Annotated in this window: 48 protein-coding genes (1 of these 48 running past the window's edge); 8 read left to right on the forward strand and 40 right to left on the reverse strand. The window is 50.6% G+C overall.

Going from position 1 to position 57,671, the window contains the following annotated elements; genetic code table 11:
- Positions 1–514: 514 nt before the first annotated feature.
- The 9 genes from H8S75_RS28465 to H8S75_RS28505 are packed head-to-tail and all read right to left on the reverse strand — an operon-like array spanning position 515 to position 10,476.
- Positions 515–799, reverse strand: a complete 285-nt coding sequence (locus H8S75_RS28465; protein ID WP_187024402.1) for a 4Fe-4S dicluster domain-containing protein — start codon at positions 797–799, stop codon at positions 515–517.
- Complete coding sequence (locus H8S75_RS28470) at positions 786–2,738, reverse strand: FAD-dependent oxidoreductase (RefSeq protein ID WP_187024403.1); 1,953 nt, start codon at positions 2,736–2,738, stop codon at positions 786–788. Before H8S75_RS28470 ends, H8S75_RS28465 begins: the two co-directional genes overlap by 14 nt.
- A gap of 1 nt (position 2,739) precedes the next feature.
- Positions 2,740–3,708: an ABC transporter ATP-binding protein gene (locus H8S75_RS28475; protein WP_187024404.1), complete on the reverse strand. Its 969-nt coding sequence runs from the start codon at positions 3,706–3,708 to the stop codon at positions 2,740–2,742.
- Positions 3,708–4,697, reverse strand: coding sequence for an ABC transporter ATP-binding protein (locus H8S75_RS28480; protein ID WP_187024405.1), 990 nt, complete (start codon positions 4,695–4,697; stop codon positions 3,708–3,710). The genes H8S75_RS28475 and H8S75_RS28480 overlap by 1 nt, the downstream gene beginning before the upstream one ends.
- A 12-nt stretch (positions 4,698–4,709) precedes the next feature.
- The gene (locus H8S75_RS28485; protein ID WP_187024406.1) at positions 4,710–5,576 is read right to left on the reverse strand and encodes an ABC transporter permease; all 867 of its coding nucleotides are present in this window, start codon (positions 5,574–5,576) and stop codon (positions 4,710–4,712) included.
- On the reverse strand, positions 5,569–6,519 hold the full coding sequence (locus tag H8S75_RS28490) for an ABC transporter permease (RefSeq protein ID WP_002604373.1): 951 nt from the start codon (positions 6,517–6,519) through the stop codon (positions 5,569–5,571). The genes H8S75_RS28485 and H8S75_RS28490 overlap by 8 nt, the downstream gene beginning before the upstream one ends.
- A gap of 32 nt (positions 6,520–6,551) precedes the next feature.
- Complete coding sequence (locus H8S75_RS28495; RefSeq protein WP_187024407.1) at positions 6,552–8,108, reverse strand: ABC transporter substrate-binding protein; 1,557 nt, start codon at positions 8,106–8,108, stop codon at positions 6,552–6,554.
- 18 nt (positions 8,109–8,126) lie between these two features.
- The gene (locus H8S75_RS28500) at positions 8,127–9,443 is read right to left on the reverse strand and encodes an amidohydrolase family protein (RefSeq protein WP_187024408.1); all 1,317 of its coding nucleotides are present in this window, start codon (positions 9,441–9,443) and stop codon (positions 8,127–8,129) included.
- A gap of 19 nt (positions 9,444–9,462) precedes the next feature.
- Entirely contained in the window at positions 9,463–10,476 is a 1,014-nt protein-coding gene (locus H8S75_RS28505; protein WP_187024409.1) for a M42 family metallopeptidase, read from the reverse strand.
- A gap of 196 nt (positions 10,477–10,672) precedes the next feature.
- Between H8S75_RS28505 and H8S75_RS28510 the strand changes: the two genes are divergently transcribed.
- Positions 10,673–11,350, forward strand: coding sequence for a GntR family transcriptional regulator (locus H8S75_RS28510; RefSeq protein WP_187024410.1), 678 nt, complete (start codon positions 10,673–10,675; stop codon positions 11,348–11,350).
- Positions 11,351–11,424: 74 nt separating this feature from the next.
- Here H8S75_RS28510 and H8S75_RS28515 read toward each other — a convergent pair whose 3' ends face one another.
- Both H8S75_RS28515 and H8S75_RS28520 read right to left on the reverse strand, forming a co-directional pair.
- The gene (locus tag H8S75_RS28515) at positions 11,425–12,930 is read right to left on the reverse strand and encodes a sulfatase-like hydrolase/transferase (protein ID WP_187024411.1); all 1,506 of its coding nucleotides are present in this window, start codon (positions 12,928–12,930) and stop codon (positions 11,425–11,427) included.
- A gap of 21 nt (positions 12,931–12,951) precedes the next feature.
- Positions 12,952–14,397, reverse strand: coding sequence for an arylsulfatase (locus H8S75_RS28520; protein ID WP_187024412.1), 1,446 nt, complete (start codon positions 14,395–14,397; stop codon positions 12,952–12,954).
- Positions 14,398–14,658: 261 nt separating this feature from the next.
- On the opposite strand from H8S75_RS28520, the gene H8S75_RS28525 reads away from it, so the two are divergent.
- The 4 genes from H8S75_RS28525 to gnpA all read left to right on the forward strand — a co-directional run bounded on the left by H8S75_RS28525 (position 14,659) and on the right by gnpA (position 20,088).
- Positions 14,659–15,993, forward strand: a complete 1,335-nt coding sequence (locus H8S75_RS28525; RefSeq protein WP_187024413.1) for an ABC transporter substrate-binding protein — start codon at positions 14,659–14,661, stop codon at positions 15,991–15,993.
- Between the two features lie 68 nt (positions 15,994–16,061).
- A complete protein-coding gene (locus tag H8S75_RS28530; RefSeq protein WP_187024414.1) occupies positions 16,062–16,955 on the forward strand; it encodes a carbohydrate ABC transporter permease in 894 nt (297 codons plus the stop codon).
- A 62-nt stretch (positions 16,956–17,017) separates the two neighbouring features.
- Positions 17,018–17,893 carry a carbohydrate ABC transporter permease gene (locus tag H8S75_RS28535; protein ID WP_054356312.1) on the forward strand — a complete coding sequence of 292 codons (876 nt, stop codon included), beginning with the start codon at positions 17,018–17,020 and terminating at the stop codon, positions 17,891–17,893.
- A 32-nt stretch (positions 17,894–17,925) separates the two neighbouring features.
- Positions 17,926–20,088: a 1,3-beta-galactosyl-N-acetylhexosamine phosphorylase gene (gnpA, locus tag H8S75_RS28540; RefSeq protein ID WP_187024415.1), complete on the forward strand. Its 2,163-nt coding sequence runs from the start codon at positions 17,926–17,928 to the stop codon at positions 20,086–20,088.
- Between the two features lie 95 nt (positions 20,089–20,183).
- On the opposite strand, the gene H8S75_RS28545 is transcribed toward gnpA, so the two are convergent.
- The 5 genes from H8S75_RS28545 to H8S75_RS28565 form a co-directional block, all read right to left on the reverse strand.
- Positions 20,184–20,582, reverse strand: coding sequence for a hypothetical protein (locus tag H8S75_RS28545; RefSeq protein ID WP_187024472.1), 399 nt, complete (start codon positions 20,580–20,582; stop codon positions 20,184–20,186).
- An 8-nt stretch (positions 20,583–20,590) separates the two neighbouring features.
- Positions 20,591–21,025: an RbsD/FucU family protein gene (locus H8S75_RS28550; RefSeq protein WP_187024416.1), complete on the reverse strand. Its 435-nt coding sequence runs from the start codon at positions 21,023–21,025 to the stop codon at positions 20,591–20,593.
- A 13-nt stretch (positions 21,026–21,038) separates the two neighbouring features.
- A complete protein-coding gene (locus H8S75_RS28555) occupies positions 21,039–21,725 on the reverse strand; it encodes a class II aldolase/adducin family protein (RefSeq protein ID WP_187024417.1) in 687 nt (228 codons plus the stop codon).
- A 93-nt stretch (positions 21,726–21,818) separates the two neighbouring features.
- The gene (locus tag H8S75_RS28560) at positions 21,819–23,285 is read right to left on the reverse strand and encodes a rhamnulokinase (RefSeq protein WP_187024418.1); all 1,467 of its coding nucleotides are present in this window, start codon (positions 23,283–23,285) and stop codon (positions 21,819–21,821) included.
- A gap of 12 nt (positions 23,286–23,297) precedes the next feature.
- Positions 23,298–25,091, reverse strand: a complete 1,794-nt coding sequence (locus tag H8S75_RS28565) for an L-fucose isomerase (protein ID WP_187024419.1) — start codon at positions 25,089–25,091, stop codon at positions 23,298–23,300.
- Positions 25,092–25,282: 191 nt separating this feature from the next.
- Between H8S75_RS28565 and H8S75_RS28570 the strand changes: the two genes are divergently transcribed.
- Positions 25,283–26,137 carry a helix-turn-helix transcriptional regulator gene (locus tag H8S75_RS28570; protein WP_187024420.1) on the forward strand — a complete coding sequence of 285 codons (855 nt, stop codon included), beginning with the start codon at positions 25,283–25,285 and terminating at the stop codon, positions 26,135–26,137.
- 5 nt (positions 26,138–26,142) lie between these two features.
- Here the strand turns inward: H8S75_RS28570 and H8S75_RS28575 are convergent, their stop codons facing one another.
- The gene (locus tag H8S75_RS28575) at positions 26,143–27,339 is read right to left on the reverse strand and encodes an MFS transporter (RefSeq protein WP_187024421.1); all 1,197 of its coding nucleotides are present in this window, start codon (positions 27,337–27,339) and stop codon (positions 26,143–26,145) included.
- Between the two features lie 42 nt (positions 27,340–27,381).
- The gene (locus tag H8S75_RS28580) at positions 27,382–30,816 is read right to left on the reverse strand and encodes a diguanylate cyclase domain-containing protein (RefSeq protein WP_187024422.1); all 3,435 of its coding nucleotides are present in this window, start codon (positions 30,814–30,816) and stop codon (positions 27,382–27,384) included.
- 232 nt (positions 30,817–31,048) lie between these two features.
- On the opposite strand from H8S75_RS28580, the gene H8S75_RS28585 reads away from it, so the two are divergent.
- On the forward strand, positions 31,049–31,672 hold the full coding sequence (locus H8S75_RS28585; RefSeq protein WP_187024423.1) for a hypothetical protein: 624 nt from the start codon (positions 31,049–31,051) through the stop codon (positions 31,670–31,672).
- Positions 31,673–31,881: 209 nt separating this feature from the next.
- Here H8S75_RS28585 and H8S75_RS28590 read toward each other — a convergent pair whose 3' ends face one another.
- The 22 genes from H8S75_RS28590 to H8S75_RS28695 all read right to left on the reverse strand — a co-directional run bounded on the left by H8S75_RS28590 (position 31,882) and on the right by H8S75_RS28695 (position 57,405).
- Positions 31,882–32,472, reverse strand: coding sequence for a GNAT family N-acetyltransferase (locus H8S75_RS28590; protein ID WP_187024424.1), 591 nt, complete (start codon positions 32,470–32,472; stop codon positions 31,882–31,884).
- Position 32,473: 1 nt separating this feature from the next.
- Positions 32,474–33,064: a TetR/AcrR family transcriptional regulator gene (locus H8S75_RS28595; RefSeq protein ID WP_187024425.1), complete on the reverse strand. Its 591-nt coding sequence runs from the start codon at positions 33,062–33,064 to the stop codon at positions 32,474–32,476.
- A 126-nt stretch (positions 33,065–33,190) separates the two neighbouring features.
- Complete coding sequence (locus H8S75_RS28600; RefSeq protein WP_187024426.1) at positions 33,191–34,414, reverse strand: MFS transporter; 1,224 nt, start codon at positions 34,412–34,414, stop codon at positions 33,191–33,193.
- Positions 34,415–34,840: 426 nt separating this feature from the next.
- A complete protein-coding gene (locus tag H8S75_RS28605) occupies positions 34,841–35,605 on the reverse strand; it encodes a DUF2310 family Zn-ribbon-containing protein (RefSeq protein WP_187024427.1) in 765 nt (254 codons plus the stop codon).
- A gap of 37 nt (positions 35,606–35,642) precedes the next feature.
- Positions 35,643–35,930, reverse strand: a complete 288-nt coding sequence (locus tag H8S75_RS28610) for a YdbC family protein (protein ID WP_187024428.1) — start codon at positions 35,928–35,930, stop codon at positions 35,643–35,645.
- Positions 35,931–36,165: 235 nt separating this feature from the next.
- On the reverse strand, positions 36,166–37,596 hold the full coding sequence (locus H8S75_RS28615; RefSeq protein WP_187024429.1) for an alpha-L-fucosidase: 1,431 nt from the start codon (positions 37,594–37,596) through the stop codon (positions 36,166–36,168).
- Complete coding sequence (locus tag H8S75_RS28620; protein ID WP_187024430.1) at positions 37,578–38,822, reverse strand: glycoside hydrolase family 88 protein; 1,245 nt, start codon at positions 38,820–38,822, stop codon at positions 37,578–37,580. The genes H8S75_RS28615 and H8S75_RS28620 overlap by 19 nt, the downstream gene beginning before the upstream one ends.
- Positions 38,823–38,908: 86 nt before the next feature.
- Positions 38,909–39,916 carry a CehA/McbA family metallohydrolase domain-containing protein gene (locus H8S75_RS28625; RefSeq protein ID WP_187024431.1) on the reverse strand — a complete coding sequence of 336 codons (1,008 nt, stop codon included), beginning with the start codon at positions 39,914–39,916 and terminating at the stop codon, positions 38,909–38,911.
- 29 nt (positions 39,917–39,945) lie between these two features.
- Positions 39,946–41,181 carry an MFS transporter gene (locus tag H8S75_RS28630; protein WP_187024432.1) on the reverse strand — a complete coding sequence of 412 codons (1,236 nt, stop codon included), beginning with the start codon at positions 41,179–41,181 and terminating at the stop codon, positions 39,946–39,948.
- Positions 41,182–41,186: 5 nt separating this feature from the next.
- Entirely contained in the window at positions 41,187–42,020 is an 834-nt protein-coding gene (locus tag H8S75_RS28635) for a carbohydrate ABC transporter permease (RefSeq protein ID WP_002604406.1), read from the reverse strand.
- 12 nt (positions 42,021–42,032) lie between these two features.
- On the reverse strand, positions 42,033–42,953 hold the full coding sequence (locus tag H8S75_RS28640) for a carbohydrate ABC transporter permease (RefSeq protein ID WP_029466216.1): 921 nt from the start codon (positions 42,951–42,953) through the stop codon (positions 42,033–42,035).
- 84 nt (positions 42,954–43,037) lie between these two features.
- Positions 43,038–44,468 carry an ABC transporter substrate-binding protein gene (locus H8S75_RS28645; RefSeq protein ID WP_187024433.1) on the reverse strand — a complete coding sequence of 477 codons (1,431 nt, stop codon included), beginning with the start codon at positions 44,466–44,468 and terminating at the stop codon, positions 43,038–43,040.
- Positions 44,469–44,552: 84 nt separating this feature from the next.
- On the reverse strand, positions 44,553–46,415 hold the full coding sequence (locus tag H8S75_RS28650; protein ID WP_243270503.1) for a cache domain-containing sensor histidine kinase: 1,863 nt from the start codon (positions 46,413–46,415) through the stop codon (positions 44,553–44,555).
- 23 nt (positions 46,416–46,438) lie between these two features.
- Positions 46,439–47,674, reverse strand: coding sequence for a response regulator transcription factor (locus H8S75_RS28655; RefSeq protein WP_187024435.1), 1,236 nt, complete (start codon positions 47,672–47,674; stop codon positions 46,439–46,441).
- Between the two features lie 233 nt (positions 47,675–47,907).
- Positions 47,908–49,545: a M56 family metallopeptidase gene (locus tag H8S75_RS28660; protein ID WP_243270504.1), complete on the reverse strand. Its 1,638-nt coding sequence runs from the start codon at positions 49,543–49,545 to the stop codon at positions 47,908–47,910.
- Positions 49,542–49,913 (reverse strand): BlaI/MecI/CopY family transcriptional regulator, encoded by a 372-nt coding sequence (locus tag H8S75_RS28665; RefSeq protein WP_187024436.1) that lies wholly within the window; start codon positions 49,911–49,913, stop codon positions 49,542–49,544. Before H8S75_RS28665 ends, H8S75_RS28660 begins: the two co-directional genes overlap by 4 nt.
- Before the next feature lie 210 nt (positions 49,914–50,123).
- On the reverse strand, positions 50,124–50,645 hold the full coding sequence (locus tag H8S75_RS28670; RefSeq protein WP_187024437.1) for a methyltransferase family protein: 522 nt from the start codon (positions 50,643–50,645) through the stop codon (positions 50,124–50,126).
- A gap of 54 nt (positions 50,646–50,699) precedes the next feature.
- On the reverse strand, positions 50,700–51,260 hold the full coding sequence (locus H8S75_RS28675; RefSeq protein WP_187024438.1) for a YdeI/OmpD-associated family protein: 561 nt from the start codon (positions 51,258–51,260) through the stop codon (positions 50,700–50,702).
- Positions 51,261–51,294: 34 nt separating this feature from the next.
- A complete protein-coding gene (locus H8S75_RS28680) occupies positions 51,295–51,657 on the reverse strand; it encodes a VOC family protein (RefSeq protein WP_187024439.1) in 363 nt (120 codons plus the stop codon).
- A 155-nt stretch (positions 51,658–51,812) separates the two neighbouring features.
- Complete coding sequence (locus H8S75_RS28685; protein WP_187024440.1) at positions 51,813–55,001, reverse strand: ATP-binding protein; 3,189 nt, start codon at positions 54,999–55,001, stop codon at positions 51,813–51,815.
- Between the two features lie 194 nt (positions 55,002–55,195).
- Positions 55,196–57,091 carry a heavy metal translocating P-type ATPase gene (locus H8S75_RS28690; protein ID WP_187024441.1) on the reverse strand — a complete coding sequence of 632 codons (1,896 nt, stop codon included), beginning with the start codon at positions 57,089–57,091 and terminating at the stop codon, positions 55,196–55,198.
- A 92-nt stretch (positions 57,092–57,183) separates the two neighbouring features.
- Entirely contained in the window at positions 57,184–57,405 is a 222-nt protein-coding gene (locus H8S75_RS28695; RefSeq protein ID WP_002604426.1) for a cation transporter, read from the reverse strand.
- Positions 57,406–57,637: 232 nt separating this feature from the next.
- On the opposite strand from H8S75_RS28695, the gene H8S75_RS33460 reads away from it, so the two are divergent.
- A protein-coding gene (locus tag H8S75_RS33460; RefSeq protein ID WP_349769010.1) for a hypothetical protein crosses the window boundary here: on the forward strand, positions 57,638–57,671 show its beginning. 203 nt of this gene lie beyond the right edge of the window; 34 of the gene's 237 nt are visible here — the first part of the coding sequence; it begins with the start codon at positions 57,638–57,640; the stop codon falls past the right edge of the window.

Here is a 57,671-nt window from a genome sequence, read left to right on the forward strand (position 1 = left end):
AATTGGACATCTAATTTTAAAATCTCCATGTAGCTAGGCTTATTTAAGTTACCCTTTTTTAGGATAATAAAAATATCAACTTTTTTCACATCACCTCTTGACATTTCTTAGCTGGACTTCTTTTATAAACCCGCAGCTGTCTTTTATGCTGCTTACGTACCATTTCTGCCGTTTCACAGGTTTAAACGCAGTGGTTTTCATACCTTTTGTCTTTTCTTACATAATTTTTACTTATCATGATAAATAATTGGTAATTATTATTGCAAATGTATTTTATCATGATTTTATCTTTTGTTAAAGGATTATATATGAGAACGATTGCACCTTTTCCAGTCTGTATATATCTTATATTTATCAATTGTTTATCTTTTATATACCCCTGCGTTATCAATGCGTTAATTATTCCTGTATATAAAGCAAATGCATTTCATCAGAAAAATAAGGAAGGCAGCAAATACTGATTTTATCAGTGTTCACTGCCTTCCGGCGATTCTAACTATCCTTACATTTGTATTTATATTTTTCGTTCTCTCACCGGCACGAACTTTGCCCGGTTCATCAGCGGATGCTCCAGTCTGACAGCCCCTTTTACCGGACAGGCCATGACGCAGGCGCCGCAGTAGTAGCATTCTCCCGGATACATAACAATGGGCGGTTTTCCCTTCGTTTCTGATGGAAGCAGGATATCGCACTGGCAGACCGATGCACACCGGTTGCATCCGATACAGAGGCTTTCATCGTAAATGATCGGCCTGGCGCTGCTTGCAACCGGCCTCACTGTAAATTCAGGCTTTTTCATGGCTGACCTCCCCCATATAATCCTGGTTGCGCCGTTCGTACTCCTCCTGAAGATTTCCGAAGAAATCGAGAGGAACGCTTCGCTCCCTTACCTGGCCGTCCTCCTGGCGGATGACGATATGACGCCGTTCCCCTTCCGGGTCCATCTGCGGATAATCACTTCTTTGAAAGCACAGCGGCTGCGAACTGGACCGCCGCCGCAGGCAGGCGTGAAGCACCAGCTGGGCCACGGTCAGAATATCCAGGACCTCATGGGTTCTCATGAGGTCGTGAGGGTTGGCGCACGACAGAGTTGGAACCACCTCCCGCTCATAGCTCTCCAGGAGGTCCAGCCCCTCTTTTAGAAGTTCCTCACATTTCACGCCGCCGCAGTAGTTCTGCATTGCCTTGGATATCGCCATGTTCAGTTCTTTCCAGTTGGTTCCATCCTTCACGTAAAGAGGCGCGTACAGCCTCTCTTTTTCCCGATCGGCCTCTTCCCTGCTAAAATCCTCAAACTCATGATCCGATGCGCAGTCTGCTGCCTTTCTTCCCGCGTAATATCCCGTGGCACAGGCAAATCCCGCGCAGTCAGAGGCATACAGCTGGTCTCCGGCCGCATAGACGCCATCGATGTTCGTCATTAAGTCCCAGTCGTGCATGATTCCGCCCGGCGCTCCAAAGAACTGGCGCTCCTGGTCCAGAAAGCTGGCGGACTGCCAGCCGGTGCCGTAGCTCTGGAGCATGTCCTTTTCCGGATCAAATCCCCGTTCGGTATAATTTTCCAGAATCGGAATTCTGGTCTTCGCCTCCTCGCCGACCATCATTCCCCAGATAACGCGGCGTTCATCCTCCGGCATACGGCTCAAATCCGCATAGAACGGGAGCTGGTATCCCCGGCGGATCAGTTCCTCGAAGTCCAGAGTTTCCGGCCCCCGGTATTCATACTTTGGATTGTCGATGACTCCGCCTTTTAGGAAGAATTTCTGGCCCCGGGCCGGATAGTACCGCTCGGATACGGTTTTCAGTTCCTTTCCGTCACGGTCCACGTATGGAATCTCCACGCCTCTGGCATCCACCATGGTGGCCGCGTACCAGGTATTGTGGTTATTGCCGGTTCCGTATGGGGGAAAACTTCTTCCTGCACCCGAAAATTCCGCGCGCACCGATTTCTCCATCATGGTAAATTCCACTCCGGCCCGCCAGCCCATGGCATGGCCGCTTCCGATGCTCTGCATGGGACGAAATTCGCATAAGCCCACCAGATCCGGATTAAACAGCCAGACTCTGGCCGGCCTGGACATGGTGAGAATCGTGGCCTTCGACCGGAAGATATAGAATTTTCCCGTATGGACATCCATTCCGCAGGCCCCGGCTCCCTTCTTCTTTCCGTCCTTTACCGCGGTAAGCAGGGCCGTGGCCTCCGTCCTCTCATACACCTTCACGCCCAGTCTCTTCAGTTCCCGCGCCAGGGCAGGCTTAAAGGTGGTCCCCCAGACGCGCAGGGTGAATTTGTTTTTATAGTCATAGGCAAACATCAGCTTCGTCTTCTCATCCCGAAACTCTGCGCCCTTAAATTCATCTCCGGTATCCCTCACCTTTCCGCCGAAAGACTCCAGGTCCAGGAGCCGGTCGTATCCCTCGCGGCATTCGATGTAGTGGGCGATTCCATTGCTGTACCAGTCCTGTTCATGGACGTAGGCCTCTGCGATCTCTTCGGGCGTCACCCCGGAACAGGGGTTGGTACAGGCTGATTCCCAGTGGTCAAAACCCGTTCCTGCAGAACCGCTTCGTTCCACGGCCCCCTTTTCCACCAGCACCACGGATTTTCCTTTTCTGGCCGCGGCTATGGCGGCAAAGCAGCCTGCCAGACCGCCGCCCAGGACCAGGACATCGCTGGTTACGGTCTCCTCATCCCCAATCTCATTGGCATAGGGCCAGCTGTATGTTTCTGCACTCATTTTACTCCTCCATTCTGTCCACGCATCCCGGACATGCCGCAAAGTGTCCCGGGCTGACTTCTTCAAGCATAATCTCACCGGTCCTGCATTCCTCTTTCACAAACGGACATCGTGCCGCAAACCGGCATCCCGGCTCCGGATTCACCGGACTGGCCACCTCTCCCTGGAGAAGACTCCTCTTCTTGTTCCTCGATTCCGGGCTGGGATCGGGGATCGCCGCCAGAAGGGCTCTCGTATACGGATGGAGCGGCTTCCGGAAAAGCTCGGCCGACGATGCCTGTTCCACGCATTTCCCCCGGTACATGACCATGATCTCATCGGATATGTGTTTGACCACAGACAGATCGTGTGTAATAAACAGATACGTCAAGTTCATGCTGTCCTGAAGGTCCATCAGGAGATTTAAAATCTGAGCCTGAATCGACACGTCGAGGGCCGACACCGGCTCGTCGCATACGACAAAGGCCGGTTCCATAATCAGCGCCCGGCCGATTCCGATTCTCTGGCGCCGTCCTCCGTCCAGCTCGTGCGGATAGGCGCCCGCAAGGCGTCTGGCCAGGCCGACGGTCTCCATCATGGCATCCACCCGCGCCTCGATCTCCTTCTTATCCTTACAGACCTTATTGACGATCAGGGGTTCCGCAATCAGCTGCCGGACATTCATGCGCCCGTTTAAGCTGGAGTAGGGATCCTGAAAAATCATCTGCATTCTGGGGCGTATCCGTTTGAATTCCTTCTTTCCCACACTCTGAAGGTTCGTTCCCTCAAACAGGATCTCGCCGCCCGTGGGCTCGTCAAGGTATAAAAGCGTGGAACCCAGCGTGGATTTTCCGCAGCCGGATTCTCCCACGACTCCCAGCGTCGTTCCCCGCTTAACGGAAAAGCTCACATCATCCACTGCGTGAAGCAGACCGGAGGGCGTGTCAAAATATTTCTTTAAATGTTTTACATCCAACAGCAGATCTTCCATCACTCCTGCCCTCCTTTGTTATCGCGGTACAGATGGCAGCGGATCAGATGGCCGTTTTCCTCATATACGGCCGGTGCTGTCAGACTGCACGGCTCCATACACTTCGTACACCGGGGCGAGAATTTGCAGCCCCTCGGCAGGTTCGTCGGATCCGGCAGAATTCCCTCGATGGGATGAAGGCGCTTCGCCTCCTCCGTAAGGCTGGGAATGGATCCAAACAACCCTTCCGTATAGGGATGGTGCCTGCCGCCGTTAAAGATATCGCTCAGCGTTCCGTACTCCACAATCTCCCCGGCATAGACGATGGCCACCTTATCACACGTCTCCGCAACCACCCCCAAATCATGGGTAATCATGATTACGCTGGTTTCGTATTTTCTCTGAAGGTCACAGATCATCGTCAGTATCTGCGCCTGTATGGTAACGTCAAGGGCGGTCGTCGGTTCATCCGCGATTAAAAGCTCCGGACTCAGAATCAGGGCCATGGCGATCACCACGCGCTGACGCATGCCGCCGGAGAACTGATGGGGATAATTGGCCTTCCGCTCTTTGGGAATACCCACCATTTCCAGAGTTTCCTCCACCCGCTTTTCAATCTCTTTCTTTGACAGACCGTCGGTGTTGTGAAGCTCTAAGGCCTCGGCGATCTGGCTGCCCACTGTGAGGACCGGATTTAAGGCCGACATAGGATCCTGAAATATCATGGATATTCTGGCTCCCCGGATTTTCTCCATCTCATGGGCGCTCAGTTTCCCAAGCTCCGTCCCCTCAAACCGGATGGCACCTCCCGTAATCTTTCCTGTCCGTTCCGGCAAAAGACCCAGGATTGTCAGTGCCGTCGTCGTCTTTCCGGCCCCCGTCTCTCCCACCAGCCCCAGAGTCTCCCCTTTTCCCAGGGAGAAGCTGATTCCGTTTACGGCATGCACCGTCTCCATATCCGTCTCGTATACCACGGACAGATTCTCGATCTCCAGTATCGTTTCACTCATTGCGCCACCTCCTTAGTCCTTCAGTTTGGGATCCAGGGCGTCGGTAAGTCCGTCCCCCACCAGATTAAACGCCAGGGAAGCGAGCAGAATAAAGACACCCGGGAAAAACAGCAGATACGGTGAAGTAAACATATACTTCTGAGCACCTGAGAGCAGCGCGCCCCATTCCGGAGACGGCGGCTGGATTCCCATGCCGATAAAGCTCAAGCCTGCGGCCGATAAGATCATGCCGGAAATGCTCATTGTCGTGTTTACAATGATCGGCCCCATGGCGTTGGGCAGCACGTATCTGAAAATAATGCGCGCATTGGAGGTCCCGTAGGACTTTGCCGCCCGGATGTAATCCTGTTCGGCCACAGTCATGACCACCGACCGGATCAGTCTGACATTCCCCGGAATACACGATATGGTAATTGCGATAATCAGATTCTTTAAGTTCGTTCCCAGCGCCGCCACCACGGCCAGAGACATGAGAATCGGCGGCACGCAGATAAACACGTCCATGATGCGGCAGATGGTATTGTCGATCACTCCGCCGAAATATCCCGCGCTGGCTCCCAGCACGGCGCCGATCACCAGCGCCATTAAGCTGGTGGACACGCCGATGAAGAGAGAATACCTGGAACCGTGAACCACACGGGCAAATAAGTCCCGGCCGTATTCGTCCGTCCCGAAGAAATGCGCGGCTCCCGGCATCAGAAGTCTTGCACCCCCGTCCTGTTCGATGCATTTGGAATAGGGGACAATGAGGTCGGCAAACACGGCGATGGCGACGATCAGCACCAGGATAACGAGGCCGAGCATGGCCGCCTTATTCTTCTTAAACCGGTACCAGACTTCGTTCCGGATGGTGTTCTTGCGTTTCTTACCCTTAGCCACGGCTCTTCCCTCCCTCCTGGTATTTGGCCTTGATTCTCGGATCGATGAAGGCGTACAGGACATCGACCAGAAGAATGATAAGGCTGAATAAAAATGCCAGAAACAGGGTGGAGCCCATGACCACGGGAATATCCTTCTGCCGGATAGCCGTCGTGATTAAGGTTCCCATCCCCGGCATGGCAAACACGGTCTCCGCAATGATCGCGCCGCCTAAGGAGGCCCCGAAGCTGGTTCCCAGCGTTGTGACGACCGGCAGGAGGGCATTTCTCAGCGCATGGCGCATGATAATCCGTTTCTCGCCCGCTCCCTTGGCCCGGGCCGTCCGGATATACTCCTGCCTCACCGTCTCAAGCATGGCGGATCTGGTGAGGCGGAGCAGGCTGGCGGCCGACCCTAAGGATATGGTTATGGTAGGCAGAATAAAATGCTTCAGAGTGCCTGCGCCGTAGGATGGCAGCAGCCCCAGATGCAGGGAAAATACCAGCATAAGCATGAGCCCCAGCCAGAAGCCCGGTATGGAGGCAAACACCAGCGCCACAATCACGCACGTATGGTCCAGCACGGAATACTGCCTCACCGCAGAGACAATCCCAAGCAGTATTCCGATAAAAGCGGAAAGGGACATGGAAAATACGGTCAGAAGCAGTGTGTTCGGAAATCTGGCAACAATATCCTGTATGACCGGCTGCCGACTCTGGTAGGATACTCCCAGATTAAAATGGAATACGATATCCCCGATGTAGTTAAAAAAGCGGATCAGAAACGGCTTGTCATACCCGAATTCCGCGTTCAGAGCCGCGATATCCTCTTTCGACGCCGTGATTCCGAGGATAATGGAACCGGGATCTCCCGGCGTCATAGATAAGATGGAAAATACTAAAAATGCGACTCCGAGCAAAACAGGAATCATGTACAGAAGCCGCTTGGCCACGTATTTGGTCATGGAGAATGTCCTCCCTTCCACGGATTAAAGCCTTACCAGGCAAAATCATAGATGTAATACACTGCCTCGTACGGAATTTCCGGGCATTTCAGTGAAGAGCTGTATGCGAACAGCGTAAGCGGATTGGCCAGCGGAACGTAGATGGCTTCCTCCTGCGCTTTCGTAAAGATCTGGTTAAAGAGCTCCGCGCGCTCTTCCTTGTCGTTAGAAACCCGTGTCTTATCAAACAGCGCATCCATCTCCGCGTCCGAATATCTGGCATTGTTGGCAGTTCCGATGTAATCGCTGGCGAAGGCCATCTCCATCATCTGGGTATCTCCCTCCAGCGTCATATTCAGCGCGCTGATGGTATAGCTGCCGCTGGTCAGATCTCCAATATAGGAATTAAATTCCTTTACGGAAATCGTCGTCTCCAGTCCGACTGCCTTTAAATCATTCTGAATTACGGTGGCGAGATTGGAATACTTTTCGGCCACCAGCATTTCTCCCAGCTGATACGGCGTCGTGATCCCTGCCTCGGCCAGAAGGGATTTGGCCTTCTCCGGATCGTACTCGTATTTCGGCTGTTCCTCGGAATAGCCGAACCGGTTGGCGGAACATAAGTTGGAGTTTACCGTGGCCTCTCCGTCATAGCAGATCTGCACCAGATTCTCGCGGTTAATGGCATAGTTTAACGCCTGGCGCACTCTAACGTCATCAAATGGTGCCTTATCCAGGTTCATGCATACATAGGAGAAGCTGGAAGTTGGAATCTCAGCGATGGTGACATTCTTATCCGCCTTCAGCTGCGGAAGGCTGGCCGAGTCGATTTCCGCAAAATCCACCTCGCCTGTCTGAATGGCGATCGCCATGGTAGACTGGTCCGGAATGACCTCGAAGGTCACTTTTTTAATCGCCGCATCCCCGCGGTAGTAGCCGTCATACGCTTCCAGCGTTACACTGCTTCCCTTGCTTCTTCCCGTAAATTTGTACGGGCCGCTGCCCACCGGCTTATTGACAAAGTCGTCGGCCGATTTTTCATAATACGCCTCGGAAGCGATATGGACGGAACAGGCCCCCAGCAGGAACGGGGAGTACGGATTATCCAGGTGGCAGACCACGGTGTGGTCATCTGCAGCTTCCGCGCTCGCCAGTCCCGTCACCTGGGAATTCTGGTACTGGGAATCCTTATACAGATTCAGGGAAAATACCGCATCCTTTGCCGTAACCGGCGTGCCGTCGTGGAAGGTGGCGTCCTCCCGCAGATGGAAGGTGTAGGTCTTTCCATCCTCACTCACCTCGTATGATTCCGCGAGACGCGGCTCCGGATCGTGTTCGCCATCCGGATTCATATACATCATCGTGTCATAGAGCTGGTTTAAAACCGTAAGTTCTGCGGTAGTAGAGTAATCCGACGGATGAAGCGTATCAATATCGGCGCCCATGGCCACCACCATATCGGTATTTCCGGAGCTGGACACACCCGCGCCCGTCTCCGATGATTGACTCTGTGTATCGTTCTGTGTATTGCCTGCGGTTCCTGAACCGCCGCAGGCGGTAAGCGACAGCGCCGTCACCGCCGCCAGAATAACTGCCATACCCTTTTTCATAATCTTGCTCCTCTCTCTTTACCAATGGATAAATTCGATCTCTTCTTTCTTCAGGAAACCCGCCTCACTGCCGTAGGCCCTGATGGTCTCCTCATCGTATAAATTCGTACCCTGGAATACCATGCTGACTTTTCTCACATTTCCAATATCGGCCAGTGGATTCCCAGCCAATACCACGATATCGGCATCCATGCCTTCACGGATACTTCCCTTCTTCTCTTCCAGGCCAATATGCGCGGCCGGATTGACCGTGGCCGCCTTCAGAGCCTCGAAAGTCGTGCATCCGTAGAGCTCTACCAGCTTCTCCAGCTCATCTGCCATGGAAAAGCCCGGGATAATTCCCGGATAAGCGCAGTCTGTACCGGCCATGAACCGGTCTGAATATTCCAGAAAGGTTCGTCCTCTGCTGATCACCACACGGATATCGGGGCGAACGCCCTGGCTGCGGTAGCTCTCGATGATTTTCCGGTTTCTGCTCTCCCAGCTCTCCCGCTCACATTCCGGGAGATCTTTAAAATGCTTCAGCTCCGGCAGCATTTTACCGTTCCAGACATAGTCCGGCAGCGTTTCGCATACGGCCTGTGTGGGAGTAAACCACATCCCGGCTTCGGCCAGATAGCGGATATCGGCCTTGTGGGACGGAAGGGAGCTGCTGTGCTCACAGCAGTAATAGCCGGCGTCTGCCAGCACCTTATCATCCAGCTTCTTGCTCATATGGCCGCATACGGGAAGCCCCTGCTGTCTCGCTCGTTTCAGCAGATACCGGTAAAGCTCCGGCTCAATGGACGGATACGTCTTAAGCCATAAGAACCCATTCCGGATCGTATACTCGATCGCCTGCTCCACGTCCGCCTCCGTGCGGATGATTTCATTGGAATTGTCCGGTATACTCGGATCTTCTCCGTCATAGATGGGACCGCTGGAATAGATATAGGGGCCTGTCCGCTTTCCCGCCAGCGTCTCCGCGGCATATTCAGCGTGGCGTTTGTACCCCCGCATGTTTCTGACGGAAGTAACGCCGCACGCCAGGAACATCTTTCCCATATAATCGGCGTCGTAGTGGCAGTGGCTGTCGATCAGCCCGGGGATCACGTACCGGCCGCTTATATCGAGGAACTTTGTTTCACCGTTTAATATATCTGCCTCGCATCTCCAGGCATCCGCTTCACCGTTTAATCCATTCACGAGTCCCGCCGCTTCCTGAGCTGCAAATGCAGTCAGATTCCGGCCGATTTTCTGTATTTTCCCGTCCCTGATCAGGATATCCGTATCGTATTTTATGGTGCGGTCCCTCATCGTCAGGAGGTTTCCATGTGTCAATATGTACTGTTTCACCCGACGCCTCCCATCCCACTCAGAAGCGGAATTCATGCTTTGAAATTGCCGTACATAATCTCGCTCCCGCCTCGATGTCATCCTTTGAGGCTACACAGCTCTGGCAGTGGGGATATCTGGTCACGACGGCGATTCCGCCCGCCCTGGCTCCGACACCGGACATATTCATGCTGGACGCATCCGTTCCGCCCTTGTCGATGACTTCGGGCTGCCATGCAATTCGTTCGCATTCACAGCATTCCTCCATGGCTGCAACCACTTCCTCGTCGCAGATTACCGACGGATCCGCGTATTTGATCGCAACGCCCTTTCCTACGGTATTGCTGCCTTCCAAATCGCAGGGATAATCGTGGGCCGGCGTGATGTCCACCGCAATGCCGATATCAGGACGAATCCGCTCTGCCGTCGGCTTGGAACCTCTGCATCCCACTTCTTCCTGCACAGTAAATACATAATAAATATCGTTTGGATACGTGCCGTCATTCTCCTTCAGCGCCTCCAGAAGCTGGTAACAGCCGATCCGGTCATCCAGGGATTTGGAACACACCAGATTGTTCTGCAGATCCACGTATTCTCCGTAATAGCCGCAGACGGAGCCGACTTTAACGTATTTTAATGCGTCCTCCTTAGATTTTGCTCCGATATCGATATAGAGCTTGCCCACATCGTTATGGGTATCCTCGATGGCTCCCATACAGCCAAAAACGCCGGTTACGCCGTTGCGGAACCGCACTCTGGCGTTGTAAGCCGAGGCCGCCCAGTTCCATCCCACGTTGCAGACACGAAGACGGCCGTCCTCCTCGATCTTCTTCACCATGAAACCGATTTCGTCCATATGGGCCGCAAACATGATCTTCTTCGACTGCGGGCCTCCATGTCCTTTCTTAATTACTATCAGATTACCGATCACATCCGTTATCATATCGTCCGCATAGGCTGCGGCTTCCTTCTCAATCAGCTCTCTCACTTCTTTTTCATAGCCGGCGATTCCCTGGGCCTGGGTCAGCCGTTTCAGTAATTCCTCATTTCTCATATGTCCTTCTCCCGTTCTCTGCTTTTTCGCTTTAACGCGTCACATAATTATTGTTTTAAGAATTGTACCATCTATGATTACATTTTGCAATATGCATTTTGCAAAATGTAAAATTATAAGGTTGACCAACTATTTTTTCTGTTGTAATATGAATATAAATGATGGATATGAGTTTTTTAATGAGGAAGGATACGGCATGGATTTAAATAAAACCACTCTCTCCGGGCAAATCTACGATATTCTCCGTCAGGACATTCTGACACAGAGAATCCGGCTTGGTGAGAAATTAACGCTAAAACACTTACAGGAACGCTTCGGAGTCAGCTCCACCCCGATCCGCGAGGCTCTGACCCGGCTTGCGGAGGAAGAACTGGTCGTCTCCTACTCCAACATCGGCGTCAATGTCATAAGTATCGGGGAACAGGACTTGAAAGAGCTCTATGAATTCATGGGGGATTTAGATGCCCTGGCCATTCTCTATACCTCTCACTATCCTGATCAGGAAAAGGTACAGAAGGCACTGGCGGAAAACATACATTATACGGAAAAGGTTTTAGAGACAGAAAGTCTCACGGAAGAGGAAATCAGGACATGGACAGGCTATTCCGATCATTTTCATCTGATCTTCTACGATTTCTGCGCCAACAGCCGCCTGGCCCGCGCCGCCGGGAAACAGAGGAGCCAGCTGACGATCTTCTCCAACATGTATGAGACGTCTCTGCAGCACCAACGGGAAATAGAACGGGGACATTTAAAGATTTACGGGGCGTATTTACAGAAGGATTACCAGCTGGCCGCTTCACTGATGAAGGAACATCTGAATACTTCCCTGTCTTATGCGATGGAATATTTATTTCAATGCCACTGCCTATAATTTTCGACGACGCCTCTCCCAACCTCAACAGGTGGGAGAGGCGTCGTTATTCTTTGCAGAAAAAGACTGCTCTATTATCTCTTTAAATTCCTGGATATCTTCGTCCTCACCGCTTCCGTCATGGGCAGTCCGGTATCGTAGTCCAGCTGTCTTGGCTCATACTCTTCATTTTCCCGCTGTCTGGTATAGCCATCGTTGCTCCAGGTCGGCTCCTTGTCCGTGCGCCAGCTTCTGCAGGCCCACTGATATCCACGATAAGGGTCGCGGGTCCGGTTCATCTGCTCCAGGATTTTGTCATGCAGGGAATTGCGAATTTCGGAATAGTCTTCATCCTGGATCCGGTTGCAGATCTCTGCCGGATCCTTTTCCATATCGTACAGCTCATCACTGTCCAGAAGATGGATCACCAGCTTATACCGGTCTGAAATGACGGCACGCATCATCTGCAGTCCGCCGAATCCGTCGTGGTCCGCTTCATACCGGGTGAATTCTGTATAGACCTCATCATTGATCCGGATATCGGTGCAGTTGATCTGAGGCAGCATACTTTTCCCCTCCAACATCTTGGGAATGGGAATGCCCATGTAATCCAGAATCGTGGGAGCCAGATCAATGTGGGAAGCCGGGTAATCCACCACCTTGCCGGCCTCGCCGCCTTTGATGATCAGCGGGATGTTGGCGACCTCTTTGTAGCAGGCAGCATTTTTAGAAGTAAGCCGGTGATTTCCCAGCATGTCTCCATGGTCGGAGGTATAGATAACCATAGCGTCAGGAGCCGTCTCCCGGATTTTGTCAAGGACTTTCCCGATTTCGTAATCTACAAACGAGTTGCATCCTAAAAACAGGGACAATTTTCCGGAAGGACAGTTGATTTCCTCCCTGGTTTTATGTAAGTTCTCCCCTGCCCATAAGCGCTGCATCAGTGGCTTTTGACTTAAATCGTCCTCATAGTTGGGACTGTCCTCAAAGCAGAATCCGTCATACATGGTGTTGTACGGTGCCGGACAGAGCGAAGGGCCGTGAGGCTCATCATAAGAAACGGCCAGGAAAAAGTCCTCATCTTTATACTGTTCCAGAAAGTCTGCCGCCCTTTTGGAACAGCGGTGAGCATATGTAAACTCCTCTGTCATATCTTCATCAAAGGAGGTGGTGGATTTTCTGGATTTCAGCCGTTCCTCCTCCGTCAGTTCTTCCAGGTACCGGCGCATATCATACCAGTATGCCTCATCCCATCCCTCCGGGCAGATGCCATTGCCAAAATAGTCACCGCCGTCTAAATGCCATTTGCCGATATAACCGCAGTGAATACCGTTGTCCGTCAGACGCTGGCCTACGGTTTTTATATTATCTCCCATGGCTACACAGTTCGTCACCTCCCCATTAGTATGCGGAAAGGTTCCGGTAAATATGGCGGACCGGGCCGGACCGCAGACCGGCTGGCACGTATAGGCATTCTCGTACCGGATGCCTTCGGCGGACAGCCGGTCCAGATTCGGTGTGATCATTTTAGGATTTCCATAGCAGCCCAGCATATCTTTGCGTGTGGTGTCTGTCATTATAAGGATGATTTGTCTTTTCATATGCTATTCTCCTTTTCCGTTTTATGAAAGAACGGGCGGATAGGGGCGTCCAGGCACCAGTCTCCCATTTTCCACAAAACCTTCCCTGCGGTTTTCCAGGGATTCTATAAGATGTCCGCGAAGCTCCTGAATCCGTATCTTACAGGAATCTTCCTCAATCAGATCCGTGAGTTCATGGGGATCTTTTTCCAGATGGAAGTACTGCTCCTGACCGGTCTGTGAATGCCAGATGTATTTGTCTGTTTCGGTGACGATCCAGTGGTTGGAATACTCATCAAAGGAATGCTCTCCGTGTAGCCAGGGACGCACAGCCCGCGCCGGATCTTCAAGCAGAGGAAGGAGCGATTTGCCGTCCACTGTATCCGGAACAGGGGCGTCTGCCAAATCGAGCAGCGTGGGCATAATATCCCGAAGCTCCACTACACTGCTGCACCGGGAGGAACCGGCCCCTTTCGGCAGAAACTTCTTTCCTCCCGAGATGATAAGCGGGATGTGGCAGCTTCCCTCGTAAGGTCTGGCTTTGCGGAACATGTGGTGGTCACAGAGTTCCTCCCCGTGGTCTGAGGTAAAGATAATAATGGAATTATCGTAAAGCTCCTGCTCCTTCAGAGCCAGAATCAGCCGCCCTATCTGATGGTCTAAATGGGTGATGCAGGCGTAATATCCCACCTGGGCCTGGCGTATCAGCTCTGCATCAATGGGACCCGTCTTCGAATCATAGATCCGTCCGTCCCTTTTTAACAATTCGTCCGTCTCCCAGGTGCCTACATACGGTGGGCGCAGCTCCTGATCCCGGTATAAATCGAAGTAATGCCGGGGTGCGTCAAAAGGGGGATGGGGCCTGAGATAAGAAGCCATAAGGAAAAAAGGCTTCCCAGGATCACGCCGTCTCAAAAAGTCTATGCTTCTCTCAGTAACCCAGTTGGTGGGATGGTATTTCTCCTCATGCATCCAGGGCCTCGCCACATAACTGTTGCATTCAATCCCCGTATCTGTCACATCGGCGGAAATTCCCAGCTCATTTTTCAGCCAGTAGAAATAATCGTCGGCTACCAGCTGGGACTCGCGGTAGGGAATCGTTGCCCGCCTGGAATATCCCAGATATCCGTCATGAAGCTCCACATGATGAAAGCCCAGATAATTTCTTAAAGGATGGACATGCATCTTGCCGACGCACTGAGTGTAATAGCCGGCCTGGCCTAATTCCCCGGCCAGCGTATGCTCATATTCCCAGGGGACGCCATCCAGATAGCCTACACGGCCGTGATGATTCTGCCCCATCCCTGTATGGATGGCGGCTCTGGAAGCGATGCAGCTCGGGCAGGCGCTGTAGGCGCGGTCAAAGGCTGTACCGGTGGAGGCCAGTGTATCAAGATATGGTGTTTTTACATCAGGATGACCTGCATATCCCAGACAGTCCCCGCGAAGCTGGTCGGTCATAAGAAATATAATATTGGGACGGCTCATAAGAAAACTCCTTTGTTTTTTTATCATCATAATATAATAAAAATTAAAAAGCAAGAGTCCGCACGAAAAATTGTAGTGCAAACTGTTGATAAAAGACGGCAAATGTAGTTTTTTATTATAAATATGCCACAAAAAATAGCAAAAAACATAAAAAACAAAACAATATACTGATAGCTAATGAACGCTGGATCAGTATATAATTTACTTATGAATTTAAGATATTTCAAATGGGCAGTGCCCAACAAAAAGGAGGATTTATCTATGAAGAAAAAACCGATTAGCGTTCTGCTGGCTGCTGCCATGACGGCAGGTCTTTTAGCAGGCTGTGGAAGCAACAATGCAAAACCAGCAGAGACACCAGCCGAAACTCCGGCAGCAACAACTGCCAAAGCCGAGACCGGCGAAACAACTGCAGCACCAGCCGCGGCTGAGGGAGACAAGAAGTACGAAGGTGTTGAACTTACATACTGGTCCATGTGGACAAACAATGAGCCTCAGGGACAGGCACTTCAGCAGGCGGCAGAGGCTTTCGAGGCTGAAACCGGAGCCAAGATTAAGTTCGAGTGGAAAGGCCGTGAAACCAAGAACATCCTCTCTTCCGCACTGGAAGCTCAGGAAAAGTTTGATATGTTTGAAGACGACTACACCAGAATCTCCAAGAACTATGTCAATTATGTTGCTGATTTGACAGATATGGCAAAGGAAGCCGGATACGCTGACAAGAGCTACGCTGTATTCAACAATCAGGCGACTGAATGGGCCGGATTCCTTCCATGTGTTACCGAGCAGCCATCTGTAGGCGGCGTGTTCTACAATAAAGATATCTTTGATGACTGCGGCATCACTGCTCCGGCAACATGGGACGAGTTCATGACTGCCTGCCAGACCATGAAGGACAAGGGTTATCAGCCTCTGGCTCTCGACAGTACTTATGCCCCATTCCTGTTTGGTTACCATCTGTCAAGACATATTGGACAGGCGGCTGTTGAAGATCTGGCAACTAACGGCGGCTGGAGCGGCAATCCTGGCGTAGTAAAAGCAGGCCAGGAAATGATCGACTTCGTAAAAGCAGGCTATCTGGCAGACGGCGCTCCTGATGAGTATCCGGCAAGCCAGAACAAGATCGGTCTTACACAGAAAATCGCCATGGTAGTATGTGCAAACTACATCACTGCAGAAGTTAACGCCAATACAGGCACAGAACTCAATTGGGGGCTGTTCGCTTATCCGGCCGTAGAAGGCGGCGTGGACAATACCAGCACATTTGCAGGAGCGAACTCCATCGGTATCACCAAATACAGTGAGAATCCTCAGGCGGCATTTGATTTTGCTGTATTCTTAACCAGCGGCAAGCAGAGCCAAAACATGGCTGATTTGTCCAATAATATCCCAGCGGATCCAAGCAATACTCCACCTGCTGTTCAGAGCGGAACTAACGAGGTATTGATGAATACTACAGCTCCTCTTTCCTGGAATATGGGTCTGAACGCTAACGCAGACAAGATTTCCGTTATTCAGGAAGTAATTGTAAAACTGTATGAAGGAAGCTATGCAACAGGCGAAGATTTTGCAAAGGCTCTGGACGCTTTATATTAAAGAATGCTGGAAAACCGGAGGTGGCGCTTATAGCGTCACCTCATTTGGTCAGAAAGGTGAAATAAGAAATGAAAAAAAACAAATTGTTTATCGTTGGTTTTATAACACCTTGTATACTTGCTTTAATTGTCATGTATTTATACCCGGTTGTCAGAACCGTAATCATGAGTTTTTTTAAGATTGAAAGCGTGACCTCCAGTGCATCTGAATGGAGTTTTAACGGTCTGGCTAATTATGCAAAGGTATTTTCCAGTCCCACCTTTCAGAGAGCGGCGACAAACATTCTGATTATCTGGTTACTGGGAGGCATTATTATCCTCAGTTTTTCACTGCTGTTTTCTGTTATCATCACCAGTGGAATCCGGTTTAAAAAATTTTTCCGTGCAGCGATTTATCTTCCCAATATTATCAGCGCCGTGGCTCTGGCTACCATGTGGATTCAGTATATCTACAATCAGGATTACGGTCTCATTAACCAGATTTTAAGGACGATGGGGCTGGAGGGGAAGAACTGGCTGGGAACCGACATGAAATTCTGGGCCATGCTGGCTGCCTTCACTTTTGGCGCGGTAGGCTACTATATGCTGATTTTCATCAACGGCATCGAACAGATTCCCTCAGATATCTATGAAGCTGCCACAATTGACGGGGCTAACAAAGTTCAGCAGTTTGGCAGGATTACCATGCCTTTGCTCCGCGGCATTTTTAAAACTAACATCACATTCTGGAGTGTAAACTGTGTTACCTTTTACTTATGGTCCAAGATGTTCTCACCGGTCAGCACAGAAGCTTCCACAATTACACCGGTGGTATACTTATATGACACGGTATTTGGTACAGTCGGCAATGTTCAGCGAGATGCAGGCGCCGGTGCTACCATCGGCGTTGTCATGGCAATCTTTATTGGAATTGTTTATTTCATTATGAACAGGCTGCTTAAAGATGATGATCTTGAATATTAATGTGTGAGAAACGTGGCGCAAGAAAGATACTTATCTGACATGTCCACAGAATGGAGTGAAAAATGAGAAAAAGGAACAAAGAAAACGTGTTTAGGAGCAAGGTGAACTGGAGAAAAGAGCTGACCCTTCTTCCGGGATATCTCATTCTGACCATTTGGGTTGCCTTTACAGCGGCCTTCCTGATCTGGATTCTGGGTGCCAGCCTTTCCACCTCCAGAGAAATCTTCACCGGCACGGTATTTAAGTTTGAATCAGGAGTTCACTTTGAGAACTATGCCAGCGCGTGGAAGGGCAACAATGTTTCTGTTTATTTTGCAAACTCTCTGCTTTATGCGGTATCTTCCTGTATCGTGGTTATATTGATCTCTGCTCCGGCCGCGTATGTGCTTTCGCGCTTTACATTCCTTGGAAATAAAGGAGTCAAGACAGGTTTAATCCTGGCCATGAGTATCCCGGAGGTTATGATTATCATGCCGATCTATTCACTGACGGCCCAGTATCACATCCGGGGAAGAATTTTACTGATTATTCTTTATATCCTTTTACGTGTACCCTTTACCACCACTTACCTGCTGAACTTCTTTGCCAGTTTGTCAAGAAGTTATGAAGAAGCAGCAGCGATTGACGGCTGTACACCCGCCAAGACCTTTTGGAAGATCATGTTCCCACTGATCCAGCCGGCTATCGTTACGGTTACCATCTTTAACTTTATGAGCGTTTGGAACGAGTTCTTCATGGCTCTTATCTTTGCAACGTCTACGGAGACCACTCCTGTCGGCGTAGGACTGCTCCAAATTGTAAATGCTATGAAGTACACCGGAGATTACGGCGGATTGTTTGCGGCAGTAATTATCGTCTTCCTGCCCACCTTCCTGTTGTATGTCATCCTCTCCGAAAAGATTATTGCCGGTGTTACAGGCGGCGGTGTGAAAGGCTAAAAATATTAACTTGACAGCAAAGGAGAACGAAAATGAAAAAGGATTTTATTGGAAGAGTTACAATACCCACAGACGTGGACGTAGTTCCGGAGACGCTGGAACTGCTGAAACGCTGGGGCGCCGACGCCATTCGGGACTGTGATGGTACCGATTATCCGGATGAATTAAAGAATGTGGATGCCAAAGTCTATTCCACCTACTACACCACCAGGAAGGACAATGCCTGGGCTAAGGCCAATCCCGACGAGATTCAGCAGATGTATATTATGACACCGTTCTATACAGCAGTAAAGGATGAGCTGTCTATTCATCTTATGAACCATTTACATACAGATTTATTGAAAGTGAACGACAGGGACGATATCAGGCGTTGGTGGGAAGTCATAGACAGAACCACCGGTCAGCCTGTTCCGGTATCTTCCTGGGAGTACAGCAGCCAGACCGGGGATGTGATTATCCACGAAGCAAAAGAATTCCATGACTATACAGTAAGCTTCCTGGCTTACATCATGTGGGATCCGGTGCACATGTACAATGCAGTCACCAACGGCTGGACTGATTTTGAAAAACAGATCACCTTTGATGTACGTCAGCCTAAGACACACAAGTTTTCCATGGACAGGCTCAGGAAGTATCTGGAGGCCAATCCTCACGTGGATGTAATCCGCTATACCACATTCTTCCATCAGTTCACTCTGATCTTCGATGAACTGGCAAGAGAAAAATACGTAGACTGGTACGGCTATTCGGCATCGGTAAGTCCCTATATCTTAGAACAGTTCGAGAAGGAGGCCGGCTATCCGTTCCGCCCTGAGTTCATCATCGACCAGGGATATATGAACAACAACTACCGGATTCCTTCCAAAGAGTTCCTGGATTTCCAGGCTTTCCAGAGACGTGAGGTAGCCAAGCTGGCTAAGGAAATGGTTGATATCACTCACGAATACGGCAAAGAAGCCATGATGTTTCTCGGTGATCATTGGATCGGGACAGAGCCTTTCATGGATGAGTTTAAGACCATTGGTCTGGATGCCGTGGTCGGCAGCGTAGGAAACGGCTGCACGCTCCGTCTTATCAGCGATATCGAAGGAGTTGACTACACCGAAGGACGCTTACTCCCCTATTTCTTCCCAGACACCTTCCATGAGGGCGGAGATCCTGTGAAGGAAGCAAAGATTAACTGGGTAACTGCCAGAAGGGCCATCTTAAGAAAGCCCATTGACCGGATCGGCTATGGCGGCTATTTAAAGCTGGCCTTACAGTTCCCGGAATTTATCAGCTATGTGGAGGACGTATGCAACGAATTCCGCACCCTGTATGACAATATCAAAGGCACGACCCCTTACTGCATAAAGACAGTAGCCGTGCTGAACTGCTGGGGCAAGGCCCGTGCATGGGGCAATCACATGGTTCATCATGCCATCTATCATAAGCAAAACTATTCCTATGCAGGGATTATCGAGGCTCTGAGCGGAGCGCCATTTGATGTGAAGTTCATTAGCTTTGACGATATCCGGGAGAACCCTGAGATTTTAAATGACATCGACGTGATCCTCAATGTGGGCGATGGCGACACCGCTTACACTGGCGGAGACAATTGGACGGATGAGACCATTATAACCGCAGTAAAAAGATTCATCTACAACGGCGGAGGATTTATCGGAGTCGGTGAACCGGCTGCTCATCAGCATGAGGGCCATTTCTTCCAGCTGGCTACGGTTATGGGCGTGGAAAAGGAAACCGGCTTTACGCTTAACGTGGACAAATACAATTGGGAACAGCATGACCACTTTATCAAAGAGGACTGTACCAGAGACATTGATTTTGGTGAAGGCAAGAAAAACATCTATGCCCTTGACGGAACCCGGATTCTGGTACAGAGAGACAAGGAAGTACAGATGGCAGTGAATGAGTTCGGACAGGGACGATGCGTCTACTTAAGCGGACTTCCCTACAGCTTTGAAAACAGCCGCATTCTGTATCGCTCCATCATCTGGTCCTCCCACGATGAAGACAACCTTTACCGCTGGTTCAGTTCCAACTTTAACGCAGAGGTACACGCCTACGTTAAAAATGGAAAATACTGTGTTGTCAATAACACCTATGAACCGCAGCATACCACGATATATAAAGGTGACGGTTCCAGCTTCGAACTGGACCTGGATGCCAATGAAATTATCTGGTATGAGATCTAACCGTCTGGATCAGACGAAATACGCAGCTTATTTAAGCGAACGAGACCCTCCGGAGCCGGTGCTCTGGGGGGTCTTGTTCTCTTATGATTTGTGATTTATATCTTCTCACGCTCTCCATAAATTGACACATATTCTTTTTTAGAGGTACTGAGATAGGCAGTTACCTTTTCTTTATCCAGGGAAAAATATCTCTGTAGTTTCTGAATAATGATATCCTCCGGAACCTGTTTTTCCAAATTATCCATGATCAATGCTCGTATTCCTTCTTCGCGGCCTTTTAAAAGTCCCTCTTCCCTGCTGATCTCCTTCTCGCTGGCTATATGCATCTCTTCACCATATTCTGTAAGTATCACTTCACACACCTCCGCTCTGTGAGACGATAAGAATTCCGCCAGTATATCGTTCCTGATACAGTAATCCACCGCAAGCTCTACCGCCGCCTCAAAAGAAGAACCAGGAATTATTTTCGGACATTCAATATGTGTCAATACCATGGTATTCTCTAAACCACGCCCTTTTGCAGCAGAATATTCGCATATAACGCCTTCTCTCCCGTAGCGATAACCGCATAGGCCTTCTTCGCTTCCTCATAAAATGCAAAACGCTCGATATGGCCTATTGCACTGCCCTCCAGTCCGCTGCGCCGCTTCACGATTTCCTCATACGTATCCCATATGGGAGTTTCAACCGTATCTCCGCTCATAACTTCCATCAGACTGACCGGCTGGCTGACATAGGAGTCCAATGGGAAGAGCTCCAATACAGCCTCCAGCACTTCCGGGGCGGAGTGTCCATCCATGCGGATCACGATCCCGCCCCTTCCTATGGATTCCGACGGGAAATTACTGTCAGCGATCACGAGGGTGTCACTGTGCCCCATCTCGCATAATACTTTGAGCAGCTGCGGGGACAGGATTGCAGGTATTCCTTTCAGCATAGTTCTACTCTCCTCACTTTCCGTATTTCCTGTAGCCGGGATGTCTTCCAGTCACCTGATAGCCTTCCCGCATGGAAATCAGGCAGTCAATATTCTCCCTTGAAATCTCTTTTGCCCCTCCCAGCAGATAGGCGTTGAGACTGATTTTCGCAAACAGCTCCAGCGTCTCCATCCGGTAATACGCCGTGATTAAGTCCGCTCCGACAGTCAGCGCTCCGTGGTTCTGCAGGAGAAGGGCGTCATGTTCTCCCAGATACGGCGCAATCCGGTCGGGTACTTCGTAGGTAGAAGGCGTTCCGTAAGGCGTCACGGGTATGGAGCCAAGCGCAATTACTGTTTCAATCATGGAATATTCGTCCAGAGGCTTATTGGCTACGGCATACCCGGTTGCAACGGGCGGGTGAGCGTGAAGAACAGCTCCCACATCCTCCCTCTCTTTATAACAGCGCAGATGCATTTTGATCTCCGAGGACGGTTTCAGCCCGGCTGGCGCATCCAGGACCTGACCGTCCTGATCGATGTGTACCAGTTTTTCCGGCGTGATAAAGCTCTTGCTCATCCCGGTCGGTGTTGCCAGAAATGTTCCATCCGGCAGTTTTACCGACACATTGCCGTCATTGGCCGCTACCCAGCCCAGCTGCCACATTTTATGGCAGATATCGCAGATATGTTCTCTCAATTCCATATACGTTAATTCCATGTTCTTACCTCCGGATTTTTAGTTACAATTCACGGCTGCTTTGTCCGTCCCCGCCGTCCGGTCCGGACAAAGCAGCCGTGAATTGTAACGATTTTAAAGTATTTCCCTGTATCTTTCATAGGCCTCTTCCCAGATTTCCCGGTCGCACGGCTCGTAGACAACGGTATGCAGAGTATCCGCCAGCGCGCATCTCGCCTGAGTGAGGCCGTTTAACTCTCCCAGTGCCATGAACTGAGCCATGGTATTTCCATAGACGGTCGCCTCCACCGGTCCTGCCACTACAGGCAGGCCGCAGGCATTGGCAGTCATCTGACACAGCAGGCCGCTCTGGGCGCCGCCGCCGATAAGATGAATGACCGGGTACTGCTTTCCCGTACATGCTCTGATCTCGTCCATGGCTTTCCGGTACGCAAGCGCGAGGCTCTGATCGATGCAGCAGACGGTTTCCCCCTCAGACTGTGGAACCGGCTGCCTTGTTTTCCGACAGAACTGCCGGATTCGTTCAGGTATATCACCGGATGGGACAAATTCCGGTGCGTCCGGATTAATCAGGCTTTTTAAAGGTTCCGTGCAGGCGGCCTTCGTCTCCAGTTCTCCAAATCCGTATTCCTTTCCTTCCCGTATCCACTGTCTTCTGCTCTCCTGAATCAGCCACAGACCGATGATATTCTTTAAGAATGCGTATTTGCCTTCCAGTCCGGCCTCGTTGGTGATATTAAACTTCTTTGACATTCCGCTGATGACCGGCTCCGGAAGCTCCGTTCCGAACAGCCCCCACGTTCCACAGCTGATAAACAGGAAATCCTCTTCCCGGGCCGGAATTGCCGCCATGGCGCTCTGGGTATCATGGCCAGCCACAGCGATCACCTCCATGGCCGGCACCCCCAGTTCTTTTTGGATTTCCGGACGCAGGCTTCCCGTTCTGACTGCTCCGGGGAGTATGTCACACATCATTCCTGCCTGGAGTCCAAGGGATTCCAGCAATCCGAAGGCCCACTTTCCCTGCCTCATATCCATCATCTGGGTGGTAGAGGCAATGGATTTTTCACTGATTTTCGCTCCGGATAAGAAATACTGGAACAGGTCCGGCATCAGAAGGAGGGCGTCTGCCCTCTCGAGAGGCTCCGGCCTCCGTTCCTTTACAGCCATCAGCTGAAAGAGCGTGTTGATCTCCATCAACTGATTCCCGGTCAGTTCATAGAGAGGGTCTCTGCCGACCATTTTCAGCGTCTTTTCCATCATTCCGTCTGTCCGCCCATCCCGGTAGTGAACCGGATTATCCAGAAGCCTTCCCTCACGGTCCAGCAGACCGAAATCAACGCCCCAGGTATCCACGCCGATACCGGAAATCTCTCCGTAAGCCTTTGACTTTACGATTCCCTGTTTCATCTCGAAGAAGAGACGGAGCACATCCCAGAACATGGTATCTCCCAGTTTCACCGGATCATTGGGGAAACGGTGGAGCTCGGAAATGGTAAAGGAAGCCCCGTCAAACCCGCCCAGCATCACACGGCCGCTGGAAGCTCCATAATCAACTGCCAGTACCTGTTTTTCACTCATACTGCCACCGCCTTACCGGTACACAGGCCCGAACGCGGCGCAAGCGCGGTAATCCTGGCCCTCCGGATCCATGCCAAAGGCATTCCATGCGGCCGGACGGAAGATCTTCTCCTCTGGTACATTGTGCATGCTCACAGGTATTCTGAGCATGGAACACATCGTGATCAAATCGGCGCCTATATGGCCGTAGCTGATGGCGCCGTGATTGGCCCCCCAGTGATTCATCACGTCGTATGCGGTGGCAAATGCTCCCTTTCCGGTCACTCTCGGTGCGAACCAGGTACACGGCCACGTATAATCGGTTCGTTTCCAGAGCGTATCACTCACTTCTTCCGGCAGCTTTACGGTCCAGCCCTCTGCGATTTGAAGGACAGGTCCCAGCCCCTTCACAAGATTTAAACGAATCATGGTTACCGGCATCTCACAGTCGGTCAAATATCTGGATGAAAATCCGCCTCCCCGGAAATATCCGAAATCTGCTTCATTCCAGGTCGTGGCTGCCATGATGGCCTTCTGATCCTCTTCCGTCACCTCATACCACGGCTTCATCACAGAATTTCCGTCAGCGTCCTTCGCGCCTCCATTGGCATCGAGGCACGCCGCGCCGGAATTAATCAGATGAAGAAACCCATCCGCCTCCTTCGCCCGTCCTTCCAGCTCGTAGCCCGCCGCCCGTTTTACCGCGTCGCCGCTCCAGTAGGTCCGGACATCGGCAAATATCTGTGCTCTGCCTGTCAGCAGTTTCATGAACATCATGCCAAGGCCGTTTAGGACATCATTTTCCGTTGCCAGTATGTAAGGCTCTCTTGCTCCGTTCCAATCGAAGGAGGTATTCAGCATTGCCTCCGGGAAGTCACAGTTAGGGTAGAAATCGGTCCACTGGCGCTGTCCCTGGAAACCGGCGGCAATGGCGTTATGGCCCACCTTTTCCTCCTCACAGCCTTCCGGAAGGTTCGGGTTTCCATTCATCAGATCTTTGATAATGCACATCATTTTCGCCAGGAATTCCCAGTCCTTGTCCTTCTCTTCGCGGCTCTTTCTCACTTCCTCCGGATTCTTGTCAAATCCTTCCATACAATACTTCTTCGTCCAGGCCAGAGCCTTTTCATATTCTGCATGATCGTATATTTCGTCTGACATTCTGCGGATGATCTCCACCTCATCGACCGACTCCACGCGCATTCCCAAGTATTCTTCTATAAAGGCAGGGTCAATGATGGAACCGCCGATTCCCATACAGATCGATCCGATCTGGAGATACGATTTCCCTCTCATGGTCGCCACCGCCACCGCGGCACGGCCGAAACGAAGCAGCTTCTCCTTCACCTCCTCCGGAATCTCCGTATCATCCGCTTCCTGTACGTCGTGGCCGTAGATTCCGAACGCGGGAAGCCCTTTCTGCGCATGGGTGGCCAGGACAGAAGCCAGATAAACCGCGCCCGGACGTTCTGTCCCGTTGAATCCCCAGACGCCTTTGATGGTCATCGGATCCATGTCCATCGTCTCCGCCCCATAGCACCAGCATGGAGTCACTGTCAGGGTGATGTCCACGCCTTCTCTGCGGAACTTATCGGCGCAGGCCGCCGTTTCCCCCACTCTTCCGATGGTCGTATCCGCGATCACCACCTTCACCGGCTCGCCGTTGGAATAGCGTAAATGCTTCTCGAAAAGCTCTGCAGCCGCCTTCGCCATATTCATGGTCTGATCTTCTAAAGACTCCCGCACCTTTAAATACCCTCTTCTCCCGTCAATGGTCGGTCTGATCCCGATCACCGGATAGCTTCCCACTAATCTGCTCTCTGCCATGTTACATTCCTCCTTGGAAAATCGTTTATTCTTATGAGATCATAGTACCATCTCTTCGACGTATTTTCTTGTCTTATCATGGCAAATAGTTGGACAATATTCCGATTCATCCATTGCGCAATCCGCACCTGTACCGTATAATTGGAAATTATATAGAATAAAATTCATGTTTGAAGTTGGTGATTTTAGATATGCATTATATAAAATATAAAGAAATGAAACATCATGGAACTGCAGATTTTCCGGCAGGCTATTACCATGTCACGGAAAGTCATCCGCAGTATGCCATGCCCTACCACTGGCACGAGGAACTGGAGCTGATTCACATCATAAGCGGCACGTTCCACGTGACGATCAATGAAACCACACGGACTGCGGCCGCCGGCGACATTCTGCTTGTCAACAGCGGCGGGCTTCACGGCGGAACGCCCTATGACTGCGTCTACGAATGCCTTGTATTTCCTGTCGGCCTTCTTTTCAGCCAGACCTTTGACTCTGATTTTTTAAAGCGGCTGGACAGACAGGATTTGATCCTGGAGGAATATTTCCCGGCTGGGGAAGATACCGCGATTCACAGTCTGCTTAAGCGCCTCTTTGCTCTCATGCAGAATTCGGAGGAAGGAGGAAAGCTGCAGTGCCTGGGACTGCTCTGCCAGCTTATGGGACTGCTCTGCCTGGATAAGCGGTATACCGTCTCTGACAAATCGGACTTATCCAGCCACAGGAATCTCTATCTTCTAAAGAATGTACTGAACTACATCGATGCCCATTATACCGAGAAGATCACCTTAAACGAACTGGCCCGCACGGCCGGGATGTCACCGAAATACTTCTGCCATTTCTTCTCCGAAATGACCGGGCGGACGCCCATCGATTACGTCAATTACTACCGGATTGAGAGGGCCTGCTGCCTGCTGGCGGGCACAGACAGCCAGATCACGGATATCGCCATGCTCTGCGGCTTTAACGATGTCAGTTATTTCACCCGGGCGTTTAAAAAATATAAGGGAAAATCTCCGGGGCAGTATTTAAAGGCTCCTCTGTAATTCTGTTACCGGTTTCTTCTCCTGTCCACTGTCCGGTTTAACTTCTCCGACATAACAAACAGAAGGACCGTCAGGATGAGTATGTAATACGGAAAACTGCTGATATTGATGCTGGAGGCCATAAATCCGAACAGGGGCGGCATAAATGTCGTTCCGATATAGGCGCTGGCCATCTGTACGCCTATAATGGACTGGGAATTTTCCCTTCCGAAATTATAGGGTGTTGCATGGATAATCGCTGGATATACAGGAGCACAGCCGAAACCGACCACAACCAGACCGGCAAGAACCAGCATATTGGTTTTTACCGGAGCCGCAACAAGAATCAGTCCCGCCACGATCATCGCGATACCGATACGGATCAGCCCGCGGTCTCCCAGCCAGTCGGCTACAAAACCGCCTAAAAAGCGTCCAAATGTAATACCGAAAAAGAACAGGGCGGAATATCCTGCAGCCAGATTCACGTCGATTCCCCGATGCTGCACCATGTAGCTGCTCGCCCAGAGCATCGTCGTCTGCTCCAAAGCGCAGTAAGAAAAGAATGCCGCCATCACCAGCGGAACGCCCTTGATTTTCATGGTCTGAAGGAGGCCGAGAGCCTTTACAGGGCCATTCTCTGTGCCGTCTTCCTGTGTATGGCTTTTCTTTCCCCCATTCACCTGTTTCCAGAGCGGCAGGCTGATGAAAAGTCCGGCCGTCAGAACAAACTGTATGATGGAAACCGTGCGGTACCCGCTGTGCCAGCCATAGCCGCCGGTCAGGCAATATCGCATGATATAGGGACTGGCAGCGGCGCCGAGTCCCCAGAAGCAGTGAAGCCAGCTCATGTGGCGGGAAGCATAGTGCAGAGCCACGTAGTTATTAAGCGCTGCATCGACCGCTCCCGCGCCAAGGCCATAAGGGATGGCCCACAGGCACAACAGGACAAAGGAATCGGATACGGAAAATCCGAATAATGCGGCTGCCGTCATGAATACGCTGACGGCGGTCACCAGACCAGCACCAAACTTCTTCGTGAGACGGTCGGAAAGAAGGCTGGAAACAACGGTGCCAGCCGCAATCACCATGGTAATCATACCTGCATAGGAAACCGGAACATTCAGCTCCGTATGCATCACAGGCCAGGCAGAACCCACCAGTGAGTCCGGCAGTCCCAGACTGATAAAAGCCATATAGATGATAACAAGCAAAAACGAATACATAATCTTCTCCTCCTGAGTAACCGGCAGTATTTCCGCCGCGCCCTATTTCTTCAATCCCATGCATTTTCCCAGAGTCTCCAGCATCTGATCCACCTGGATCGGCTTTGAGAGATGGCCGTTCATGCCGCTGGCCAGCGACTTTCTCGTATCCTCGTCGAATGCGTTGGCCGTCAGGGCGATAATGGGAATTCTGCGGGCATCCGGACGCCCAGAGGTTCGGATACGTCTGGCTGACTCCAGTCCGTCCATGACCGGCATGCGGATATCCATCAGAATCACATCAAACCAGCCGGGCTCTTTCCCGCAGTAGATATCCAACGCTTCCTGACCATCGGCCGCACAGACCACGGCGAAGCCGTTCATCTCCAGAATCGTCTGCGCTATCTCCTGGTTCAGTTCATTATCCTCGGCCAGAAGAACACGACTTCCCTGGAAATCAGGAATGTCCACGTTCTGTTCCTGCACATGGATCTCCTCCGCATCTTCGCAGGCATATTCCAGGCTCAGGGTAAAGAAGAACTCCGATCCCGTTCCCGGTTCGCTGCGTACTTCCAGGGTACCGCCCATCATCTGCACCAGGCGGCTGGATATGGACAGTCCCAGTCCCGTTCCTCCGTGGCGGGAAGCGGTAAGCGCGTCCGCCTGCTCAAAGGCATTGAAGATTCTTCTCATGGCAGCCGGTTCGATGCCGATTCCCGTATCCGTGACGGAAAAACGAATCAACGCTCTCGGCTCTTCCTCCAGCACTTTAACCCGGACCGCAACGCTGCCAAGCTCCGTAAATTTTACGGCATTTCCAATAATATTGACCAGAATCTGGTTAAGCCGCAGGCTGTCTGCCCGGAGCGGCCGTTTTTTCCTGTAGTCATTTTCAAAGGTCAGCTCCAGATGCTTCTCCTCGGCCTGGGCGCGGAATAAGGACTCCAGATTGGAGAGCTGCTGTTCCAAATCTATGGATTCATAGCTTAGCTCCATCTTACCGCTCTCGATCCGCGACATGTCGAGAATATCATTAATCAGCCCCAGCAGATAGGTGTTGGCCGACTCGATCTTCTCTAAACAGTCCAGCGCTTTCTCACGGTCATCCAGCACACTCTTGGCGATAATCGTCATACCGCTGATGGCATTCATCGGAGTACGGATTTCGTGGGACATACGGGATAGGAAATCTGTTTTTGCCTGGCTCACGGCGTCGGCTTTGGATTTCATGATAAAAGAGGGAATAATTTTCACCAGCTCTTTTAAAAGCTTCCTCTGTTCCCGGGTCCACTGATAGTTTTCCTGATCGACTTCAAAGCTCATGGATCCCACGTACTCCCCATAGTTCCAGATCGCGGCATGAAGACAGGAGGCGATATGGGAGATTCCGTCTCTCACATTGTGATCGGCCAGGCCATCCTCATCATACATGTTGGCGCAGATTTCAAAATCCTCCTCCGAGGCATAGAAATCCTGTCCAAGCTGCAGATCCGAATGGTGACGCGCCCACTGGTAGGAAAAATGGTAGGACAAAAAGGCTTTATCCGCCTCAATAATCGATACCCGGTCGAAATGGTAGTTCTTTCCGATACGAGATAGCAGCAGAAACACGGCGTCGTTGATATTCTTCGACCGCCCCAGCAGTTCCAGTGCAAAGGAAACGAGATCCTTCTCCGGATGCAGAATCTCCCGGTCAACCGTATTTACCTGGAACTCATCCGGATACATCTGTGTAAGCAGCACGCCCACCTCCCTGGAGGTATCCAGATAACAGGCGGCGTTACCCCTGCCGTGATCCTTGACGTATTTCAATGTACTCTCGGCACAGCAGTACAGCGCGTTATATTCGTCCGTCACTTCGGTACTGCACATACCGATGCTGGCTGCAATCCGGATATCCTTTTCCGTGTTGAGGATGATATTCTGTATCATGGCAGCGATGCGCGGACCGATGATCCCGGCTTCCTGTTTGTTGCAGTCTTTCAGAAAAAGCATAAACTCATCTCCGCCCAGGCGGGCTTTAATGCTCTCCTTTTCCGTCACCTGCCGCAGAACATCCGCCACCTCCTGCAGAACCGCATCCGCGAAGATATTGCCCTCTTTCTGATTAATATCCTCAAAATCGTCCATATCCAGAAGCATCATGACGCCATGCTCCCCCGGCTCTCTTCCTGAGGCCAGGTACTCCTGAATCAGACGGATCCCGCTCTCCTTATTGTACAGTCCGGTCAGGCTGTCGCGGGATCTGGCTTCTTTCAGCGCCGTCTCCATCTCCTTCTCACGGGTAATGTCTTCCACAATCCCTATGACAAACTGCGGATTTCCTTCTTCATCGCTGAGTATCACAGACATGGTCTGGCGGCTCCAGTAACGGTTGTCCTTCCCGCGGAATTCGCAGGTAGCCGTCCGTTCTCCGCGGTGAATCTGATCGTACATCGCATAGAAGGCTGGATAATACGCTTCATCCACCTGTTCCTCTGCAAAACTGTGCGGCATATTTTCATACCGGCTCCGGCAGTGGTATGCCTCGTAAGTCCGCTCCGGAACCTGACACTCACAGGTCTGCGGATAGTAATAAAATTCACAGGTGGTGGTATGCTCAAGAGCCAGATGTATGATTTCATTGCTCGCCTCTACCTGTCTGGTCAGACGCAGTTCATTCAGTTCCGCCCTCTTCCGGGCGTTGATATCGATAAATACGCTCTGGATAATCTGCTCTCCGTCGCTGTCCAGAAGGACTTCCGCGCTGCCGATGATCCAGCATGGGATTCCATCCTTCTGAAGCAGTCGGTATTCAAAATCGGACTTATCACCGGTCTCATGCAGCGTATCGATCTCTTTTAATACAGTCTCCCGGTCTTCCTCCATAATCAGCATCGGCAGATCCCAATCCTTTTTTTGCCAGAACTCCTCCGGTTCATAGCCGAATATACGGATCGCCTCCCGGTTGGCATTTTTAAATTCAACGCCCATACCGGTCAAACGGTACTGCACAATGCCGCAAAGCATGGACTGAAAAAGATGGTCATACTGGTTCGCCTGCCGCTCCCGCTCCAGTTCATACCGGTCCAGCGTGGATTTCGGAAGATACTCGCCTTCTTCCTGCTGTCTTTCGGGTGTCGATGCGTGAATCGATGCGATTCTGCATACCCCATCCTCTCCCTTGACACAGGCGGCGCTCACCCGGAACCAAAAACCGGGTTCTTCACTCCCCGGCGGATATACATCAGCCGTGAGAAGCACAACGGCACACTGGTCGGAAACAACCGTCTCTTCGAAGCTGTCATACTCTATTTTCATCGGTTCCGGCGCCTGGGCAAATTCCGTATGCAGCGCCTGTTCCGTCTGCTCCCGTCCCTTTGACAGTTCAGACTTTCCAGTTCCCACCCAATGCACGGTATCTGTCACACAATCCAGCGTGTCCTTCACATTCCGCCGGATCAGATACGCATCAAAAAAAGAACGGACCGTTCTGCCAGCCTCGCCCGGTTGTATCATAACTCCACCTCTTTCTGTACTTTATCATAAATACAAGATTGTATCACGTTCTGACTGTTCGCTTGTTCTGATTATTCTTAAATTATAAAGCAGATCAGGGAATAACTCAATCGAATAAGTCAGATAGATTACAACCGCCGCGCAATCTCCTTCATATGTCTCCCATCCGTCTTCGGACAGCCTGTAACCTCACACAGCTTCCCCGCATAATTTATACAGAGGAGGAGACACCATGAAAAAACTACTTTTTTGCAGAAAATGCCTCTGTGCGGCACTCGACAGAATTCCTCTGGTCGATAAATGCCTTCTTGTATTTTTCCTTGTACTGCTGACCCAGTCCGCATACAGCCTGTTTTCCCACAACGGAACCGGTTCGGAAATTGAGCATATCGATGTGATTGTGCGGACATCCTCCGCCGCCATATTCGGCTATATCTTAAGCGCCAACTTTATCCTGCAGGCCGAGGGGAAATCCAGGCAGACCAAAATCAGGCAAGCCCCCCCGGATAATGGAGACGAACACTTTTCTTCACAGAGTGTCCCTTCCTACGATTCCACAGAGGATGCAGGCCCCGGTTTTGAACCGGAAAAGGAACAGTTCGGAACCGGAGACGCGGAAAATGACGATTCAGAATCCCTCCCGGCAAAATTTCTGACTGGCAGGCTGCAAATCCTGATTGCCACATTCATAGGATTATTCTGCCTGATTACCCTGATCCTTCTGCGCAATGTCAACGCCCTTAACTCCGACCTGCTGTCTTCCTCTTCGGTGGCAGCCACAACAGCGCAGTTCAGGGATTTCGTATCGGGATGTGTGGGATTTTTAATCGGATGCCCCACGGAGAAACAGAGTTAAACAGAGCTCATAAGAAAAGGTACGGCCAGCAGACTCATGATAGTCTGCCAGACGTACCTTTTCTTCCGCATACTTATCCGTATTTCGGACTCTGAAGCTCAAGGGTCCTGCGGAGTCAGTGTTCCGCTGTTCAACAGTAAATATTTGTTCCTTTTCCAGTCCCCTTCATCTCTTGCAGGCACTCTGCCTGCGACTGCCGGTCTTATCCATTATCTCAATTTCTTTTTCATAATGTACATCGCCTTTATACCAGCCAGGCGCATTAAGATACTCCTCTTCATGGTCTCTGTTCTGTACCCCATCTTCTCATAGAGTGAGACAGCCGGCAGATTATCCATCAGCACGTCGAGATACAGCTCATCAAAATCCAAACCGGCCTCGGCAAACGTTAAAAGCTGCCCTCCCACTCCTTTCCTCCTGTATTCCGGTGATGTCGCTATAAAATCAACGTATCCGCTTCGTTCCCCTTTCACAGCGGGTATGCTAAGCATTTTGCCCAGCTGCCACGCAAGTATCTTCCCTTTTATCGGACCGAATACAGAGACACACGTCTCCTCATTCATCACGATGGCCCTTCTCCTGGAATCAGAGACTGCGATCAGGCCGGCTACCCGGTCCTCCTTTAAGAGCACGTAAATCAAATCCAGCTGCATACAGGGTGTAAAAAGTCTCTGCAGAAGCTCCCGTTCCTTCGTTATTCCCTTAAACATAGAGAAAAAACTGTCCACTAACAGCGCGGCTGTCTGCTGAACATGTCTTGCCTCCAGCTGGTTTAAGCACCTTATCTCTACATTTTCCATACTACGCGGTCCCCTCCGTCCCTTTTAATATGCTGACGATCCATTCCGCCTGCGGAAATGGAGTCTGCGGATATACAGCAAGCTGTTCCGCGATTCCCTGGATACTGCACCAGAACGTGCAGGCCAGCGCCTCAGGATTCCCTCTGCGGATATCTCCCGCCTCCTGCCCCTTCCGGATCAGTTCCACGGTTTTAGCATAACGGGTCTCCTGGGACGCCAGAATCTGCGTGATCCGTTCCGGCGTCGTGCTGCTTCTCAGCGCCTGTGCAATCAATACAAAGAATTTCGCCCCCTGCGGATTCATGCGAATCATATCCAGGATCTGATTTGTCACATTCGTAAAAAAGTTCAGCGGCGATCGCTCATCGGTCTCCATCCACGCCTGGGAGGATTCTGTCCCGATGCGGATAAGCTCCTCGTACAGTCTCTCTTTCGTCGCAAAATAATGAAACAAAAGGCCGTCGCTCATATTTACCGCCTTTGCGATATCGCTGGTCTTCGTCGCCGCATACCCCTTTTTTACAAACAGATCCAGGCCTGCAAGTAAAATTTCTTCGCGCCGTTTCTCTTTTTTCTGGTCACGCGTATTCATAAACAGGATCCTCCAGTTCATTCATTAAGCTTCTATTCATTGAGTATTTACTTAATAAGTTTAATAGAAGTCATACCGAATGTCAAGGAAAATCACCGTTTTTACATTCATAGCTTTCGCATACGTTTAAATCGTCTCTGATTTTTCACTTACAGAGTATCCCATCTGGTAAAACGCCAGGCTGAACACCAATATGACGCACAAGACGGCGAACATCATGGAGGCAGTCGCCTCTTTCAGCAAATATCCGCACAGGACCGGTGATATGGACAGTCCCAGAACGATCATATTCTGTGCGCCGAGGTATACCCCTCTCTGCTCTTTTGGAGTAATCTTTATAATAAATAAGTACTCCGCCGGCACAATGGCCACTTCGCCAAAGGACAGCAACACAATCGCCGCAGTAAGCCACAGCATGTCCGACCGAAAGATTAAAATTATCAGGCCTGCCATCATGGACCCGACAGCGAACCGCACCCATCTCATGATTGTTTTCTTCCTGATAACTGCGCTCACAAAGTACTGCAGTCCCATCACAATTGCGGCATTCAGCGCCGAAATATAGGCCACTCTTCGATACGCCTCATCATAGGGCAATACGGAAGAAAAGAACAATGACATAAATGTAACCAGCGCTCCGTATATCATCATGGACAGCACGCCGCCAACTGTAAAATAGAGCAGCCGCTTATCCTGTACCAGCAGCCTCATGGTCTGCCTAATTCCCAAATCTTCCGTTTTGCCCACATCAATTTTCCCATTGACCGGACTGCTCACCAGCGCCTTTGAATAGACAAAGAAAATGAGCGTTATCAAAACCAGGCTTGCAGATGCCACATAAAACGGAAAGCGAAGATCAAGCTTCACCAGCACCGTACCCAGTACAGGCCCCACCATAGCGCCGATGTTCTCCAGAATGTATTTAATGGAAAATGCTTTCGTACTTTCCTCCTCTGACAGCATTATGGAAAACCAGGCATTGGTAACAATAGCCAGGGATGAGGACGCAATGTTAATCACTATTAATACTCCAAGAATAAGGAATCCATTTGACATTCCCGGAAAGATTAAGTAACTGACTGCCATCACAGAGAGTGACAGCGAAAAAATCTTTTTCTTATCACAGCGGTCTATGAGAAATCCGCAAAAAATGCTCATAATCGTCCCCGATAAACTGCCCAGTCCGATCAGATATCCGCTGTTCTCTACGCTGATTCCGAGACGGTTTCCCAGATACATGGGCAAATAGGGCGTCAGCGCCCAGTATGCCACCGCTTTAAAAAATGCACACAAAATAATTACACAGACTGCCTTTGGAAATTTCGGCAGTATTCTTCCAGTTACTTTCATTTTCCCTCTTTCCTGCAGCCTTTCTGTGTATTCTGAATAACAGTGAAACCCATCATTCAGCGCCATGTTTTTAGCATTAAAAAAAGTGCTTTTGACAAATCAAAAGCACCCACTGATCGACTATAAGAGAAAGGCTACAGAAAACTCCCGATCGTAAACAGCATGACTTTTTGATTTATCAATAATCTCTTATTCGTCATGATATTCACCACCCTTCCTGATTTCTTTAAGTGTACCATAAAGGCTGCTGCCTGTAAAGCAATTCTTATTCGCCGCAAACGATTAATTTTGTAATCCCGTTCCGATCCATGTATACTTCCTGGCATCCGCCCAGCATACCTTTGGAATAAAACATTTCCATCTCCGTTCCCCCCATTTCTCAACGCCAGATCCCCCTCGTTCTCCGGTCATCACCCGTTATTTTCTTCAGGAGTTAGGATCATCGGCTACGAGTCTGCATTGATGGCAGACAAAATCATACCGTATCTTACGGGATATCACATGATTCTGATTAACCCACGGTTCCCCGCACTTTGGGCAGACCGGTTTATTCTTTTTGTAATAAGTAAACAGAAAATAATAAAATGGCTTTCCCGTCTTTTCTTCCATGATACTGCAGTATTGAAGTGCTTCCTTCGATAAAAGGCTGTTCGGGTCGTGCATCATTTTATAGCCATGCCGCTCTCCGATTCCTTCATAAAATTGCCGGTCACAGGCCCGGTAAGCTTTTTGCCATCCTAACAGGTCGAAATACTCCGTGCCGTCATAGGTTTTCGGAAACTTGTAGAGCGGTACCGGGCATTTACAATCACCGCAGATAATCGGAGATGCAACCCACAGGCACTCCGAAAACAGGATATAATGGCTGGGAACTTCACACGTACAGCTGCCCTCCACATCATAATTTTCTCCGATATAGAGCAGCTCCGGCGGCTTTGCAGAGTCTTTGCATACATCCTCAAAAAACTCCCGGGTATACCGGTTTCCATACTTTTCACTCAGAGAATCCCGTTCCGGCGCTACGATTCTGCAGGCAAAATATTCTGCGCATTTGACTGTATTTTGAAATTCAGACAAAATCTGGCCATTCTTATACAGACAGGATATAAACCACTGCATATTATCAATAAACACATCGAGTTTCTCCGGTTCGAATGACCGGGGATAAAAGCGGTATTCATATGTATACATTGGGATACCTCCCTCTTATATTCCAATTTTCTCATGATCAAAACACGTTTCTGCTCTGCAGAAGTTCCTTCAGAACCACCATCTCACCGGCCGTCACCGTCACGCCTTTTCCATACGCCGTATGGTCCTCGTTCCACGTTCTGATATCATAGACGGGTTCCCGGTCATCCCAGCTGATATAATTCAGTTCTTTTGTCCAGCCGTTATTAGGCCTGGAGATGGGTCCAATATGTTTATAAATGTCAAACTTTTTCAATCCATTTTCCTCCTTTGCCGTTATCGCAGCGCCTCCCTCTGTTTCTATTTTCTTATCGATCCCATCCATCTTATGCTCCTGTCGTGCCTGTTTGCAGCTGCTGCGTGATACCTCGAACTTTAATTACGTTAAGTATATCACAAGCGAGACCATTTTGTGCAAGTTACTTTACTGCTTTATCAGAGGCGGCACTGCCAGACAATTTCATTTGGATTACAGAGAATCTGCAAACAGGCAATGAAGACTGGACAGAAATCGGTTATAGATTCCTGTCCCATCTTCATTGCCTGCTAATGTGCTTCTCTCAATACACCCCCAAAAACCGAATCACCGGAGCGACCCGGCTCTCCAGAATCTCCACCCGAATTTCATTCGTTGTCACAGACTCAAACACCGCGTTCTTCCGGCAGCCAACCGTCTTCCCCTCGCAGAGCACCTGACGCTCTTCGCCGCAGACGCTGGTTATCCGGTATTTTTCAATTCTCTGGCTGAACCGGATGTCCTCCCTGATCACTACCATGGATACTTTAACCGGCGCCTCCCAGGTCAGATGGATCTCACAGCTTCGGATACCATCGGGAGTCTTATAACTGCCCTCTTCATCTGACCGGAGATTTGCCGCGTCGTGACCTGGCTCAGACCCGGTGGCATTCATCTCCGCTTCCTCCACCAGATTATGGGCCTCGCGCCGTCTTAAATACGCCCCCAGTTCTCTCAGCCTCTCGGCATCGCGATCATGGATCAGCCCCTCTTTAGTCGGCGGGACATTCAGCAGCATCGTGCTGTTGCCGCCCACGGAGCGGTCGTAGATGGATACCAGATTCTCCAGGCTCCTCACCTGATCGTCCTCGGACTCATGATAGAACCAGCCCGGTCTTATGGAGAAATTCACCTCGGTGGGATACCAGACCAGATCGTTTTCTCCCTCCAGCACTGCCCGGCTTCCAAGATCCTGGTCTCTGCTCGAAAGGGTTCTCTGCCGAAACTCCGTCTCATCACTCTGCTGGCTGTTTTCCCTGATTTTTTCTGTATCCCGGAGCCGTCTGGGCACTACGCTCCACTCCTGCTCCCTGGTGTCTCCGGCTTCGTTGCCGCACCAGCGGATATCGGGGCCGCAGACGGAGATACAGGCTTCTGGCTGCAGACGTCTGATTACCTCATAGTACCGCTCCCAGTCGTAGCTCTGTACGTTACCATCAGGCCCCTCGCCACAGGCGCCGTCAAACCAGACACAGAAAACATCGCCGTATCCTGTCAGCAGCTCCGTCAGCTGTCCCACAAAGAAATCGTCGTACTGCGTTCCTTTTCCATAGCATGGTTCGTGACGGTCCCAGGGCGATAAATAGATGCCAAACTTTAAATTGTATTTTCGGAGGGCCTCTGACACCTCACGTACCACGTCGCCGTTTCCGCCCCGAAATGGGCTGGCGGCTACCGTATGAGCCGTATACCGGCTAGGCCAGAGACAGAAGCCATCGTGGTGCTTGCAGGTGAGAATCGCGCCTCTCATACCGGAAGACGCAAGAGTCTCCGCCCACTGTTCCGCATCAAAATGCTCCGGACAAAAAACAGAGGGGGATTCTGTGCCATCCCCCCACTCCCTGTCCGTAAAAGTATTTACGGTAAAATGGAGAAAACCGTAAAATTCCAGCTTCTGGTGACGCATCTGCCGCTCGGAAGGCACCACCCGGACCAGCTTTTTTTCCTGATCACCAATTACCAATATCGTTCCCAATCCTTTCTCATCCTCATAAGGGCTTCCATATAGAAGTAGTCCCCCCACAAGTTGAATTCATCCACGCCCGACTGATTGACCCCATTCTCCTTCGACCGTTTCGCATACGTTCCGTGAAGCAGAATTCCGGCTCCGGGCGCGCCATCTCTCAAAAGGCAGCGGTCCGTCAATGCCTTCATCAGCTTAGATGCCATGGAAATGAGCAGGCCTGCCTTTTCCTGCTCCACATAGCGGGCCATTTCCAGGAGGCCGCAGGCGGCGATGGCCGCGGCGGAGGAATCCCTCGGTTCCGGGCTTCCGTCATTAAAATCAAAATCCCAGTAAGGGATCAGATCAGACGGCAGATTCTCCATAAAACAGGCCGTCACGCCGTCAAAGAGGCGCATATACTCCGGGTCGTGGAAATAGCCGTAGCTCAGGGCGGATCCATAGATTCCCCACGCCTGGCCTCTGGCCCAGATGGACCCGTTGCGGTTGCCCTGCTGGGTGATTCCCTTCACGGGAGCGCCCGTCTCCGAATCAAAGTAATAGGTGTGATACGTGGAGTAATCGTCTCTCACCACATGGGCCATGGCTGTCCTGATATGGCACTCCGCCTTCTCCCGGTAAATGGGATTGCCGGTTACTTCTGATGCCCAGAACAGAAGGGGCATATTGAGCAGACAGTCGATAATCAACCGGTATTCTTTTGGATCGCCTGCCGTCCCCCACGCCTGGAAAAAACCGCCTTTCTCCTGAAATCTTCCCATCAGGTTGTCGGCCGCGGCCAGAGCCGTCCGTTTCGCCTGCTCTATGGCGGCGTCATTCGTCACGTTTTCGTGCTGCTCCTCTCCCATGGCTCCTTCTCTCTTTAAGAGGCGCCAAGCCGCCACACATGACGGGCTGAACAGGAACCCCATATCATGGTGGTCCACCACCACCCGTTCCTTCATGCGCCGTTCAAAGTCTGCCACCGAGGCCAGAGCTTCCCGCTTAAAAGCGGGATCCCCCGTCTCCTCGTAAGAGAGCCACATCTCTCCGGTCCAGAATCCGTCGGTCCAGTCGTCACTCTCCGTCTTCGGATAGATTCCATCCACACTGGCTGCCGCCGGAACGGTGCTGCCAAAGTATGCCATGTTCCTTTTTACAGTTTTCACACAGACGGCAAAGGCGTCATCTGCCTCCCGGGCCGTCATCTCCGGCGCTTCCGCCAGCCGGTTCGTCCTTTCATATCGCTTATTTTCCATATTTTTTCTCCCTATACTCCGCTTACGCTTCAAACCACAGAATACCGTTAGCCTGTCAGAAGAAAGGCTGAAGCCCAGATAGCATTTTACAGTACACGCATGTCATACCTGCGAAGCACCGGTTCTTTTCCGTTCAGCTCATACGCGTTGGAATCGGCATGAAGTCCTCTTCCGTCCTGGCAGGTCACCCGGATATACGTCTCGCTGCCCGCGAGCTCAAAGGAGGCTTCCGTTACGGTCTCTCCCGGTTTTGCCGCCTTCTTATAGCAGTTGCGGCCTTCCATCAGCACATAGATCTTTTCCACCGGACTGGTCTTCACATGAAGAACGCCGTCTTCCACATACAGTGCCTTTATCTCCGGCCCCATGGAGCTGTAAAAACTGCCATTTAAGAGAGCGTCCACAATGCTGTCGTAAGTCAGTTTTTCCGCCTTAATCATGGTAAATCCACCGAAGGAATCACAGAGGGGATCTCCGAAGGGAAAGCTGTTGTGATTATCATCCGTAGAAACACAGAACAGCCGGTTGCCCAGACGCAGCATCTCGTCATAGCTCTGCGGATTATAGCCGTACAGTCCGTCGTGCTCACATCCATAGTTGTAGATCTCCATGCCCCAGAAGCCGCGGAGATTCTTATAATCGTCGTAGTTCTGCAGGGACCAGTAAGGGTGGTTGTAGCAGGCGAAGAAGCCGTACTCCTTCATGTGATCGATATATCCGTTAATATAATGGTAATCGCCGTAACGGCTCTCCGGAAGGGGGCTCTCTTTCTTTTCCTCCTGAAACTCCTCCGGCTTCGAATCGTACAGGTTGATATGATACGTCCTTACCCTGGAGAAATCCCCAGGCACTTTAAAGTGCTCGTTTATGTCCACCTCATAGGCGGCCAGCGCCACGAAATTATCATCCATCAGCTCCCTGTGCCACTGATATCTGCGGTGGTCCGTGTAGGCTACCACGGAATACCCCTCGTCCATATACGCTTTTTTAACCTCCTCCGGTGTCAGGCGGCCATCGGAATGGATGGTATGACAGTGAAGGTTTGCTTTGTAGAAGGTACCTGTTTCCGGGATTAAATAAATTTTGTTTGACATTGTTTTACTCCTTCCAGGATGTGAAATTTCTAAATTCGCAGAACTTCTTTCCGGTAAGCAATCCATTTCCGGACTGTCAGGAAACAGATCGCCGCCGAAACCGCCGCCATGAGAAACCAGATTACGATGGTGGCGTTCCAGCCCAGGGCCACAGACAGCGCTCCGATTCCGTAAGTGGAGACGGCGCCGCCTGCGTAGACCGAGGAATTTAAAAGACCTGATACGGAAGAGGCTCTTCCGATCACGCCAAAATACGATGGGAGCACCGCAATCAGCATGGTGTTGACCGCCATCATCGCCGTCGTCGCCAGCGCCAGCATCAGAAATGACACCGCCATGCTCCGCCCCGACACCAGACGCAGCACCAGTATTGCCGCCGCGCTGACAACGAAAAATGCTCCCGCTGTCCGCACCTCATTCCGAAACCAGTGAAGATTGGCAAAGGAGGCCATATAGACCCCCAACAGGTTAAAAACCGGAATAACCATGGTGCTTGTGATTGCCATAATGGCGCTCAGTCCGTAGGTCTCGCTGATATAAGTCGGCACCCAGGTGGTCACGCCGTCCTTCAGCGCGCCCTGGACAAAGAGGGCCATCATCAGAAACAGAAATCCCGACTGGATTAAAAGACTCTTCCAGTTTACGGCAGCTTTTGCCGAACGGTCGGGCTCACCAGAGGGTATTCCCGTCATTTTCCCGGATTCTGCCGCATACCGCTCTACCCGCTTCATGCCTGTAATCCAGAACAGCGAGGTAACGGTCAGCACCGCGCCCGCCAGAACGAACATGGCCCTCCAGCCGGACAGCCATATTACAAGCGCCGTCAGGCCGTAGGCCGCCATCGTTCCGATGGGAACGGAGCTGTTTAAAGATACACACGCCTTCATCCTCGTTTCCGTCTTATAATACTCATACATCAGCCGGATCATGGGCGACCAGATAAACGCCTGGAACAGGCCATTTACGCACCAGACCGCCGCCATCAGCTCCGGACTTTTCACACCGGCCATTGCCAAATTGCAGAAACCGGATACCATCAGCCCCGTGAAGACCATTTTCTTCGGGGCCAGGCGGTCGCCTAAAAAGCCGCTGACAAACTGCCCCGCTCCATAAGCGATAAAGAACGCCGTTCCGATCATCCCTGCCTGACCTTTCGAAAATCCCTCCGAAGTGATGATCTCCGTCAGACCGGCTGAATAATTCAGCCTGCCGATATACGTAGAAAAATATGTAATCCAACACAGCCGGAACAGAAGCTTTTCCATCCTCACTACCCTTTTACCGCGGAGGAGTTGACTCCCTCCACGAAGTATTTCTGCGAGAATAAAAACAGCACCAGCACAGGCATCAGGACCAGCGTCGCAGCGGACATCTGAAGCGCAGGATCCGTCACCGTGCCTTCCGTAAACAGCTTAATACCGACAGACAGCATCTGCTTCTCCAGGCTGGAGATGAAGATGTAAGGCCCCATATAATCGTTCCAGGACCACACGAACGTAAACAGAATCAGCGTCACGATAGATGGCTTCGCCAGAGGCAGAATGATCCTTGAATAGATCTGGAAATGGCTGCATCCGTCGATGCGGGCCGCCTCGCTGATCTCCTCCGGGATGCCGATAAATGCCTGACGCATCATAAATACAAAGTAGATATCGAAGGTAGCCGGCAGCACCAGAGACCACATGGTATCCAGGATGTGAATCTGCTTAAATATAACATACCTCGGAATCAGCATAATGTCACTAGGAATCATCAAAGAAGTCAGAAGAACCAGAAAAATTCCGTCCCTTCCCTTGAAATTAATCTTGGAAAATGCGTAAGCCGTGATGGAAACCACGAAAACCTTGATGACAATGGTGGTAACCGTCATCACGATGGTATTGATATACCACTGTCCAAAATCGTAGTATGGGTCACCGAACAAGTCCGAATAGTTGGAAAAAATGATCTGATCGGGAATCAGCTGAAGCGGCTTCGTGAGCACGTCACCTGAAATCTTGAAGGATGATGACACCATGAATAAAAACGGGTAGATGCAGACAAGGCCGATGGCAATCAGAACAATCGTCCAGCCCCATGACATCTTTTTATCTTTCTTAAGCATAGCTCTTCCTCCTTAATAGTTGACCCATTTTTGCTGTCCGCGCCACTGAATCAGAGTGATGATTAAGACGATGATAAACATCACGAGAGCCTGTGCACTGGCATAGCCTGTCTGGTAGTTGGTAAATGCGGTTCTGATAATGTTGATGGACATAACCGTGGTTGCCTGTCCCGGACCGCCTCCGGTCAATGCCTGAATAGTGGTGAAGTTCTGCAGGGATGTGATCACAGAACTGATCATTAAGAAAAATGTGGTCGGGGAAATCATCGGGATCACAATATTCTTAATTCTCTGCCATTTGCTGGCGCCGTCGATCTGAGCGGCTTCCAGAAGATCCGCGGAGACGTTCTGAAGCGCCGCCAGATACGTAATGAAGTTAAGGCCGATGCCTTTCCACACGGCGATGCACACTACCGTCGGAAGCGCGGTATTTAAGCCATACAGCAGATACGGCGGGTTCTCGCTGCCGAGAGCCGAAAGGATGTACACTACCGGACCGTCGGGACCAAGCAGCAGCTTGAATACGACGGCTACTGCCACCATGTTGGATACGTAGGGAAGAAAGAACATGGAACGGACCAGGTTCTTGCAGTGGATTCCCTTGTTTACCATATACGCGATGAAAAAGCCGCATACCATGATTAACGGCACATACATCAGGGAGTAAAGGCCGGTGCGTCCCAGGGCCTTCATGGTATCCACATCCGTAAACATGCGGATAAAGTTGTTGATACCAACAAAGGACGCGTCCTCCAGCTTGCTGATATAACGGACATTGGTAAAACCAAGGACCACTGCAATCAAAAACGGCAGCCCCTGAAAAATAACGTAGCCGATCAGATACGGAGCGATAAAAAGAGCCCCTGTAAAATTCTCCTTTTTCTGAGCAATGGAGGTTTTCACTTTTACTTTTGCATTGCCATTACTTTTCATAAACACACCTCTTTACTTTCTTTTGGCACAAAAAGGGCAGCCCCTAAGGTTTCCCGAATGGACTGCCCGTCAGGTCAGACTAGATTACTGCTTATCTTCTTCGATTGCTCTGTTTGCCTTATCCTGAATCTTGGTTACTGCGTCATCGATGCTTTCCGCACCCTGGCCGTAAAGCTGGCCCTCTTCAATAATTGCCTGAGATATGGCTGCGTCGCCGTCGCCAATGATTTTTTCAGAAAGTGCCTTACGGCTGCTGTCAAACCATGCGGTCTTGAAGTCTTCCACAGTGAGACCATCAAACTCAAATGGCTTCGCCAGAGAGTTCTCAACGTACTCATTGATCTCTTCGTCTGTCAAATCAATTCTTGCAGGTACACGGCCCATGCCCAGCGTGTACTGGTTCTCAGCCATGCAGGCTGCCGCTGCGAAAGCCGCGTCCTTGTTCTTACTGGTAGTAGGTACTGCGTAGCATCCCGGTACAGTCAGGGTAGACGGATCGGTTCCCTCCGGATAAGGCATCGGAAGCAGACCGACTTTCCAGTCTCTCGGGTACTTGTCAAACTGATTTAAGATGGAAGTTACCCAGCCGCCGCACATGAACATACCGTACTTTCCGGTGGTTGCAAATGCATTCCACGGTGTGTTGGAAGCCTTGAATTCCAGAATAGAAGGCTGAATCTTCTCTGTATTGCCTAAGCCGTAATAGAACTCCAGGCTCTCTTTAAATAACGGATCGTCGAAGTTGGCTGTGCCGTCGACCTTGTATGGCTCCCAGCCCTTCTGTAACGCGTACATGTAGTTGTAGCAGTCATAGTCCAGCATTAAGGATCCATATATTCCCTTGGAGCTGTCTGTCAGCTTCTTCGCTGTCTCGATGTATTTTTCCCATGTCCAGCCATCTGCTGTCGGGTAGTCAACACCTGCATCGTCGAATATCTGCTTATTATATAAGGTGATCCAGATATCAGAGAATGCAGGAAGACCGTATACGTCTCCGCCAAATTCCGGAACGTAATCGCCAAAGGTTCCGGCGATATCGTAGCCTGCCGTCTCAGCAAGCGCGTTCATCGGCTCTAAGACGCCCGCGTTGTAGAACGCCTTTAAGCCTGGCTTTGTGTTGTAGATCAAATCAATCTCATCACCAGCCATCAGGCTGACCAGAGTCTTATCCACTTCACCGGATTTCGCGTTCGGAATCACGAAGAACTCAATATTAATACCGGTTTTTTCCTTAACCAGTTCGATTAACTTCTGGTTCTCTTCTCCAGTACTGGCTGTCTGTGTGGTCGCATACTTTAGGGTCACGCCGTCGAATGGCTTGTCAGAAGCAGCCGCCCCCTCTGTTGTCTCGCCCTCTGCTGCCGTCTCACCTCCTGCTTTTGTGGTGGTTTCTGCTGCCGCTGTTGTGGTTGTATCCGCCGGTTCCGCCTTCTTTGAAGAGCAGCCGGCCAGCGCCCCTGCTGCCATTGCCGCGCAGAGCGACAGGGAAACAACACGTTTTATACTTTTTTTCATTGTGGTAATTCCTCCCAGCTAATTTATTTGATGCTCTAATTGTAGCGTGAAACCCGACCCGAATCCATAGTTGGAATTTTACCTTTATTGGTTATTCTTGTCCTTTGCCGATATTTTGGGAACTGTAATGATTACGATCGTTCCGGCTCCCTGTCTGCTCAAAAGCCGCACGCTGTTCTGGTATCCGGTATAGATGGCGATTCGCTCCTTCACACTGTAAAGGCCGATTCCGGTCCCTTTTCGTCTTCGTTTCCCCGGCTCTGTCTCGCTTCTGACCGCCCCCGTCTCAATCTGGCGGCGCACCTCCTTTAACTGACTTCTCGTCATGCCGCAGCCGTTATCCGCCACGCGGAACCGGATCACCTCCGCCTCCTCCCGGATATCGAGCCGGATCTTCAGCACCCGGTCGATCCCTTCCATGCCGTACATAAAACAGTTTTCCACCACCGGCTGCAGGGTCAGCTTGATCATGGCATAGTTATACAGCTGATCGTAATCGACGGTGCTGTCGAATTCAATCCGCTCCTTATAGCGGTTCTTCTGGATATTCACATAGGCCATGACGTGTTCCACCTCCTGCCGGATGGGGACGATCGTCTCACCGTTTCCGATGGACAGCCGGTACAGCCGCCCCAGCGCCGCCGCAATCCGCCCGATGTCAGGGCGTCCCACCTCATTGGATTTCCAGACGATATTTTCCAGTGTGTTATAGAGGAAATGGGGATTGATCTGTCCCATGAGCACTTCCAGCTCCAGTTCCTTTTTCTTCTTCTCGCTCTCCACCTGTTCTTTTATATAGTGGTTGATCTGCACCAGCATGGCGTTGTAGTACATCATCATGCTCTTGATCTCCCCCTGGTACGCCTCCGGTTCCACGTATGCCTCCAAATTGCCGTCGTATACCTCCTTCATGGAAGCGTCCAGCACCTCCACCGGCTGAAGAAACCGCCTGGAGATCCAGTTGATGATGGCGATACATGCAGTTACACAGACCACCATGGCCGCAATAATCTCCTTGAACAGGCGGTCGACGGGCTCGGTAGCCGCGCTTAAGGGAACCACGGTAAAGATCTGCCAGTCCGCGTTGCTTAACGGGCTCAAATCTGTAATATAAGGCTCATCGTTATACTTAATCTGATGGCTGCCCTCCGCCGCCGTTTCTGCAAGTTCCATGATACGCTCCGGCATCCGGCACGTCTCGACAGCATTCTGATCCGACGAAGAGACCAGACGGCCGCTGCCATCCACGATGTAGACGGTCCCCTTCATTTCCTCGGCCGACGCCTTATAAAGCTGATAGACCTGATTCTCCTCCAGCACAAAAAACTGGGTATAGAGCCACGTCCCGGTAAACGGATGCAGAATCCGGCGCATACAAGTGATCACCTGATCTGTCCTCCCATCCCCTTTTTTCGTCATGCTGAGGAAATTACTCTTCAGGGGCTGCCACTGAAACATGGACAGCATCGTCCGGTCCTCGGCGCCCATGTCAATCATGATCCGTTTGATATCCTCTCCCTGAAAATAGGGATCCAGGAAATTATATACTTCCTTGTTATTTCCGTAAATGGCGCTGATCCGCTGGCTCTTACCCAGCGGGTCCGTCTTAAGAAAGTAGTTGTTCATTTCATAGATATCCCGCTGCTTTTCGATGGTCGCTCTGTCATAATCCCTGTCCAGAAAAGCCTCGATCTCGGCGTCATAGGCAAATTTATCCGACACCAGCTGCACATTATAGAGCAGCTCGTCTACCTGTGCGGCGATGGCGTCGGCCCTCTGGCGGATATTTCCGATTGCCTGATTCTTCATTTCCGTCCGTGTCTTTAAAAACAGCACGGACGCAACCATCGTAAAGGGCAGAAGAACCCCTACCACCAGATAGAAAAACAACTGCTGTCTTAAGCCGCGGTCCATATAATTGCAGAGCCGTTTCCACAAATCTCTCATCCTGTCTGTCCCCTTCGTTTCCATCAGTTGTGGAGTCCCCGGTATTCATTCGGACTCATGCCGCAGTGCTTCTTAAATACTTTAATGAAGTTAGAAGCATCGGCGTATCCGGTCATCTCTGCGATCTCGTAGATTTTTAGTGACATGTCCCGCAGCAGCCGCTTGCTGTGAGCCATCCGCTTCTGTGTGATATAATCGCTGAAATTAAATCCGGTTTCTTTTTTAAATACCTTCGATATGTAAGCCGGGTTTTTCCGAAAATGTTCCGCCGTTGCCTCCAGTGAGACGAGATTGGAGCAGTACTCCCGGTCCAGATACTCACGAATGGAGGTCACCAGCAGCCCGGTCTTCTTCTGGCCTGCCGACAGATCCGGCGCCATGGAAGAGACGTGCTTCACCGTGTTCCCGTAGATTTCAGGCAATTTTTCCTCGCTGCCGCACAGGCCGCTAAGTCCTGCCAAAAGGGCCAGGCCGTAGATGTCGCCGATCTCTACCTGAATCTCTTTGATGCAGCGGCCTATGGCTGCCAGTTCCCCGTCGCTGCCGTCCTTCAGTGTGATAATCCCTACCACCTTCCGGTCCCGGTTTAAGAAGAAATGTTTCTCCCAGACCATCTCCCGGCTGTTGCAGTACCGGATAATCTGCTGCTTCAGCTGGTAGTGATCGTCTCTCTCCCCATTTCCCACAGGCTGGGCATCCAACACCGCCATCATACAGCAGTCAAAATTCATACCGGCATCTTCCATCTCCTCCTTCCAGCCGTACTCTTCCTCTCCGCCCACATACCCGTCCAGGAGATTACTGAGGACTCTGGCGTAGGACAGTTCTTTATTCTGCATGGCTGAAACCTTCAGCGACTCCAGCTCCCGCCGTCTGATCCCCTCTTCATCCAGCTTCTCCTTCAGCCGGTGAAACAGCGTCTCAAACTCATCGATATCCGTGGGCTTTAAGAGATACTCCGTGACCTGGTTGCGGATGGCCATGTTTAAATACTCCACATCGTTGTATCCGCTGAGAATGATGATCTTGATCTCCGGATTATTTTCGTGGAGGTACTGCATCAGCTCGATCCCATCCATCTTCGGCATTCGAATATCGGACAGCACTACATCCGGGTGCTTTTCCCCGATAATGCGCACAGCCTCTTCCCCGTTCTCCGCCTGCCCCGCCACTTCAAATCCCCATTCATTCCACGGAATCCCCCGTGCCATCCCGCGGCGGATATCTTCTTCATCGTCTACGATCAGTAACTGGTACATGGCTGTTTCCTCCTCGTCGTATTTTCATGCTGCATTTTACCATTTTCTGGATACTTCTGTCATTTATTGTATAACGTCTTTTGCTTCCTGACAATAAAAAATGTTTTGGGCGCGAAGAAAAACGAGCATGGTCTACATCTAAGTATACTCTGCTCGTTTTATCCATTCTTATTATTTGTCTTTACATCTTGATGGAGGTTTTTCAGCCTCTTTCCTACTCCCCATCGTAATAATCAGCCTCGTCCTCCAACTGAAACACCTTGTTTCTTCCTATACCCTGCAGCAACCTCCTGTGCCCGTTTCTCTGCCCGTCTCTCAATATCCTGCTCATCCACCTCACTGTTCTTAAGATAGTTCTGTGCCTCTTCCTTTGAAATAGATTCAATGCCGGTAATCTGTCCGGCCGAGTCCCGCACGACTGACAGATCAGCCGTTCCGGTCTCATCCACCCAAAACGCAGGGTACCAGCCGTCAGTCTTATCAACGAACAATCTCGCTTTCTGTCCATTATAGTACAGGGCGTTTTCATTCGCACGAAATGTTATTCCGTAAGCGCCGTAATACATATTATATTTCTTTCCGTTTTCCAGAGGCTCCGGATTGGAGTAATTGGTCTCATCTGCATAAAAAGCGTCGTAGTATTTCTGCGCTTCCTTCTCGGATATTGCGCTTATACCAGTGATTTCTCCGGCTGAACTGCGTACAGCCAACAGATTCACTGTGCCGTTTTTATCATAATAGAACGTTTCATCAGAATATGCATCATTGAAAAGCCTTATTTTCTGTCCCTTGTAGAGAAGTGATGTGCCATCATTGGAAATCGTAACGCCAAAGGAGGAATACTTCGCATAAATTGAGGGGTCGGGCACAAACCTGACTGCAATATCTTCTTTAATATAGATGAAATCATCCGGAATTCCTGCTGCGGCAGCGGAGGTAGCTAATGTACTTCCCACACCAGCCACAACAGCGCAGGCGATTACCATGGAACAAACCGTTGTCTTTTTTATCTTCATAATTGCTTCGATCCTTTCTTCAATTGCATTTTTACTGAAATGGTTGCATAAAGGGGTAAGTCCGCTCTTCTTTTCCTCCATGTCAATCAGCGTAAGCGCATAGGCTGATTTCATGGTTTCTCCGAACATCCGCACAACCCGTTCATCGCAGGACAGTTCCATATCCCGATTTGCTAAGGTATACATGATCCACACCAGGGGATTAAACCAGTGAATACACAGTGCGGCAGTCAGTAAAATCTTCGTCGCGCCATCAAAACGCCGGATATGCACGTACTCGTGTGCGAGGACGTATTGCAACTTTTTCGAATCTGTCCAGTCCGTTTCTGCCGGCATTAATATGACAGGCAGGAAGATTCCATAGGTAAGCGGAGCCGTTATACCGCTGGTCTGACGAATTGCAATGGAACGTCTGCTCTTATGCTCTGCCAGCCATCGGATCGTAAATTCGTTTTCCACCAGCTGGGAAGTCATGAACTCGAAGCGGCATCTGACATAAGCTATGGTAAAATACAGCGTACAAAACACCAGTCCGATGCCCCAGATCCAGCCCACTGGTGTCAGCCCCACGACCGCGGCAGTGTTTTGTACAGCTGCCGGCGCGGTGGTGACCGGGATAACGGGCAGTACGTTTGCGATTGGAACGCCGCTGATCTGTTCTGCTCCCGAATACTTTGCCAGAGAGTAGACGCTGAACGGTGAGGGCCAGGTAAACGGCACCAGCAGCCGCGCCAGGACAAGCCCCCATAAGGCAGGGAACGTCTTTTTAGGCAGCCGGTTGATGGAAATCGCCCGAATGGCGGTTATAACAAAGATCATCACTGCAGCAGAAATACTCATTTGAATCAGGCTCATGCTCCATCCTCCTCCAGCTCCTCAACCATCTCTTTCAGCTTCTCCACCTGTTCCGCAGTCAAATTCCTTCTGCCCAGCAGAGATGCAAACAGCTTATCCACCGAGCCGTCGAAAACCTTATGCAGCAGTTCGTCTGTTTCCTGTGCCTGCACCTGTTCCTGTTTAATAAGCGCATGGCAGACAAAATTGGGATCGGTCCGTTCCACGGCTCCTTTTTTGATGCATCGTTTTAACAGCGTATAGGTGGTATTGACATTCCAGCCGTACCGCTCTTTCATCACATCGGCAACATGCTTTGCCATGCTGTCACCCTCTTTCCAGAGAACGTCCATAACCTTTATTTCACTGTCAACCAGTTTCATATCCATTTGATTCACCTCTTTTCCTTTCATTTATAAGACTGGAGTAGTATCCATACCCATATACTACTCCAGTCTTACAAGAATGTCAATACTACAATTGTCTTATTTTTAATTTGTTTCAGAAAAAAGGAGCGGACCGCTGACAGCAGCGAACCGCTCCTTCTCTCCTCATACATACTCACGCTGCAGACTCCAGATTTATCCCGTCTTAAAACGTCAAATATAACGTCCGACCGTCTTCATATACTGCCGGTACGCATCACCGAACGTTTCCATACACCACCGCTCTTCCGAGAGAATAATCCAATGAGAGGCGATCTGGAATACAACGACAATGCCGCACAGAATTACAGACCGTGCCAGTATCACACAGCCGATAAAATAGAGAAAATACGACAGGTACATCGGATTGCGTGAAAACCGGTAGAGTCCGTTCTGATTAATTCCGTCTTCGGATGGGGAGGCAAAATCTTTGATTGTAGCTGCACAAAATGCCAATCCCAGCAGATAAAACGCCGTTCCTGAAAAGAACTGCCAGGAGACCTCTGGTTTCACCCTGAGAAAACACAAGTACACAAAGATTGCGGAATTGGATATCTGGTAGACCCAATATGCGAACACTTCATTTCCCGACAATGGGGCGAAATGGGCCGCACGTTTTACTGCCTCGCTGCTGAATCGCGCCAGGAGGCCAAATCTTATCAGGATAAACGGGATTATCAGAAAAAAGCCATTCATTTGCAGTCCGCCTTTCCGCCTCACTCCTGCCCTGTCCGGAGCGGTTATGGATCATCACATCGGTTTTAAATTCTTATTGAGCCGGTCCACAATCCACGAGAGACGCTTTACCCGCCCCTCCTCGGTTTTGGGGTCCAGAAATGCTTTCGTATACGTCTTCTTCACGGATAAGGACATCGCCTGAAAATTCGTACAGGCCGGTTCAAACGCCTGGAGGGTAGCCGCTAAGGAAGCGATCTGCTCCTCTGTAACCGGCTGAGGCTTAGGGGCGTCCCACTGACCGTTTTTCCTGGCCTCCTCGATTTTCATTCTGCCGTAATCAGTCATCAGCCCCTGTTTTTCAAGGGCTTCCGTCAGCTTCTTGTTTTTCTCCGACCACTTGCAGTTCGCTCTGCGCAGAGAAAAATACTTTTTATAGGTTTGATCGTCGATACTCTGCATCTGCCCGTCAATCCAGCCAAAACAAAGGGCTTCTTCGAGAGCTTCCCCCGCCTTCACCGTTTTGGGGCCGCCTGTCTTGCCAAACAGCAGCCAGACGCCTTCGCTCGACAGGCAATTGGCTTCCAGCCATTTCCTAAAGTGTTCTCTGTCAGGAAATTCCATTACCTCGTTCATATTCTAACCTCTCCTTCTGGTAAACGGCTTTTTCCTACTTCTTTTCAATGATCTCAAGATTCACACCATCCGGATCGAGGATGAAGAAAAAGCGGGTATTGGGGTTCGGCTGGAATGGTCCGCTGACGATCTCCACGCCCTGTTCTTTCATGTGCTCCATCGCCTGGTCCAGATCTTCCACGGAAAGCCCCAGTGACGGACATTCTCCATATACAACAGGCTCTGCCTCCGTATTGCAGATTAATTCAATCTCCGCCGGACCGTCTGCCATAAATGCGATCTCCGTGTTGGGGCCGCCAGGAAATCTGCGTGCCAGCTTCATCCCCACTATGTTTTCATAAAATTGAATGGATTCTTCCAAATTTTTTACGTGCAGTGTTGCAAATATGAATTTCATAATTTTCCTCCAAAGTATATAGTCAGAACGTTGATGTCGCTTCTGCCTGTTATTATATCGTATCCGGCGGCTTCTGTCACTTTCTTTTGAAACCGTCTTCAGCCCGGTAAGATTGCAAATCAAATCTGCATTTTCAACCAAAACAAAAGGGCGTTCTAACGGCATATACATTTCTGAAGCGCTGCCAGCAGGCGGTCAAAATCAATCGGTTTTGTGACGTGATCGTTCATTCCCGCGGCCATCACCTTCGAGATATCCTCTGCAAATGCATTGGCAGTCAATGCGATGATCGGGACAGTCTTCGCCCCCGGATGGCTGCTGCCGCGGATCTCGCTTGCCGCCGTATATCCGTCCATCACCGGCATCTGCAGATCCATGAGAATCGCGTCGTACGTCCCCGGTTCTGAATCGTTGAAGAGCTTCAGCGCCTCATACCCGTTCTCCGCCCTGTCCACGATAAAGCCCGCGTCCCGCAGCAGCGTCTCCGCGATTTCCATATTCAGTTCATTATCTTCCACCAGCAGAAGCCGAAGCCCCTGGAGACTTGTCTCCAGCTTTCTCCCGGTATTGCCTGACAGCGCCCGCAGAACTGCCGCCTCGTTGCCTTCCTCTTCCAGAGTTCTGATGGTAAGTGTGACAATAAAGCGGCTGCCCGCGCCCTGTTTGCTTTCCACCCGGATACTTCCCTGCATGGCCGTCACGATGCCGTGAGAGATGGACATACCAAGGCCGGTGCCCTGAACCTTTCTCACATGGCAGTTCTCCTCCCGGGCAAACGGAACAAATATATGATCCAGGAACTCCTGGCTGATGCCGATCCCGTTGTCCTCAACCGTAAATACAAAGCATCCCACCCCCGGAATTCCCGACGTCATCTCCTTGGTAGTGACGGTGATTGTACCGCCATGGGGAGTATATTTGATGGCATTGTTGATGAGATTGATCAGGACCTGGCGGATCTTGCCGGCATCTCCCAGGAGATTGTCATGGATGATATCTTCTGTCAGGAAATGCAGGGCCTGTCCCTTTTCCATCGATTCATTATAGACGATGCTGCCGATCTCGTGGAACAGGCCTTTTAAAGAAAACGGCGCTTCGGTCAGCGTGATCTGCCCTCTCTCGATCTTGGACATATCCAGGACCTCGTTAATCAGATGCAGCAGATGGCTGCTGGAAAGACTGATTTTCTGAAGACAGTCCTTCACGCGTTCTTCATTATCCGCCTGACCCATGGCGATCGCCGTCATTCCGATTATGGCATTCATCGGTGTCCGGATATCATGAGACATCTGCGCCATGAAATTACTCTTGGCCTCGTTGGCATTCCTGGCTGCCTCATACGCTGCAAACAGCGCCTGCTGGCTCTGCGCCTCCTGCTCCTTTTCCTTCTCAACATTGTGAGAGGCTAAAATAATTTTGATTGGAACCCCGTTCCTGCTCTCTGCCAGGATGATGTGAATCCGCATCCAGCCATAGTAACCGCTGTAATCCCTGCGATACTCCAAATCATAGATCGTTTCGCCTTCCTGCACCCGTTTCTTAATCGCCGTCAGACACATTTCCTGCTTAAAACGTTCCTTGTCCTCCTCGTGAATCAGATGTTCATGGTAGATTTCAAACAGCGCCCCATACTCATCTGAATGGTTCAGCCGCTCTGCAACATCCTTCCGGATGACGAAGGTCTGGAAGGTCTCTTCCACCAGGTCCACATAGAAAACAGAGTGGTAGAAAGCGGAAAGTCCCTTAATGATATTCTGAGATTCGAAATACAGCTTCTTTTGCTGTTCTTCCATTAACTCCGTCAGCTTCTGCTCGTTGATATCCATGCTGGCAAAAATCACCCTGGTGAGGACGCCATCCTCAATTTCCGCTATGCTGAACCGGGCGCGGACCCATCGGATACAATCCGGATAGAGTCTTCGGAAATCGACTTCGTAGACTGGCTGCTCCACGGACAGGTTCTGACGCAGGAAATCAATACTCCCTGCTCTGCGCATTTTCTCCTGATCTTCCGGGTAGACGTAGTGTTTCACAAACTTCTCATAATAAACATCGAGCGCCCCTTTGGGGAACTCTCTGTTTTTTTGAATGAAGTCCTCCTGCCAGATCGCCTCCTCCGTGTTGTTCACATAGTCGAACAGGTAGATGGAATAGTAGCACTCGCACAGATTGGCCAGGATGGCTTCCCGTCTCTGAATCTCATGCTTATCATCCACATTCCTCACAGTCATAAGAATCCTGTCTTCATAATTCTGACTGATGAGGGCGGAATAATAGCTGTAGGCATGCAGTCTGCCCTCCTGATCGTACATGTGCAGCATGCCTTCCCTGTATTCACCGGCGCCATAATTTTCCGCATCAAAAATGCGTTCAAACTCCCTCCGGTCTTCCGCTGGCATAATTTTTACAGCTTGCTCCCGGAAATCCGGATACCGCCCTCGTCTGGAAAGCTTTAACAGTTCTCCCGAATAGTAAATGCAGTTATACTCTGCCTTTTCGCAGTCCACACTGATGAGCAGCGTATAAATCTGAGACACCGCAACCTGCGCGCTGGCCTGATCGATCCGTTTTTCCATCTCGCCATCCTGCTCCTCCATGGCTGCGATAACCCAGGGATATGCCTCGGAGTACTGCTTTAGGGGAACCACCTTAATTCTCCGCCACCGTTTTTCCTTCGTCCTGTAAATCGCTTCCATGCCGGAACTGTCCGCATGAAATCTTTTTTGGATATACTCGGGATTGACGGCATTCAGAAACAGTTCACGGTTTTGCCGCACAATCTCACGTTCCGCATAGTTATGGAAAAATGTCTCAAAGTCCGCCGCCCCTTCGCCAAACGCTTCCAGCTGCTCGGTGGCTTTTATAATTCTGTATTCACCTGTATGGAGGTTACACAGGATGATCCCCTTAAAATTCTCATTCAGTTTTTCCAGTATGGTATCATACTCCTGCTTCAGCATAACCGTGTTGGTGATATTCTGGTGGTATCCCAGCAGACAGGTGCCCTCTTTATAGTTCTTATCTCTGATCCCGCCGCAGCGCACATAAATCTGCCCCCATAACGGGTGGTGCCACGGATACTCCACCTCTGCCCTCTCATCGGCACACATCCGACGGACCACATCCTGGACCATGGGATAGTAATCCGCATCGATCCGGTCATACCATCCCCGGTAACACTCCTCCGGAGACGGCTCGCCGGTAAAGCCAAGAAGCTCCAGCATGGCCTTATCCGCGTACATTCTCGGTTCCCGTCCCTCTTCCAACTCTATCGCCCACAGACCGGTCTGAGCCTCTTGCAGTATTTCCTGAATCTTCTCTATATCTCTAAAGTGTTCCGCCATTCGCCTTATCCCCCAGCTTCCAATAGTAACCCGGCGATTTTCTCACCAATTCCGGTCCCCTGATCTTCCCTCATACTGTACTTCATTTTATCAGATTCGGCCTCGTATTACAACTTATTTACACTTGCTGGTTGTATGAAAAAGGAGTTACAACAAACAGCCCGGCTTATCACCAGGCTGCTTGTTTGTAATCTCTATACCTCTGCTGTTTTCTGAAACGCTTTCCCATTACCGACTCTGTCGTCTTTCGTTACCTGGAGAGCCCTGACTGCATTTAAGATGGCAATGACGGAGACACCCACATCCGCAAATACTGCCGCCCACATGCTGGCAAATCCAATGGCACCCAGGATCATCACGATCGCCTTGACTCCCAGTGCAAAGACTATATTCTGGTGAACGATGCGCAGAGTCTTTCTGGATATTCTCATGGCCGCCGCGATCTTGGACGGCTCATCCGTCATAATGACCACATCAGCCGCTTCAATGGCCGCATCGGAGCCGAGTCCGCCCATGGCAATGCCGATATCGGCACGCGCCAGAACCGGAGCATCGTTGATGCCGTCGCCCACAAATGCCAGCTTTCCTTTTTCACTGGTCTGAGACAGCAGCTGCTCCATATGGCTTACCTTATCCGCGGGAAGCAGCTCTGTATACACTTCATCCAGGCCCAGCCGCTGCGCTACATTCTCGCCCACGGCCTTTGCGTCGCCCGTCAGCATGACGGTCTTCCTGATTCCCGACTGTTTCAGTTCCCGGATCGCAAAGGCCGCATCCTCCTTCACTTCATCCTCGATCAGGATGGCTCCCCTGCTGATTCCGTCCTCTGCCACGTAGACAACCGTTCCCGTCTCTCTCACCGGTTTGAATTTGATGTGATTTAGATTCATCAGCCTGCTGTTGCCAGCCAGTACGGTCTTTCCGTCTAAGGATATGGAGATTCCATGGCCGGCAATCTCCTGAACGTCAGCCACTCTGGAGGCATTCAGTTCTTTTCCATAAGCATTTACTATGGATTTCGAGATCGGATGGTTGGAATCCTTTTCCGCGTAAGCGGCCAGCTCCAGAAGCTTCTCCTTCGTAATCTTTTCCGGGAAGCACCCGCTGACTGCAAACGAGCCTTTTGTCAGCGTACCCGTCTTATCAAAGACAACCGTTTCTGTTTTAGCAAGCGCTTCCAGGTAGTTGCTGCCTTTGATCAGAACGCCGCATTTGGAAGCGCCGCCGATTCCGCCGAAGAAACTGAGCGGTACAGAGATAACCAGTGCACAGGGACATGAAATAACCAGGAAGGTCAGCGCCCGCTCAATCCAGACCGCGAACGGCTGTCCTGTCAGGAGCGGAGGAAGTACTGCAAGAAGCACTGCCGCAGCTACAACGGCCGGCGTATAGTATCTTGCAAATCTGGTGATAAATGCCTCGGATTTCGATTTCTTGCTGCTGGCATTTTCCACCAGATCGAGAATTTTGGCCACGGTGGACTCGCCGTATGGTTTCGATACCAGGATTTTTATGGTACCGCTCTGATTGATGCAGCCGCTTATCACATCGGCTCCCGGTTCCACCTCCCTTGGCAGGGATTCCCCGGTCAGGGCCGAGGTGTTCAGGGCTGAACGGCCTTCCAGAATGGTTCCGTCGAGCGGTACCCGCTCTCCCGGCTTTACCACGATCACTTCGCCGACAGCCACCTCATCGGGATCGACGGATACGATCTCGTCTTCTCTCACCACATTTGCGTAATCCGGCCGGATATCCATCAGCCCGGATATGGATCGGCGCGACTTGCTGACCGCGTAGGACTGGAACAGTTCACCCACCTGGTAGAACAGCATGACAGCGACGCCCTCCGCGTACTCGCCTAAGAACATGGCACCCACGGTCGCCACCGTCATCAGAAAGTTCTCATCGAATACCTGGCCGTGTAAAATATTCGTAATGGCCTTCCAGATGATATCCCATCCAATCACCACATAGCTCAGCAGGAATCCGGCCAGTTTCCACGTTGGATTTAACGGAAGGGCCACGGTAATCAGGCAGATCGCTGCTGCCGCAAGAATCCGGTATAACTGTTTTTTCTGTTTTTTTGTCATATCATTTTCCTCTTCGTCTGCGGCGGCGGGATTATGCTGTGCCGCCGCGCTTTTATAGATGCAATTGTCTCTCGCTTACACATGATTCTCAATTAAATCTTCTTAACGGTTACATCCGGTTCTATTTTCTTTATCAGCTTTACTGCTTCTTCCGCAATCTCCTGGAACCGGTCATCGGCTGCCTCCAGAACCATCTTCTGGCTCAGGAAGTTGACCTCCACATTTGTAACTCCGCTTATCTTCTTAACAGCGCCCTCAATCTTCGCAGCACAGTGTGCACAGTCTAAATCTAACAGCTTAAATGTTTTCTTCATAAGGAATATCCCCTTTCAATTTTTGTTTCATATGAATACTTGTTCATATGTTCATTTGTATTCTATAATAGATTAAACGATTCGTCAATGGATAGAGCTATACTTTGTCCGTTTGGATCAAAATGCTGTCTTTTTGGAGCCATTCGGGCTCTATTCAGGTCTTTGGGGAGCGTACAAAAGAAAGATTATCTGGTTTATTTTAAACTTTGGTCCACAGGGGTATACTTCGGATATGGCGGCCAGCTTCGGGGCGAAGCTCGGTTCTC

The organism is Hungatella hominis, assembly GCF_014288005.1.
GTDB lineage: Bacteria > Bacillota > Clostridia > Lachnospirales > Lachnospiraceae > Hungatella > Hungatella effluvii.

Excerpts from the sequence above, each read along its gene's own strand:
- H8S75_RS28565 (WP_187024419.1), bottom strand. The coding sequence starts at position 25,091 with ATGGCAGAGAGCAGATTAGTGGGAAGCTATCCGGTGATCGGGATCAGA.
- H8S75_RS28545 (WP_187024472.1), bottom strand. The coding sequence starts at position 20,582 with ATGGTATTGACACATATTGAATGTCCGAAAATAATTCCTGGTTCTTCT.
- H8S75_RS28675 (WP_187024438.1), bottom strand. The coding sequence starts at position 51,260 with ATGAACGAGGTAATGGAATTTCCTGACAGAGAACACTTTAGGAAATGG.
- H8S75_RS28695 (WP_002604426.1), bottom strand. The coding sequence starts at position 57,405 with ATGAAGAAAACATTTAAGCTGTTAGATTTAGACTGTGCACACTGTGCT.
- H8S75_RS28465 (WP_187024402.1), bottom strand. The coding sequence starts at position 799 with ATGAAAAAGCCTGAATTTACAGTGAGGCCGGTTGCAAGCAGCGCCAGG.
- H8S75_RS28580 (WP_187024422.1), bottom strand. The coding sequence starts at position 30,816 with ATGATACAACCGGGCGAGGCTGGCAGAACGGTCCGTTCTTTTTTTGAT.
- H8S75_RS28655 (WP_187024435.1), bottom strand. The coding sequence starts at position 47,674 with ATGTACCAGTTACTGATCGTAGACGATGAAGAAGATATCCGCCGCGGG.
- H8S75_RS28595 (WP_187024425.1), bottom strand. The coding sequence starts at position 33,064 with ATGAATACGCGTGACCAGAAAAAAGAGAAACGGCGCGAAGAAATTTTA.
- H8S75_RS28665 (WP_187024436.1), bottom strand. The coding sequence starts at position 49,913 with ATGGATATGAAACTGGTTGACAGTGAAATAAAGGTTATGGACGTTCTC.
- H8S75_RS28605 (WP_187024427.1), bottom strand. The coding sequence starts at position 35,605 with ATGTATACATATGAATACCGCTTTTATCCCCGGTCATTCGAACCGGAG.
- H8S75_RS28495 (WP_187024407.1), bottom strand. The coding sequence starts at position 8,108 with ATGAAAAAGGGTATGGCAGTTATTCTGGCGGCGGTGACGGCGCTGTCG.
- H8S75_RS28525 (WP_187024413.1), top strand. The coding sequence starts at position 14,659 with ATGAAGAAAAAACCGATTAGCGTTCTGCTGGCTGCTGCCATGACGGCA.
- H8S75_RS28600 (WP_187024426.1), bottom strand. The coding sequence starts at position 34,414 with ATGAAAGTAACTGGAAGAATACTGCCGAAATTTCCAAAGGCAGTCTGT.
- H8S75_RS28620 (WP_187024430.1), bottom strand. The coding sequence starts at position 38,822 with ATGGAAAATAAGCGATATGAAAGGACGAACCGGCTGGCGGAAGCGCCG.
- H8S75_RS28505 (WP_187024409.1), bottom strand. The coding sequence starts at position 10,476 with ATGAGAAATGAGGAATTACTGAAACGGCTGACCCAGGCCCAGGGAATC.
- H8S75_RS28475 (WP_187024404.1), bottom strand. The coding sequence starts at position 3,708 with ATGGAAGATCTGCTGTTGGATGTAAAACATTTAAAGAAATATTTTGAC.
- H8S75_RS28660 (WP_243270504.1), bottom strand. The coding sequence starts at position 49,545 with ATGAGCCTGATTCAAATGAGTATTTCTGCTGCAGTGATGATCTTTGTT.
- H8S75_RS28590 (WP_187024424.1), bottom strand. The coding sequence starts at position 32,472 with ATGGAAAATGTAGAGATAAGGTGCTTAAACCAGCTGGAGGCAAGACAT.
- H8S75_RS28585 (WP_187024423.1), top strand. The coding sequence starts at position 31,049 with ATGAAAAAACTACTTTTTTGCAGAAAATGCCTCTGTGCGGCACTCGAC.
- H8S75_RS28520 (WP_187024412.1), bottom strand. The coding sequence starts at position 14,397 with ATGAGCCGTCCCAATATTATATTTCTTATGACCGACCAGCTTCGCGGG.
- H8S75_RS28685 (WP_187024440.1), bottom strand. The coding sequence starts at position 55,001 with ATGGCGGAACACTTTAGAGATATAGAGAAGATTCAGGAAATACTGCAA.
- H8S75_RS28575 (WP_187024421.1), bottom strand. The coding sequence starts at position 27,339 with ATGTATTCGTTTTTGCTTGTTATCATCTATATGGCTTTTATCAGTCTG.
- H8S75_RS28550 (WP_187024416.1), bottom strand. The coding sequence starts at position 21,025 with ATGCTGAAAGGAATACCTGCAATCCTGTCCCCGCAGCTGCTCAAAGTA.
- H8S75_RS28670 (WP_187024437.1), bottom strand. The coding sequence starts at position 50,645 with ATGAATGGCTTTTTTCTGATAATCCCGTTTATCCTGATAAGATTTGGC.
- H8S75_RS28535 (WP_054356312.1), top strand. The coding sequence starts at position 17,018 with ATGAGAAAAAGGAACAAAGAAAACGTGTTTAGGAGCAAGGTGAACTGG.
- H8S75_RS28635 (WP_002604406.1), bottom strand. The coding sequence starts at position 42,020 with ATGCTTAAGAAAGATAAAAAGATGTCATGGGGCTGGACGATTGTTCTG.
- H8S75_RS28645 (WP_187024433.1), bottom strand. The coding sequence starts at position 44,468 with ATGAAAAAAAGTATAAAACGTGTTGTTTCCCTGTCGCTCTGCGCGGCA.
- H8S75_RS28555 (WP_187024417.1), bottom strand. The coding sequence starts at position 21,725 with ATGGAATTAACGTATATGGAATTGAGAGAACATATCTGCGATATCTGC.
- H8S75_RS28515 (WP_187024411.1), bottom strand. The coding sequence starts at position 12,930 with ATGAAAAGACAAATCATCCTTATAATGACAGACACCACACGCAAAGAT.
- H8S75_RS28510 (WP_187024410.1), top strand. The coding sequence starts at position 10,673 with ATGGATTTAAATAAAACCACTCTCTCCGGGCAAATCTACGATATTCTC.
- H8S75_RS28640 (WP_029466216.1), bottom strand. The coding sequence starts at position 42,953 with ATGAAAAGTAATGGCAATGCAAAAGTAAAAGTGAAAACCTCCATTGCT.
- gnpA (WP_187024415.1), top strand. The coding sequence starts at position 17,926 with ATGAAAAAGGATTTTATTGGAAGAGTTACAATACCCACAGACGTGGAC.
- H8S75_RS28470 (WP_187024403.1), bottom strand. The coding sequence starts at position 2,738 with ATGAGTGCAGAAACATACAGCTGGCCCTATGCCAATGAGATTGGGGAT.
- H8S75_RS28490 (WP_002604373.1), bottom strand. The coding sequence starts at position 6,519 with ATGACCAAATACGTGGCCAAGCGGCTTCTGTACATGATTCCTGTTTTG.
- H8S75_RS28630 (WP_187024432.1), bottom strand. The coding sequence starts at position 41,181 with ATGGAAAAGCTTCTGTTCCGGCTGTGTTGGATTACATATTTTTCTACG.
- H8S75_RS28560 (WP_187024418.1), bottom strand. The coding sequence starts at position 23,285 with ATGAGTGAAAAACAGGTACTGGCAGTTGATTATGGAGCTTCCAGCGGC.
- H8S75_RS28480 (WP_187024405.1), bottom strand. The coding sequence starts at position 4,697 with ATGAGTGAAACGATACTGGAGATCGAGAATCTGTCCGTGGTATACGAG.
- H8S75_RS28680 (WP_187024439.1), bottom strand. The coding sequence starts at position 51,657 with ATGAAATTCATATTTGCAACACTGCACGTAAAAAATTTGGAAGAATCC.
- H8S75_RS28650 (WP_243270503.1), bottom strand. The coding sequence starts at position 46,415 with ATGAGAGATTTGTGGAAACGGCTCTGCAATTATATGGACCGCGGCTTA.
- H8S75_RS28530 (WP_187024414.1), top strand. The coding sequence starts at position 16,062 with ATGAAAAAAAACAAATTGTTTATCGTTGGTTTTATAACACCTTGTATA.
- H8S75_RS28610 (WP_187024428.1), bottom strand. The coding sequence starts at position 35,930 with ATGGATGGGATCGATAAGAAAATAGAAACAGAGGGAGGCGCTGCGATA.
- H8S75_RS28625 (WP_187024431.1), bottom strand. The coding sequence starts at position 39,916 with ATGTCAAACAAAATTTATTTAATCCCGGAAACAGGTACCTTCTACAAA.
- H8S75_RS28690 (WP_187024441.1), bottom strand. The coding sequence starts at position 57,091 with ATGACAAAAAAACAGAAAAAACAGTTATACCGGATTCTTGCGGCAGCA.
- H8S75_RS28570 (WP_187024420.1), top strand. The coding sequence starts at position 25,283 with ATGCATTATATAAAATATAAAGAAATGAAACATCATGGAACTGCAGAT.